Raw genomic sequence first — 57,671 nt, 5'->3', positions numbered from 1 at the left:
GCCTTCGACTTCCGCCGACAGCTGAACCACTGCACCCTTCGCATCTACCGTCTTGACCACGCCGTCGACGATCGAACCCTTGTCGTTCATTGCAACGAAGTTGCTGAACGGGTCGCCTTCGAGCTGCTTGATGCCCAGCGAAATGCGTTCCTTCTCGACGTCGATGCCGAGAACGATCGCTTCCACTTCGTCGCCCTTCTTGTACTTGCGAACTGCTTCTTCGCCCGTTTCCGACCACGACAGGTCCGACAGGTGAACCAGACCGTCGATGCCGCCCGGCAGACCGATGAAGACGCCGAAGTCGGTGATCGACTTGATTGCGCCTTGCAGCTTGTCGCCCTTCTTGAAGTTGCGGCTGAAGTCGTCCCACGGGTTCGGCTTGCATTGCTTCATGCCGAGGCTGATACGGCGGCGGTCTTCGTCGATTTCGAGAACCATGACTTCGACTTCGTCGCCCAGCTGAACAACCTTCGACGGTGCAACGTTCTTGTTCGTCCAGTCCATTTCCGACACGTGAACCAGGCCTTCGATGCCCGATTCGACTTCGACGAATGCGCCGTAGTCGGTGATGTTGGTGACCTTACCGAACAGGCGCGTGCCCGACGGGTAACGGCGGGAAATGCCTTCCCACGGATCGTCGCCCAGTTGCTTGATACCCAGCGAAACGCGGTTCTTTTCTTGATCGAACTTAAGGATCTTCGCGGTGACTTCCTGGCCAACCGACAGAACTTCGCTCGGGTGACGCACACGACGCCATGCGATGTCGGTGATGTGCAGCAGGCCGTCGATACCACCGAGGTCCACGAACGCGCCGTAATCGGTGATGTTCTTCACCACGCCTTCCACGATCGCGCCTTCCTTCAGCGTTTCGAGCAGCTTTGCGCGCTCTTCGCCTTGGGTCGCTTCGATCACAGCACGGCGCGACAGCACGACGTTGTTACGCTTGCGGTCGAGCTTGATGACGCGGAATTCCAGCGTCTTGCCTTCGTACGGGGTCGTGTCCTTGACCGGACGCGTGTCAACCAGCGAACCCGGCAGGAACGCGCGGATGCCGTTGACCATGACGGTCATGCCGCCCTTGACCTTGCCCGTGATCGTGCCGGTCACGAGTTCGTTGTTGTCGAGAGCCTTTTCCAGCGACAGCCACGAAGCCAGGCGCTTCGCCTTGTCGCGCGACAGGATCGTGTCGCCATAGCCGTTTTCCAGCGCGTCGATCGCGACGGAAACGAAGTCGCCCGCCTGCACTTCTACCTCGCCCGCGTCGTTCAAGAACTCTTCGAGCGGGATGTAGGCTTCGGACTTGAGACCAGCGTTGACGACCACGAAGTTGTGGTCAACACGCACGACTTCGGCGGAGATCACCTCGCCAGCGCGCATGTCTTGCTTGGTCAGCGACTCTTCGAACAGAGCCGCAAAAGATTCGGTATTCGGGTTGGAAGTTTGCAGGTCGGACATAAAAATCAAAATTTGCATGGTGCTCGCGGTGCCCGGCTGGCCGGACGGTCAGCAACAACGGCCAAGAATGCGAATGCCACGCGGGGTTAAGGGGTTAATACACGCTCCACGACACTCGCGGAGCACCTACTGACAACGTTACTTCTCACTACTTTCTACTGCGCCCGCTGTTCAGATGCCACTCGGACATCAGGCATGCGGGACCAATGCTTCATACCACTGCACCACCTGTTCGACCGCCTGGTCGACCGACAATGCGGAGGTATCAAGCAGCTTTGCATCCGCTGCGGGCTTGAGCGGCGCGGCCGTGCGCTGACTGTCACGCTCGTCGCGCTCACGCAAATCCCGGAGCAAGTCATCTATATTAGCAGAAAATCCTTTTTGGATCAATTGCTTATGCCGGCGGGCCGCACGGGCCTCGACGCTGGCGGTCATGAAGACCTTCAGCACGGCGTCCTGGAAGATCACCGTGCCCATGTCGCGGCCGTCGGCGACCAACCCCGGTTCCTTACGGAAAGCCCGCTGACGGGCCACCAGCGCGGTTCGCACGGGCGCGTGCACGGCAATCGCCGAGGCCCGGCTGCCGACTTCTTCGGCGCGAATGTCGGCGGATACGTCGGCGCCGTCGAGCTGCGCCAGTCCCTCGCGAAACGTGATGTGCAGGTCGTCGATCAGCTTTACAAGCGCCTCGACGTCATCCGCCACAATGTTGTAGCGCATGCTGGCCAGCGCGGCGAGCCGGTACAGCGCGCCGCTATCCAGCAAATGGAAGCCGAGATTCGCGGCAACCAGCGCGGCCACGGTGCCTTTGCCCGAGGCGCTGGGGCCGTCGATCGTAATGACGGGCGTTTGGTGAAAGGGACGGATCGGTTTCATCGAAAAAGTCGCACGTCAGTCGATTCAGGAGCGAATCAGGGTTGAGCGAGCGCGGTGAAGCGCTCGAAATAGTCAGGGAACGTCTTGCCGACGCACTTCGGGTCGTTGATCCGGACCGGCACGCCGCCCAGGCTCACGAGCGAGAAGCACATCGCCATGCGGTGATCGTCGTAGGTGTCGATCGAAGCGTTCGGAATCAGCTTTTCCGGCGGCGTGACGACGAGGAAATCCTCGCCCTCCTGCACCTTCGCGCCGACCTTGCGCAGCTCGGTGGCCATCGCGGCGATCCGGTCGGTTTCCTTCACGCGCCAGCTCGCGATGTTGCGCAGCGTGGTCGTGCCGTCCGCGAACAGCGCGGCGACGGCGATCGTCATCGCGGCGTCCGGAATCAGGTTGAAGTCCATGTCGATCGGATCGAGCTTGCCGTTGTCGTTGCCGACACCGCGCACTTCGATCCAGTCGTCGCCCATCTGCAAGTTCGCGCCCATCTTGATGAGCGCATCGGCGAAACCGACGTCGCCCTGGATGCTGGAACGGCCCACGCCTTCCACCCGCAGCGGGCCGCCACCAAGCGCGCCGGCCGCGAGGAAATATGACGCCGACGACGCATCGCCTTCCACCATGATCGTGCCCGGCGACTGATAGCGCTGCCCCGCCGGCACGATGAACCGGTGCCATTCATGGCGCTCGACCTTGATGCCGAAGCGCTCCATCAGCTTGATCGTGATCTCGATATACGGCTTCGAGATCAGCTCACCGTCCACCTGCACGGTCGTCACGCCGCTTTCCGTGCGCAACAGCGGCAACGTCATCAAGAGCGAAGTCAGGAACTGGCTCGACACGTCGCCGCGCACGCGGATCGGTGCGTCAGCCGTGATTTGCGCCGGACGGATCCGCAGCGGCGGATAGCCTTCGTTCTCTTCGTAGTCGATCTTCGCGCCGATCTGCCGCAAACCGTCGACCAGGTCGCCGATCGGCCGCTCGTGCATACGCGGCACGCCGTGGATACGATAGTCGCCGCCATTCACGGCGAGTGCCGCAGTCAGCGGGCGCACCGCCGTGCCGGCATTGCCAAGAAACAGATCGGCCGTGCGCGCCGTGAACGCGCCACGTGTACCGGTCACGACGCAGGTGTCGCCTTCGCGCTTCAGACGCACGCCGAGCTTTTCGAGCGCGTCGAGCATCACGCGGGTGTCGTCGGAGTCGAGCAGGTTCGTGATCGTCGTTTCGCCTTCGGCGAGCGCCGCGAGCAGCAGCACGCGATTCGAAATGCTTTTCGAGCCGGGCAAACGAACCGTGCCGGACGCACGAGAAAATGGTCCGAGATCGAGGAATTCCATGATTGAGTCCAGTTCCGGTTATTTCGAGGCGTCGCCGAGGGCGGCCCCTGCACTGCGCTGTTCCTGCCATTCGCTGCGCGCGACGCGCGAGCGCGCGAACACCGCTTCGAGCGCTGCGCCGTCGCCGGATTCGATCGCCGCGCGCAAGCGCGCGAGCACCGCCGTGTAGGCATCCAGTTCGTCGAGCAGCGCGGCGCGATTCGCCACGCACACATCGCGCCACATTTCCGGGCTCGACGCGGCGATACGCGTGAAGTCACGGAAGCCACCGGCGGCGAATGAAAATTTCAGCGCGGCGTCGGGCGAATTGAGAATCTGCTCGACCAGCGCGAACGACAAAACGTGCGGCAAATGGCTGACCGATGCGAGCACGCGATCATGCTGCTCGGGCGTCATCTCCCGCACACAGGCGCCGGTTGCACGCCACATCGCGGCAACGCGTTCGACCGCTTCCGGCGCGTTCTCCGGCAGCGGACACAACACGACATTGCGATTCACATACAAATCGGGCAACGCCGCATCCGGGCCGCTCGCCTCACGGCCGGCAATCGGATGCCCCGGCACGAACTGGCCGATGCGTGCGCCGAGTGCCGCGCGCGCGGAAGCCACCACGTCCGACTTGGTGCTGCCGGCATCGGTGACGATCGTGCCTGCGTCGAGAAACGGCGCAATGCGTTCGAGCAACGGCTGAGTCTGCGCGACAGGTGCGGCAAGCAGCACGAAATCGGCGCCGGACAACGCCGCCCGCAACGCCGCGTCGTCACCCAACGCCGCGGTTTCATCGACCACACCCAACTCGAGCGCGCGCGCCGTCGACGCGGACGAACGCCCGACACCCACCACGGTTCGCGCGCCTGCCGCCTCACCCCGCTCACGCAGCGCGCGCGCGAGCGATCCGCCGATCAGGCCGACACCGAAAATCACCAGCTTATTAAAAGAAAACGCGGCCACGTCGGTCACTGAAAAAGCGCGCCTTCAGAAAGTGAGGCGCGCGGGTCAAGGTCAATCGCTTACGCGGTGGCGAGGGTCTTTTCGAGCGCCGCGAGGAACGCTTCGTTTTCTTCCGGCAGGCCGATCGTGATGCGCAGCCACTGCGGCAAACCGTAGTTGCCGACCGGACGAACGATCACGCCCTGCTTGAGCAACGCGAGGTTGACGCGGTTGCCCGCTGCGTCGTCATTGCCGACGCGCACCAGCACGAAGTTGCCGTCCGACGGCACATACTCGAGGCCGAGTTTGTCGAACGCTTCGGTCAAAAGGCGATAGCCCTGCGCATTCAGGGCCGCGCTCTTTTCCAGAAACGCCTTGTCGTTCAGCGCTGCGATCGCCGCGGCTTGCGCCAGCGTGTTCACGTTGAACGGCTGACGCAGACGGTTCAGCAGATCGGTCAACTCCGGCTGCGCGATGGCGAAGCCGACACGCAGGCCGGCCAGGCCAAACGCCTTCGAGAACGTGCGCGAGACCAGCAGATTCGGATAGCGGCGCACCCACGCGATCGAGTCGTAGCGCTTTTCTTCCGGCAGATATTCCGTGTACGCCTCGTCGAGCACGACGACCACGTTGCGCGGCACCTTGTCGAGAAACGCTTCGAGCTTGGCGCCTTCGATGAACGTGCCAGTCGGGTTGTTCGGGTTCGCGACGAAAATCAGGCGGGTGTCGTCGGTAATCGCGGCGAGCATCGCGTCGAGGTCGTGGCCATACTTGACGGCCGGTACGACGATCGCATTTGCGCCCACGCCTTGCGTGGCGAGCGCGTAGACCGCGAACGAGTACTGCGCGTAGACGATCGACTGACCCTTCTCGACGAACGCATGCGCGGCAATTTCGAGAATGTCGTTGCTGCCGTTGCCGAGCGTGACCCACTCGACCGGCACCCCGTAGCGCTCGCTCAGCGCTGCCTTCAGTTCGAATGCATTCGCGTCCGGATAGCGGCCGAGTTCGCTGGCCGCTTGCGCCATGGCGCGTTGCGCCGATTCCGGCATGCCTAGCGGATTTTCGTTCGACGCGAGCTTCACGATGGTCGCTTCGTCGAGGCCAAACTCGCGGGCCACTTCCGAAATCGGCTTGCCGGCGATGTAAGGCGCGATCGCGCGCACATAGGAAGGACCGAAGGACGTTGTCATGAAAATCTCCGAACGACTAATTAGTAGTAAGTGGACCTGCGACAGGCGCGCCCAGACCGCGTGCGCGCGCCTGGGCCGACATCAACGGGCGCGCGGATACGAGCCGAGTATCTTCAGGAACGCGGCCTTCTGACCGAGTTCGGTGAGTGCGGCGGCAACCGCCGGCTCGTCGCGATGGCCTTCGACGTCGATATAGAAGTAGTACTCCCACGTGCCGACGCGCGCCGGACGCGACTCGAAACGGGTCATGGACACGCTGTGGCGCGCCAAGGGCTCCAGCAACTTGAACACGGCGCCCGGCTCGTTCGCCACGGAGACGATCAACGACGTCTGATCGTGCCCGCTGACGCCGGTGCGCTCCTTGCCGATCATCACGAAACGCGTGCGGTTGTGCGGATCGTCCTGGATCAAGGCGTACGCGACTTGCAGACCGTAGTGGGTCGCCGCGCGGTCGCCTGCGATGGCTGCAACCGTCGGATCTTCCGCCGCCATGCGCGCGGCTTCGGCATTGCTCGACACCGCCTGGCGCTCGAGATGCGGCGCGTTGGTCGCAAGCCAGCGCTGGCACTGGGCAAGCGCCTGCGCGTGCGCGCACACTCGCGTCACGCCAGTGAGGCCGCCGTTCAGCGTCAGGAGATTGTGGTGAATCGGCAAGGCAAGTTCGCCGCCGATCGTGAGCTGGGTTTGCAACAGCAGATCCAGCGTGCGCGACACCGCGCCTTCGGTCGAATTCTCGACCGGCACGACGCCGAATTCGGCGGCGCCTGCTTCGACCGAGCGAAATACTTCGTCGATCGACGGGCACGGCAGACCTTCGATCGACTGACCGAAGTACTCGTGCATCGCCTGTTCGCTGTACGTGCCAACCGGGCCAAGATACGCGGCCTTGATACTCTTTTCGAGCGCCCGGCTCGCGGCCATGATTTCGCGCCAGATCGCGCTGATATGCTCGCTGGCCAGCGGGCCCGCGCTCATATCCTGCAAGCGCGCGATCACCTGCTGCTCGCGCTCGGGGCGGAACACCGGTGCGTTGAAATGCTTCTTCACCTCGCCCACTTCGAGCGCCACCGCGGCACGCTGATTGAGAAGCGCGATCAACTGCGCGTCGAGCGCGTCGATGCGTTCGCGAAGGGGTTTGAGTCGGGTATTGAGTTCGTCGTCCATGCGTGAAAACGGCCCTGCCGGTAGCTGCTGCACAAATGCGTGCTGGAAAGGATGCGCGTGCCTGAATATCGAAGACGATCAGGCGCTGCGCTGTTCGAATTCCTTCATGTATTCGACAAGCGCTTTGACGCCTTCGAGCGGGACGGCGTTATAAATCGACGCCCGCATGCCGCCGACGGACTTGTGGCCCTTTAGCTGCACCATTCCCCGCGCTTTCGCGCCGGCCAGGAAATCTTCGTTGCGCGACTCGTCGGCGAGGAAAAACGGTACGTTCATCCGCGAGCGCGAGCCACGCTCGACCTTGTTCAGATAGAAGCTGCTCGAATCGATCGTGTCGTACAACAGCTTCGATTTCTCGAGGTTACGCGCTTCCATCGCGGTAAGGCCGCCCTGCTTCTTCAACCACTTGAACACCAGCCCCGCGATGTAGATCGCATACGTGGGCGGCGTGTTGTACATCGAGTTGTTCTCGGCGACGGTTTTCCATTCGAACGCCGACGGGCAGATCGCCTGCGCGCGGTCTAGCATATCTTCGCGGACGATCACGACGGTCACACCCGCCATGCCGATGTTCTTCTGCGCACCGCCAAACAGCACGCCGTATTTGGCAATGTCCATCGGGCGCGACAGGATGTGCGACGAGGCGTCCGCCACCAGCGGAATATCGCCGAGGTCGGGAATCTCGAACGTCTCGACGCCGTGAATCGTTTCGTTGGTGCACAGATGTACGTATGCCGGATCGTCCGACAACTGCCATTCCGAGCGCGCCGGTGCGCGCGTGAAGCCCTCGGCCGTTTGACCGCTCGCCGCCAGATGCACGGTGCCGTACTTTTGTGCTTCTTTCAGCGACTTTTGCGACCAGGAACCCGTCACGACGAAATCCGCGCGCGGTTTCGCGCCCATCAGATTCATCGGCACGATTGCGTTTTCGCCCAGACCGCCGCCTTGCAGGAACAGGATGCGGTGGCTGGCTGGCACCGCGAGCAAGTCGCGCAGATCGACGAGCGCCTCCTCGTGGATCGACATGAATTCTTTGCCGCGATGGCTCATTTCCATCACGCTCATGCCACTGCCGTGCCAATCGAGCATCTCGTCGGCTGCCTGACGCAGCACTTCTTCGGGCATGGCCGCGGGGCCGGCGGAGAAATTAAAGACGCGCATCGTGAGATCCTGGAAGCTGGCGCGAAAAACGAACAGATCGCGCAAAAATCGGCGAAGTTGGCAGCCGCGAAGGCAGCCATTGCAAAGCTTGCAACGCGAACTCGACAACGCGAGTTTGACGACGCGCGTTTGGCAATATTTCCGCACCCAAAAAGAAAATGGCCGTCTGCGCGTGTGCGCAAACGGCCATTATCGCATTGTCACCGCCAACCCGCCAAACCCGACACGCCATATGGCTTGCGGAGCGGCGGCTAGCGCGATGTCAGCGCAGCCTTTCGACCCTTTGGTTCAACTCGCCGGCTTTTTTAGCCAACTCATTTAACCAACTTACTTAGCCGGCTTGACCGAAGCGACTTCCTTGTCAGCCTGGTCGCGCGTTGCCTTGATCGATTGCGGCATGTACTTTTGCATCAAGCCATTCACGACGTCGCGGCCAACCTGGTCTTGCACCTGGATGAACTTGCGGCCAGTCGGGCTCTTGTAGAACGCGGTCAGATCCTTGATTTCCGACGTGCTGTAGTACTTCGCGTAAGCGTCGTACTGAGCTTGCATGGCGTCCTGGCGGAAGCTGTCCGTTGCGAACACTTGACCTGCGCCGTCAACCAGCTTCGGCACTGCGTTCTTTTGCAGCGTCGGGACGGAAGCCTGCTTCTGCTTGTCCGTCATCGTCTTGTTTTCGCTCAGGGCGTCCGACAGGATAGCCGGAACCAGCTGCTTGGCTTGCATCTGGGCGCTGTTGCCGATCGCGCCGACGAGCTTCTGTGCGTCGATTGCGTCCAGCAAGTCCTTGATTGCAGCCTGCTTGGCCGGATCAACCGGTGCAGCGGCAGCAGCCGGAGCCGCCGGGGCCGGGCTCTGAAGCGCTTGAGCCATAGCGAAGGTCGGCACGAGAGCAGCCAGCAACATCAGTTGTTTGAATCGTTTTTGCATCATTACTCCCTAAGAGAAATTAACTTGAACTGCAAGCTGCGCGGGATGCGTATCGGCCCGACACGCCATTGTTCCCTGCGCAGCTTTCAACCAATAACTGAGACTGAAAGCTGCCGACGCGAATCAGGCCGCACCACCGTCTTCACCGCCGTTGTCGCCTTCGGCAGGACCTTCGGTGTCGCCTTCCACATCGATATCTGCTTCCGCCTCAGCAACCTGTTGCAGACCTGAAAGCTTGGTCCCTTCGTCAAGGCTGATGAGTGTAACACCTTGGGTTGCGCGCCCCATTTCGCGGATTTCCGATACGCGCGTACGAATCAGCACGCCCGTATTGGTGATCAGCATGATCTGCGCTTCCTGATCCACCAGCGTCGCGGCGACGACCTTGCCGTTACGCTCCGACGTCTGGATCGCGATCATTCCCTTCGTGCCGCGCCCGTGACGCGTGTACTCGATGATCGGCGTGCGCTTGCCGTAGCCGTTTTCGGTTGCGGTCAACACCGACTGCTGCTCGTCGCCGGCCACCAGCAACGCAATCACGCTCTGGCCGTCTTCGAGTTGCATGCCGCGTACGCCACGCGCCTCGCGGCCCATCGGGCGCACGTCGTTTTCGTCGAAGCGAACTGCCTTGCCGGAATCCGAGAACAACATCACGTCATGCTGACCGTCTGTGATCGCGGCGCCGATCAGGTAGTCGCCGTCATCCAGACCGACCGCAATAATACCCTTGCGCAACACGCGGCCAAAGGCGTCTAGCGGCGTCTTTTTTACGGTTCCTAACGCGGTGCCCATAAAGACGAATTTGTCAGCCGAAAATTCCTTGACCGGCAAGACAACTGTAATCTTCTCGCCGTCCTGCAGCGGGAAGATATTGACGATCGGACGGCCGCGCGAGTTCCGCGAACCTTGCGGCACTTCGTAGACCTTCACACTGTAGACGCGACCACGATTCGAGAAGCACAGAATGTGATCGTGCGTGTTCGCGATGAACAGCGTGTCGATCCAGTCGTCTTCCTTCATCGCCGTGGCCTGTTTGCCGCGGCCGCCCCGCTTCTGCGCACTGTATTCGGACAGCGGCTGCGATTTCACATAGCCCGCGTGCGACATGGTCACGACCATCTCTTGCGGCGTGATCAGGTCTTCGGTGTTCAGTTCGGTTGCGTTCAGCTCGATCTTCGAGCGGCGCGCGTCGCCGAATTCGGCTTTGATCGACGTCAGTTCCTCGACGATGATTGCCGTAATGCGTTCCGGGCGAGCCAGAATGTCCAGCAGGTCGGCGATTTGCGCCATCACTTCGCGGTACTCGCCGATGATCTTGTCCTGCTCCAGACCCGTCAGGCGTTGCAGACGCATCTGCAAGATTTCCTGAGCCTGGGTGTCGGACAAGCGGTAGAGGCCGTCGGACTGCATACCGAACGACGGATTCAAACCGTCAGGGCGATAAGCCTCGCGACCACCGGCCGACGCGTTTTCCGTCTCGGCGCGCGACAACATTTCGCGCACCAGCGACGAATCCCACGGACGCGCCATCAATTCCTGCTTGGCGATCGGCGGTGTCGGTGCGGCCTTGATGATCGCGATGAATTCGTCGATGTTGGCGAGCGCGACTGCCAGACCTTCGAGCACGTGACCGCGTTCGCGGGCCTTGCGCAGTTCGTATACAGTGCGCCGCGTCAGCACTTCCCGGCGATGCGACAGGAAGCACGCCAGCATTTCCTTCAGGTTCAGCAGCTTCGGCTGGCCGTCGACCAGCGCGACCATGTTCATGCCGAAGGTGTCCTGAAGCTGGGTCGCCTTGTACAGATTGTTGAGAACCACTTCCGGCACTTCGCCGCGCTTCAGTTCGATCACGACGCGCATGCCGCTCTTGTCGGATTCGTCGCGGATGTCGGAGATGCCTTCGAGCTTCTTCTCGTTGACCAGTTCGGCGATGCGCTCCAGAAGTGAGCGCTTGTTCACCTGGTACGGCAACTCGTCGACGATGATCGACATGCGTTGACCGCGGTCGATTTCCTCGAAGTGAGTGAGCGCGCGCATGACCACACGGCCGCGGCCGGTGCGGTAACCATCGCGCACGCCGGCCACGCCGTAGATGATGCCGGCGGTCGGGAAGTCAGGCGCCGGAATGATCTCGATCAGTTCGTCGATCGTGGCTTCCGGGTTTTTCAGCAGATGCTGACATGCGTCGACAACCTCGTTGAGGTTGTGCGGCGGGATGTTGGTCGCCATGCCGACCGCAATACCGGACGAGCCATTGATCAGCAGATTGGGAATACGCGCCGGCAGGATGGCCGGTTCGTTTTCGCTGCCGTCGTAGTTCGGCGTGAAGTCGACGGTTTCCTTGTCGATATCGGCCAGCAGCTCGTGGCCGATCTTTGCCATGCGGATTTCGGTGTACCGCATTGCCGCGGCGTTGTCGCCGTCGACCGAACCGAAGTTGCCCTGACCGTCCACCAGCATGTAGCGCAGCGAGAAGTTCTGCGCCATCCGGACGATGGTGTCGTAAACAGCCGTGTCGCCGTGCGGGTGATATTTACCGATGACGTCGCCGACGATACGCGCCGACTTCTTGTACGCCCGGTTCCAGTCGTTGTTCAGTTCGTGCATCGCGTACAGCACGCGCCGGTGCACCGGCTTCAGGCCATCGCGAACATCGGGAAGCGCACGCCCCACGATCACGCTCATCGCGTAATCGAGATACGAACGGCGCATTTCCTCCTCTAGGGAGATTGGCAGAGTCTCTTTGGCGAATTGATCCATTATCCGTATCTTTTACGTGCCAAGGCGACGGCGTGAAGCTGACCTCACCTCGCCGCGCCTTCGCGTAAGCATTGCAGGCGCAACGCATCACGCGATTCTAACATGCCGCGCATCCGCCCCCGGCTGGGGTACGTATACCTATTAGCAGACGAGGGGGAACGGCGCCTGAACGCCCCAAGATGAAGTCGGGGCAGGCTCGATTTGTGCGTGGGGCAATTCGCCGCTCAGCCATGACTGGCGGTGCCTACAGCGGATTGCTTCTGTTGCGCATGCACCACAATTGGAGGGTGATTTGATCGGGGGCAGATTTTTTTATCGTTGGAAGGGAACGATATGGCAAAATGCCAACGCACAAAGAGTTAGACACTGCTCGAAGTCTACACAGCACGTTTTTTGTTCTACACCGATGTTATACTTCGAGCAATGTATGACTTGTCTTCGTCAACAGGCTCGCAGTAAACCTGCGGTAATCTCAATTTCGAGAGGAGAAATATGAATAAACTTTCAAAGCTCGCGTTCATTGCAGCTACCGCAGTTATGGCTGCATCCGCCATGGCGCAATCGGTGCCGGCGTCGCGACAAGCTACGAACGACAACTGGGTGAATGGTACCGGCGAATACGTGTGGATGAACGGCACGAACGAGCTTTGCTGGCGCGATGCATTCTGGACGCCGGCAACGGCCAACGCTAAGTGCGATGGCGCCCTGGTTGCCCAGGCTCCGACCCCGCCGGCTCCGGTCGCACCTGCACCGGCTATTACGAGCCAAAAGATTACGTATCAAGCTGACGCTCTGTTCGACTTCGACAAGGCCATCCTGAAGCCGGCTGGCAAGGAAAAGCTGGACGATCTGGCATCGAAGGTCGGCTCGCTGAACCTGGAAGTCATCGTTGCAACGGGTTACACGGACCGTATCGGTTCGGACAAGTACAACGACCGCCTGTCGCTGCGCCGTGCTCAAGCCGTGAAGTCGTACCTCGTGAGCAAGGGCATCGAATCCAACCGTATCTATACGGAAGGCAAGGGCAAGCGCAACCCGGTCACGACCGGTTGCAACCAGAAGAACCACAAGCAACTCGTCGCTTGCCTCGCACCGGATCGTCGCGTGGAAGTCGAAGTTGTCGGTACTTCGAAGCAGTAAGCTACAAATTACCGCAGTATCAAAGCCCCGCTTCGGCGGGGCTTTTTTTATGCCGCAGCTGCGGGCGCTACTCGCCTTCTCCTCCGAGTACGCGCCCGATCTGCCGGAACAGGACGCGCCAGCCACCGCGCGGCATTTTGCCGCCCCGTCGCCCGGCCTATATACTCAGGGTTTATCCTCGAGCGCCCGCTCAACGCTCTCATCGAGGCAGCTTCCGCTATGACCAACGCTGATCCCCACGAACTGCAGAAATTTAGCGACCTCGCGCATCGTTGGTGGGACCCGAATGCCGAATTCAAACCGCTGCATGAACTCAACCCGATTCGTCTAAGCTGGATCGACGCGCACGCACATCTCGCCGGCAAAACCGTGTTGGATATCGGCTGCGGCGGCGGCATTCTGTCGGAGTCGATGGCGGGATTGGGGGCGCATGTGAAGGGAATCGATCTGTCGGCCCAAGCGCTCGGCGTGGCGGATCTTCACAGCCTTGAAAGTGGTGTAACCGTCAGTTACGAAGAAATCGCCGCCGAAGCACTCGCCGCCCGCGAACCGGGCACTTACGACGTCGTCACCTGCATGGAAATGCTCGAACACGTGCCCCAACCGGCCGCCATTGTCGAAGCATGCAAAACGCTCGTGAAACCCGGCGGCTGGGTGTTTTTCTCCACGCTGAACCGCAATGTGAAGTCGTATCTGTTTGCGGTGATCGGCGCCGAATATATCGCGCGGATGCTGCCCAAGGGTACGCACGACTACGCGCGCTTCATCCGCCCCTCGGAATTGGCCGGCTTTGTGCGCGCTGCCGACCTGCGTACAGTCGACATCAAAGGTATCGTTTATAACCCGCTCAGCAAGCACTTCACGCTGTCCGCCGACACGAGCGTGAACTACATGCTCGCCTGCCGCCGCGACGTCTGATCCGCCTCGACCTGCCCGGACTCAATCCAATCAATGAGCGATCCCACGCCCCTGCCCCAACGCGAAGACAACGACGACGCGCTCGGTCTTTGCCAGGCTGTCCTGTTCGACCTCGACGGCACGCTGGCCGACACCGCGCCCGATCTCGCGGCCGCAGTCAACAAGATGCGCCACGATCGCAGCCTCGAGATGGTGCCGCTCGAAGACCTGCGGCCGCTCGCGTCGGCGGGCGCGCGCGGTCTGATCGGGGGGGCGTTCGGCATCGGCCCTGACGATCACGAGTTCGCGTCGATGCGTGAGGAGTTTCTCGCCAACTATGAAGCGGACTTATGCATCGAGACCACGCTGTTTCCCGGCATTCCCGAATTGCTCGACGATCTCGATGCGCGGGGCGTGCGCTGGGGCATCGTGACGAACAAGGTGGCAAGGCTCACTGAGCCGCTGATCGCGCAACTCGGCCTCGAAGAGCGCGCCGGCTGCGTGGTGAGCGGCGACACGACCCCGCATTCGAAGCCGCACCCCGCGCCGCTGTTGCACGCCGCGCGTGAGCTGGATGTCGTGCCCGAGCGCATCGTCTACGTCGGCGACGACCTGCGCGACGTGCAGGCGGGTTTCGCGGCCGGCATGAAGACCATCGCGGCCGCCTATGGTTACTGCGGCAACGACATTCCGCCGACGCAATGGCACGCGCAGCATGTCGTGCACTCGCCCGCGGAGTTGCAGAAGCTGCTGCGCGACATCGGCTGAACCGCTGAACGCAAATAGCGAACACCGCAGACAGGCCACACGCAACGCATGGCGGCGGCTTGCGGCTTCGCATTGACAGCGCACCAGCACACGGCCAGCCATCAAGCCAATCACCCAGGACGTGGCCGTCAAACTATTGTAAAATCTCCGTCTGGCCCAGATATTTTGGGCAACGAACCGCGGGGGCGACCTGGTTTCGACAGGGGTTGCGAAGCGGCTAGGGCATACCGAGGACCCGTCACCTCGTTAATCAATGGGAAAAACGTAACTGCAAACGACGAAACGTTCGCACTGGCAGCCTAAGGGCCGCCGTCCTCTGCCTAGTTCACTGACGGGCTAGAGTCGCAAGACCGGTAGCAATACCGACAGAGGTCATATACGTCAGTTAAGTCTTGGTGGCGTCACGACGCCAAGGTCGAAAATCTAGTGAATCGCCGTCACGCAGCGTGTTCGTCCGCGTCGTGGTGGTTAAATCAAATGACAGAACTAAGTATGTAGAACTAGTCGTAGAGTGCTTCTGGACGCGGGTTCGATTCCCGCCGCCTCCACCAGAACATCGTTTCAAGCTGCATCATCAAGACTCAAAACCCGTAAGCGGCCTGCTGCTTGCGGGTTTTTTGTTGCCTACGCATAAAACGGAAGGCTCGCTCGTCAAGCACCGAGCGGGCCTTTTTGCTGGCAGGTATCAAAGAGATCGGCGTGAGGCCAAGGGAATAAACGCATTCGTCCAATCGTTTATTCCGCACGCACGACCGCACACTGCGTTCCGCGCGAGACCAACATCAAAACCAGGAGCCGACATCATGCGCAAGACTCTCTTATGCCTCACCACGCTGACTCTCCTCGCACTGCAACAGACTGCTTTTGCCGAGGCCCCGAAGATCGTCGACGGCCGCTTCGTCACCGCGGACGGCATGACGCTCTATACCTTCGACAAAGACACCAAGCCCGGCATGAGCGCCTGCACCGGCGGCTGCATGACTAACTGGCCGGCAGCCATGGCGAGCACGTCGGACAAGCCCTCAGGCGACTGGACCGTGATTCCTTCGGCCGACGGCAAACAGCAATGGGCTTATAAAGGACATCCGCTGTATCGCTACGCGGCCGACAAGCAAGCGGGCGACATGAAGGGGGACGGCTTCAAGGACATGTGGCACACGGCGAAGCCATAACCGACAGCCGCTGAACGATGGGCCAGAACCGAGAGACTTTATAAAAAAACTTAAACGAAAAACGCCGGCTGCAAGCCGGCGTCTCGAACGAATACAAAACGGAACACGAAAGCGCTGATTCGCTTATTCGTCTTTAGGACACTGCAAATTACACCCGTTCGGATCGCCATTGTCGCCGCGCTTGCGCATGGCTGATTTTTTGTTGGACTGGTATTTGTCCGAGGGCGCGGACGCCGCAAACGGCATCTGCGGATGTTCGGCAAGACGGAACTGATCTTGCAGGATACCGCCCGGCACACCCGGCGAATTCTGTGCGAAAGCAACCGAAGCGGTGGCGAGAAGCACCCCGGCCGTCGCTGCCGCAGCACATGCGTGAAGAAGAACTTTCATATCGGTTCAGCGCGGCGTAGCGCGCGGTTAAGGCGTAAGCGGAAGGATAGAGATTATCCCAAACAAACGCCCCTCGCAGCGGCGACGGCACCAATTTGTTTACAGTCGCTTACGCCGCACCAGGGCCTAGCCCCGCATCGAGATCGAGCAGCTTGCCGCAGTCGCGTGGATCGTAACCTTCGAGCTGTTCAACGCTATGCCGAAATGCCGCGCCGCGCAGCAAGTTGATCACCGTTGCGAGCGGCGCGCGCTCCAGCCGGGCGCGGTCGCAGGCGAAGTAATAGTCTTCGTCGACGATCGGAATGAAGTCGAGCCCGAAGTGATGCGCTGCCGGCTCGACGCCGAAACCCACATCCGCCATGCCGCTTGCCACGAACGCCGCGATCGCCGAGTGCGTGAGTTCCGCCGATGCATAGCCGTTGACCCGATCCGGATCGACTCCGACTTTTCGTAGCGCGAGATCGAGCAGCATGCGCGTGCCGGAACCAGGCTGACGATTGACGAAGCGAATGTCGTCGCGCGCGAGATCGCTCAGGCCGCCGATGCCCTTTGGGTTCCCCTTGCCGAGAAAGAGGCCCTGCTTGCGCTTCGTCAGATGCACAAGCACGTGACGCTGCGGATCGAGCCAACGCCGATAGGTATCCGCGCAGGCCGCGCGAAACTCGCCTAGCGGCAAGTGAAAACCGGCCAGATCACATTCGCCCCGGGCGAGCGCGCTCACCGCGTCCGCGCTGTCGCGGTATTTGATATCGACCGGGAGGTCGTTCGCGACCAATGCCGTCACCAGCGCCGCCACGGCGTAACCGTGCGACGCGTAGATCCGCACGTCGTCGGCGGCCGGCGCGAGCCAGCGGTTCAATTCGCTGGCGACTTCGCTCGCGAGCGCCTGCATGTTGCCGTCGAGCCGCTCGCCGCACAGGCGCTGCGCGCGCAACACGGCCTGCCCGAGCTCGGACAGCACCGAGCCGCGTCCACGCTCCTTCGCGATCAGCGGACCACCCAAACGCTCCTCGATGCTGCGCAACAAACCCCACGCGTGACGGTAGGACAAACCCTTAAGCGTCGCCGCCTGCGCGATGCTGCCAGACTCGTCCACCAGCGCGAGCAACGGCACGACGTCCGACAGGCTTGCCTCACGGCCATCCGGGCCCTTCACAACCAGCTGCGCCTGGCACTCGATCCTGATCATATATGTTCAACTCTTTCCTATTGCATGAGGCGAATCACCCGCCTATTGTTCGGCTATCCCATATCGAATATACGAAGCATAAGTGCACGCATTATGAATAACAAGTGCATATATGACTTTGGAGGAGCCCCCACTTGGACGATTCCATCGCCGTCGCGCCGGAGCAGTTGGTGCAGCGTCACGCGCAACCGGGCAGGTCGCTGCTAGCGGTACTGCACGCCATTCAGGATGAACTCGGCTACGTGCCGCCCGACACGGTTGCGCCTCTCGCGCGTGCCATGAATCTGTCGCGCGCGGAAGTGCATGGCGTCATCACCTACTACCACCATTTCCGCACGCAGCCCGCGGCGCCCGTCACGGTGCAACTGTGCCGCGCCGAAGCATGCCGCAGCATGGGCACCGAGGCGCTCGCGCAGCATATCGAAGCGCATACCGGCTGCCGTTTTGACGCGGAGCATCGGCATGGTGAGACGGTCGAACTGGAATCGGTCTACTGCCTCGGACAGTGCGCGCTGTCGCCGGCGATGATGGTCAACGGCACCCTGCACGCGAAAGTGACGCCGCAGAAATTCGACGCGCTCTTCGCCGCCGCCAGCAAATGCGTGGAGGTCACGGCATGACGCGCATATACGTACCCTGCGATTCGTCGGCGCTTGCGCTCGGCGCCGATGCACTGGCTCAAGCGATCGAATCCGAAGCCGCACGCCGCGGCATTGCAATCGAACTGGTTCGCAACGGTTCGCGCGGGTTGCTGTGGCTCGAACCGCTCGTCGAAGTTGTGACGGCTGAAGGCCGCGTCGGCTATGCGAACGTCGAAGAGAGCGACGTTGCCGCGCTGTTCGACGCCGGTTTTATCGAAGGTGGCGAGCATGCCCGCCGTGTCGGTGTGGTCGATGACATCCCGTATCTGAAGAAGCAGCAGCGTCTGACCTTCGCGCGGATCGGCATCACGGATCCGCTGTCCGTCGACGATTACGTCGCTCACGGCGGCCTCGAAGGTCTCAAGCAAGCCCTGCAAACCGACGGCGACGCCGCCTGCGAAGCGCTGATCGAATCCGGCCTGCGCGGCCGCGGCGGTGCAGCCTTCCCTGCCGGCATCAAATGGCGCACGGTGCGCGGCGCCAAAGCGGCGCAGAAATACATCGTCTGCAATGCGGACGAAGGCGACTCCGGCACCTTCTCCGACCGCCTCGTGATGGAAAGCGACCCGTACGTGCTGATCGAAGGGATGATCATCGCGGGCGTCGTGACCGGTGCGACAGTCGGCTATATCTACGTACGCAGCGAATATCCGCACTCGATCGCAACGCTCGAAGCCGCGATCGCCAAAGCACGCGCCGCCGGTTGGCTCGGCGATAGCGTGCTCGGCTCGGCGGCGCATCGCTTCGAACTGTTCGTCGCGAAGGGCGCAGGCGCCTATGTCTGCGGCGAGGAAACGGCGCTGCTCGAATCGCTCGAAGGCAAACGCGGCATTGTGCGCGCGAAGCCGCCGGTGCCGGCGCTAGTCGGACTTTACGGCCAGCCGACGGTGATCAACAACGTCATCACACTCGCGACGGTGCCGATCATCTTCGCGCGTGGCGCTGCTTTCTATAAAGATTTCGGCATGGGCCGTTCGCGTGGCACGCTGCCGTTCCAGCTCGCCGGCAATGTGAAGCAAGGCGGTCTGGTCGAGCTGGCGTTCGGCGTCACGCTGCGCGAATTGCTCTACGACTACGGCGGTGGCACGGCAAGCGGACGCCCGGCACGCGCCGTGCAGGTTGGCGGCCCGCTGGGTACGTATTTGCCGGAAAGCCAGTGGGACATCCCCATGGACTACGAAGCGTACGCGGCCGTCGGCGCGGTGGTCGGCCACGGCGGCATCGTCGTGCATGACGACACGTCGAATCTCGCCGAACTCGCGCAATACGCGATGCACTTCTGCGCGCTGGAATCGTGCGGCAAATGTACACCGTGCCGGATCGGCTCGACGCGTGGTGTCGAAGTGATCGGACGGATCCGCAATGGCGATACGTCCACGCGGCAAGTGCAGTTGTTGCGCGATCTGTGCGACACGATGGTATCCGGTTCGCTCTGCGCGATGGGCGGCATGACGCCGTTCCCGGTGTTGTCCGCGCTCGACCATTTCCCCGAAGACTTCGGTCTCGACAACGTACACGACCTCGCGCCCAAAGCGGCTGCGGCCTGACCCAGGAGCCTCACATGTCCGATGTGCTCAACTCCCCTGCCGGTGCCCCGAAGGAAGTCCCTTTGAGTGGCGGCTGCGGCTCCGGTAACTGCGCGTGCAAATCGCAAGCACAAGCGCAACGTGCGCCCCGTTCGTTCTTTGACGACACCGACTACGGCACACCCGCGCGTCATGCCGACCTCGACGTCACACTGGAAATCGACGGCCAGGCGGTGACGGTTCCGGCCGGCACTTCCGTGATGCGCGCCGCCGTCGAAGCCGGTGTCAACGTGCCCAAGCTCTGCGCAACCGATTCGCTCGAACCGTTCGGCTCGTGCCGTTTGTGCCTGGTCGAGATCGAAGGCAAGCGCGGCTACCCTGCTTCGTGCACGACGCCTGTCGAAGCCGGCATGAAGGTCCGCACGCAAACCGATCGTCTGCAATCGCTCCGCCGTAACGTGATGGAGTTGTACATCTCCGATCACCCGCTCGACTGCCTGACCTGTCCCGCCAACGGCGACTGCGAATTGCAGGACATGGCGGGTGTCACCGGCTTGCGCGAAGTACGCTACGGCTTTGACGGCGCGAACCATCTGAAGGACAAGAAGGACGAATCGAATCCGTACTTCACGTACGATCCATCGAAGTGCATCGTCTGCAATCGCTGCGTGCGCGCGTGTGAAGAAACGCAAGGCACGTTCGCGCTGACTATCGCAGGACGTGGTTTCGAATCGCGTGTGGCGGCAAGCGAAAACAAGCCGTTCATGGAATCGGAATGCGTGTCGTGCGGCGCATGCGTCGCCGCATGCCCGACCGCGACCTTGCAGGAAAAGACCGTCATCATGCTTGGCCAGTCCGAACATTCGGTGGTCACCACGTGCGCCTATTGCGGCGTGGGCTGCTCGTTCAAGGCCGAGATGAAGGGCAACCAGGTCGTGCGGATGGTGCCACACAAGAACGGCCAGGCCAACGAAGGCCACGCGTGCGTGAAGGGCCGCTTCGCCTGGGGCTACGCGACGCACAAGGACCGCATCACCAAGCCGATGATCCGCGCGAAGATCACGGATCCGTGGCGTGAAGTCAGCTGGGAAGAAGCGCTCACGTACGCGGCGTCGGAATTCCGCCGCATTCAGGCGAAGCACGGCCGCGATTCGATCGGCGGTATTACGTCGTCGCGCTGCACGAACGAAGAAACGTATCTCGTACAGAAGCTCGTGCGCGCCGCGTTCGGCAACAACAACGTCGACACCTGCGCACGTGTGTGCCATTCGCCGACCGGCTACGGCCTGAAGACCACGCTCGGCGAATCGGCCGGCACGCAAACCTTCGCCTCGGTCGACAAGGCCGACGTCATCATGGTCATCGGCGCCAATCCGACCGACGGCCACCCGGTGTTCGGCTCACGTATGAAGCGCCGTATCCGTGAAGGCGCGAAGCTGATCGTCGTCGATCCGCGGCGCATCGACATCGTCGATACGCCGCACGTCAAGGCCTCGCATCATCTGCAATTGCGTCCTGGCACCAACGTGGCAGTGGTCAATGCGCTCGCGCATGTGATCGTGACCGAAGGCTTGCTGAACGAAGCGTTCATCGCCGAGCGCTGCGAAACGCGCGCGTTCGAGCAATGGCGTGCGTTCGTCGCCCTGCCCGAGAATGCCCCGGAAGCGACCGAGGAAATCACCGGCGTGCCCGCTGCATCCATTCGCGAAGCCGCGCGCATCTATGCCACCGGCGGCAACGCCGCGATCTATTACGGCCTCGGCGTCACCGAACACGCGCAAGGCTCGACGATGGTGATGGGCATCGCGAATCTGGCGATGGCGACCGGCAACATCGGCCGCGAAGGTGTCGGCGTGAACCCCTTGCGCGGTCAGAACAACGTGCAGGGTTCGTGCGACATGGGCTCGTTCCCGCACGAACTGCCGGGCTATCGCCACATCAGCGATTCGATCACGCGCGCCTTGTTCGAGGAAGCATGGAACGTCACGCTGCAGCCCGAACCGGGCCTGCGCATTCCGAATATGTTCGACGCCGCCGTGCACGGCACCTTTAAGGGCCTGTACTGCCAGGGCGAAGACATCGTGCAATCCGATCCGAACACGCATCACGTGTCGGCCGCGCTGTCTTCGATGGAATGCATCGTCGTGCAGGACATTTTCCTCAACGAGACCGCGAAGTACGCGCACGTGCTGCTGCCGGGCTCCTCGTTCCTCGAAAAGGACGGTACCTTCACCAACGCGGAACGCCGCATTTCGCGCGTGCGCAAGGTGATGCCGCCGGTGCCGGGTTACGCCGACTGGGAAGTCACGGTGATGCTCGCGCGCGCACTCGGTTATGAAATGGACTACGCGCATCCGTCGCAGATCATGGACGAGATCGCACGTCTCACGCCGACCTTCCATGGTGTGTCGTACAAGAAGCTCGACGAACTCGGCAGCATCCAGTGGCCATGCAACGAGAACGCGCCCGACGGTACGCCGACCATGCACATCGACACCTTCGTGCGCGGCAAGGGCAAGTTCGTGATCACGAAGTTCATTGCCACGCCGGAAAAGGTCACGCGCAAGTTCCCGCTGCTGCTCACCACGGGCCGCATCCTGTCGCAGTACAACGTCGGCGCACAGACGCGCCGCACCGAGAATTCGCGCTGGCATGACGAAGACCGTCTCGAGATCCATCCACACGACGCGGAAGAACGCGGTATCAGGAATGACGATTGGGTCGGCATCGAATCGCGCGCGGGACAAACCGTGTTGCGCGCGAAGGTGACCGAGCGGATGCAGCCGGGTGTCGTCTACACGACGTTCCACTTCCCCGAATCGGGCGCGAACGTGATCACCACCGATAGCTCGGACTGGGCCACCAACTGTCCCGAGTACAAGGTGACGGCGGTGCAGGTGATGCCGGTCGAACAGCCGTCGCAATGGCAGCAGGACTATTCGCGCTTCAACACGGAGCAGCTCGATCTGCTGAAGCAGCGCGAGTTGGCCAACGCAACGTCGGGTAAGTGAGGCAAGCCATGGACAATCAGAATCTGATCGACATGGCGAACCGGATCGGCGACTTTTTCGATTCGATGCCGGACCGTGAGGAAGCGCTCGCCGGCATCGCCGATCATATCCGCCGCTTCTGGGAGCCGCGCATGCGGCGTGCTTTGCTGGCGGCGCTCGATGAGCCGGATGCGAGCGGTATCGAGATGTCGGGCATCGTCAGGGAAGCGCTCGTCAAGCATCGTGACAGCTTGACGCCGGCTGCGGCGGCTGCGGTTTAAGCGAAGGCTGGTCAGCAGGCGGATACGACGCGCGCGAGGCGTGTTCGTGCCAGCGCCTCTTCACAGCGCCGCCTGCTCCGGTATCACGCCGCCCACTGCGAACCACGCTTCGCAGTGGCGCAGCAAGCCGTGCAGGTCGGACCCCGTGCGGCCGCGCGCACTGATGTAGCCGTCCGGCCGCACCAGATAGAACGACGGCCGTGTGCGCCCATACGATTCGGACAGCGCCGGGCCGCCCTCGCCGCTCGTATCGGTCACGCGCCAGATGCGCACCGCGCCCGGCAACAATCGCTCGACTTCCACAGCCAGCCGCTCCAGTTCCGGGTCCGGCGGCGGTGCGTGCTTCGCGGCCGGATCAAGCGGTGTGTCGTCCACTGCGAGCGGCGGCACCAGCAGGAACAACGAGAAGAACGCCGGATCGTGCAGATCGAAAATGCAACCGACGCCCGGCGCACGGCCAAGCGGCCCATCCACTACGTGCACCAACGCATCCGGCGCGCGCTCGCCGGCACGCGGGCCGCCGTCGAGCAGACGTTCAAGCGTTAGCGGGCTGCGCCGATACTGGACCGACAACTCGCTGATCGTCATACGCGCCGCATCGCGCAGCGGGCCGAGCGCGGCCAGCACCGGCATCACGCGCTCGCGCAGCAGCTTCAGCGGTCCATGATCGGCCTCGGCCATATGCGTGATGAAGCCCGTTTGCCGCAGCACGTCGCGTTCGATCGGATGCCGTTCATTGTGGTACGTGTCGAGCAGACGGTCAGGCGCCGCGCCTTTCAGAACGCGCGCGATCTTCCAGCCGAGATTGAACGCTTCCTGAATGCCCGTGTTCATTCCTTGCGCGCCGGCCGGGCTGTGTACGTGAGCCGCGTCCCCGGCGAGGAAGATGCGGCCTACACGCAGCCGATCCACCATTCTGCTGTTCAAATGAAAATACGACGACCATGCCAGGTCCGACACGTCGACGCGTTCCCGCACGCGCCGGGTGATCAGCGCCTTGCATTCTTCGAGCGACGGCGGCGAGACGTGGTTGAGCGGCGGCTCGCCGAGCACCGCGGGCGTGGCCGGCGGCGGGACCGGGGTCGGTTCGACCGGATGGTCCGCAATCAGACGATGACGGCCATGACCCATCGGAAACAGCGCGACGAGACCCTCGCCCGACGCGAAGATATGGAATTCGTCCTCGGGCCAATCGGTTTCGGCATGCACATCGGCCAGCAGGAACGTCTGCTCGAAGGTGCTGCCCGCAAAGCTCAAACCGAGCCGATGGCGGATCGTGCTATGCGCGCCGTCAGCCGCGATCACGTACGACGGGCGCAGAGTCTCGGTATGGCCGTCCGCGCGGCGCAGTGTCACCTGAATGCTGGCGGAACCCTGCACGAACATCATCAGCTCAACGCCGCGTTCGACTGTCACGCCGAGCGTCGCGAGATGCTCCGTCAGCAAACGTTCGGTCACGGATTGATCGAGAAACAGCAGATAGGGATAGCGCGTGCGCAGCGGATCGAAATCGAGGCGCGCGAGACGCATGCCATTGGAAAAAAGATTGGCGATGCGCGCGCGATGACCGAGGTCGAGAAACGGCTCGATCAGGCGGTGCTGCTCAAACAGTTCGAGCGTGCGCGCCTGAATGCCGATGGCCCGTGAATACGGGTTCGGTTGCAGCGCTTTGTCGATCAGACGCACGGGGATGTGGGCACGCGCCAGACTCATTGCCGCGGCGAGTCCGGTCGGACCCGCCCCAACGATCAGCACCGGCGACGCATCGTGTGCGGCAGCGTCCATGCGGGACTCCGGAGACAACAGACCGTTCTAGTGTACGCCGCCGATAAGCCGCTCAACGGTGCGCTGCATCAATCGTGGGAATGATCCATCGCGCATCGATGCTCGGTGGTGCCGAGATCGACTTGCAGCGTGGCATGCTGCATCGAAAAACGTTCGCGCAGAGTGACGACGATGGCGTCGATCGACTCGTCGCCGGGGTGGCCTGCCGGCATCACCAGATGCGCGCTGAGCGCGTTGCCGGTAGTCGACAAGGCCCAGACGTGCAGGTCGTGCACGTCGGTGACGCCAGGCTGTCCGGCGAGATAGTCGCGGATATCCTGCAGACTGACGCCTGGCGGCACGGCATCGAGCGCCATGCGCACCGAATCGCGCAGCAGTCCCCACGTGCCGACTACCACCACCGCGACCACGAAGAGGCTCATCACCGGGTCGAGCCACGTCCAGTTGGTGTAGAGAATCACGAGGCCGCTGATCGCGACCGCGGCCGAGATAGCAGCGTCCGCGGCCATATGCAGGAACGCGCCGCGAATGTTCAGATCTTCCTTCTGGCCGCGCATGAAGAGCCACGCCGAGAAGCCGTTCACGACCACGCCGACCGTCGCGACGACGAACACCACCAGCCCTGCTACGGGTGCCGGATTCATCAGGCGCCCGATTGCCTCGGCGACGATCACGCCGCACGCGAACAACAGCAGCCCCGCGTTGGCGAGTGACGCCAGGATCGACGAACTGCCATAGCCGAAGGTGTAGCGTGCTGACGGACGACGCGCGACCAGCCAGGTTGCGCCCCAGGCGAGCAGCAGGCCGAGCACGTCGGAGAGATTGTGGCCGGCGTCGGCGAGCAGCGCGGTGGAATGCGCGATCACGCCGTAGACGGCTTGAACCACCACGATTGCTACGTTCAGCCCGACGGCGAGTGCGAACGCGCGGCCGTGGCCTGGGGCGGGTGCGTGGGCGTGGCTGTGGCCGCTGTGGCTGTGGCCGGCGTGGCTGCCGTGGTCGTGGTCGTGGTCGCTGTGACTATGGTCGGCGTGGCTGCCGTGGTTGTGGGCGGCGTGGCTGCTATGACCGTCGACGCTGTGGCTGTGGTCGGCGCCGTGATCATGCGCGCCCTGCTCACGAATACCGTGCGTGCTTGCCTCGCGCTCATGCGCTTCGTGTCCCTGCGTGCCGTGCCCCTGCAAGCCGCTCGCACGTGCATCGTCAGCATCCGGGCGCCCTGCGCCGTGCCGAAGCTCGCCCTGATCGCGAGCATCGCCGCCCTTCCCCTCGCCTTGCGCATCTTCCCCATCGATGCCATCGAATTCCCCCTCGAGCCACACCGGCGCGTGATCGTCCTCGCGCTCTTCGGCGGCCCGGTTCGAGGTGGTAACTTTCTTCATGACGGGTCCAAAGAAAATTCGCCGGCCGGCTCAGCGACATGCTCGAGCATGCCGGCCAGCATCGCGCTGATGTGGCGATCGGCGGCAAGATAGAACACCTGCTTGCCCTGCCGCTCTGCGCGCACGATCCGCGCCGCGCGCAGCAGCCGCAAATGGTGGCTCACCAGCGACGGCGACAGCCCCAGCCCCTCCGCGATCGCGCCGACCGCGCGCCGCTCGTCGACGCACGCGAGCACGATGCGCAAACGCGTCGGATCGCCAAGCAGGCGGAACAGGTCGGCCAGCGGCACGATCGTCTCCACCGGGCGGTCTTCGACGCTGACGGGTGAGATAGCGGAAGCCATGGTAAGCGGCATCATTGACATACATATGAACAGGTATTCATATGTTATAGATATCGAGACAACAGGTCAATTTGGAGAGCGGCCCGGCGAGTGTGGGAAAATGCGGCCTCTGCCTCACCCGAATGCCACCCCTCCGTCATGCAACAAGTATTTGACCGCGCCTTCGCGGCGCATCGTGACGGCCGCCTCGACGACGCCGAACGCGGCTACCGCGCGACGCTCGACGGCAACCCCGTGCACGTCGATGCGTTGCACCTGCTGGGCGTCCTGCGCCACCAGCAGGGTCAGCACGCCGAAGCCGCCGAGCTCGTGCGGCGCGCGGTGAACCTGCGCCCGGAAGACGCCGCGCTGCAGCTGAACCTCGGCAATGCGCTGAAGGCGCTCGGCCAGATCGACGACGCCATCGAACAGTTTCGCAATGCGCTCACGCTGGCGCCGTCATTCCCGATGGCGCACTACAACCTGGGCAATGCGTACGCGTCGGTGGGCCGCCACGAAGACGCCGCCGACGCCTTCGAGAAGTCGCTGCGCCTGCAACCGAACGACCCGTCTTCGCACAACAATCTCGGCAATGCATTGCACGCGCTCGGCCGGCATACGGAGGCGATCGCGTCGTTCCAGCGCGCGCTTGAATTGCGCCCTGGGCATGCGGGTGCGCTCAACAACATGGGCATGTCGCTGAACGCGCTCGACCGTGCGGACGAGGCGATCCCGCGATTTCAGGCCGCACTGGCGGCCGAACCGCGCTTCGTCGCCGCGCACTTCAATCTCGCCAATACGCTCGACGCCACCGGCCGCCACGCAGAAGCGGTTGCCTCTTTCCAGACAGCGCTCGCCCTGCAGCCGAACCTGCCGCCCACCATCTTCGGGCTCGGCAACGCGCTCGCCGCGCTGGGACGCCATGCGCAAGCGCTGCCGTATCTCGAGCGCGCAGTGGGTCTCGATCCGCAGTTCGCGCTCGCATGGCTGAGTCTCGGCACTGCGCACCAGGCACTGGGCGCGCACGCCGCGGCAGTGCGTGCCTTCGATCAGGCGCTGCGTTTGCGCCCCGATCTCGCCTCCGCGCACATGAACCGTGCGCTGGCCTGGCTCGCGTTGCGCGATTTCGCGCGCGGGCTGCCGGAATACGAATGGCGGATGCAAACCACCGCGCATCCGGTCATTCAGACGTTGCCGCGCTGGCACGGCGAGCCGATCGAACAACGCACGCTCCTCGTTCATGCCGAACAGGGTTTCGGCGATACCTTGCAATTCGTGCGCTTCGTGCCACTGGCCGCACAGCGTGCCGCGCGCGTTGTGCTCGAAGTGCAACCGCAACTGCTGCCGCTGCTTGCACCGGCAGCACAAGCGTGGCGCGTGACACTGATCGCCCAGGGCACACCGCGTCCAGCGGCGGATCTGCAATGCCCGCTGCTGAGCTTGCCGCTCGCGCTCGGCACAACCTACGACACGATTCCCGATCGCACGCCCTACCTCAGCGCGCCGCCGGCTTATGGCCGCAAATGGCGCGGCTCGCTCGGCGGTCACGCAAAGCGCAAGATCGGCATCGCGTGGTCAGGACGCATCCAGCAGAACGAAACCCGTTCGATGCCGCTCGCCGCGCTCGCTCCGCTGTTCGCGCTCGAAGGGATCGACTGGATCGTGCTGCAACCTGAACTGAGCGCCGAGGAACACGCGGCGCTCGACGCGCATCCGCATGCGGCGTCGATTCATCGCTTCGATAAGCGGATCGGCGATTTTGCGGATACCGCGGCGATCATCGAGCGGCTCGACGCGGTCGTGTCGATCGATACGTCGATCGCTCACCTGGCCGGCGCACTGAAAAAACCGCTATGGTTGATGCTGCCGTTCGCTGCGGATTGGCGCTGGTTCGTCGGCGAGTCGCGCAGTCCGTGGTATCCGGGCGTAACGCTGTTGCGCCAGCCGCAACCCGGCGAATGGGGCGACGTGGTGGAGGCAGTGGCTAACGAATTGCGCCGCGGCTAACTGGGCCGGATTCAGCGAATTCGGTGCCGACGCAACGCTCAAGAAAAAACCCCGCGCTCTCACGAGCGCGGGGTTTTTGTTTGTCCGGGTGAACGGTGACGCTTAAGCCGCGCGATACTGATTGCGCGACTCCGGCGTGCGATACAGCACCAGCGTCGCGATCAGTCCGCAAATGGCCGCCACGCCCAGGAACAGGCCAGGCGCGGCCTTGTTACCAGTAGTGTGAATGAGCAACGTGGAGATGGCCGGCGTGAAGCCACCGATCGTCGTAGCCAGGCTGTAGGCCAGCGAGAAGCCGGCGGTCCGCACTTCGACCGGCATCACTTCGGTCAGCGCCACCACCATCGCCCCGTTGTAGCTGCCGTACAGGAACGACAGCCACAGCTCGACTGCCAGAAGGCGAGCGAACGACGGGTCGGCGACCAGCCATTGCAGTGCCGGGTATGCGGTGATGATCGTCAGGATCGTGAAGGCGATCAGCACCGGACGGCGGCCGACGCGATCCGACAACGCGCCCGCGAGCGGCAGCCAGATCAGGTTTGACAAACCGATACAGACGGTGACGACGAGCGTATCGATCGACGACAGCTTCAGCACTTCCTTGCCGAAGGTCGGCGTGTAGGCCGTGATCATGTAGAACGACACGGTGGTCATGATGACCATGCCCATACCGCCCAGCACGATGCCCCAGTTCGCGGCCATCGTCTTCATGATCTCGCCCATGCTCGGACGATGCTTGCGCGCCTTGAACTCCTCGGTTTCCTGCAACGAACGACGGATCAGGAACAGGAACGGCACGATCAGGCAGCCGATCAGGAACGGCACGCGCCAGCCCCAGGCGGTCATCTGGTCAGCCGGCAGCACCTTGTTGAGCACCACGCCGATCAACGCGGCGAACACCACGGCAACCTGCTGGCTGCCCGACTGCCATGCGCAATAGAAGCCCTTGTTGCCCTTAGTGGCGATCTCCGACAGATAGACCGACACGCCGCCCAGTTCGACCCCGGCGGAGAAGCCTTGCAGCAGCCGGCCGCCCAGCACTAACACGGGCGCTAGCACGCCGATGGTCGCGTAGCCTGGTATCGACGCGACCGTGAGGGTACCGAGCGCCATCAGGCCGAGAGTGAGGATCAGGCCTTTGCGCCGGCCGTGATGGTCGATGTAAGCACCCAGCACGATTGCGCCAAGCGGCCGCATCAGGAAGCCCGCGCCGAATACCGACAGCGACAGCATCAGCGAGGCAAATTCGTTACCGCTCGGGAAATAGGTCTTGGCAATCGCGGACGCGTAATAGCCGTAGACCATGAAGTCGTACATCTCAAGAAAGTTGCCGCTGACCACGCGGAAAACTGTCTTGAACTTGGATTCTTCGGATGAGGAAGTGGCGTGTGACGCAGTAGACATGACATTCTCTGATAAGCCTGTCGCCACGCAGACGGGCGGCGCTCAGGCAGTTGAAACGATCCACTGCGTTCGGCAAGCGGATGCCGCGGGCAACTCAATTATTAGAACGCGCCGGGGGCGCTGCATTTTCATGCTGAACACATTTGCATGGTATCAGGGTAAACGTTGTGAAATACCGGGAACCCGCAACACGTAATGTTACCGTTCCTGGCGCTGTCGCGTATTCCATACATTTTCATTACAGTCAACATCTGCTCACCCTTGCGGTAGACTTTTCGCAGACAGGCCATTCCCGTTGACCACCATCCCGATGCAAACCTCCCACGCACTTTCACTGCGCCCTGCGACCCTCGCGGATGCGGCGCTGATCGCCTCGATTCATAGCGCCAGCTGGCAGGCGACCTATCGCGGCCTGCTGCCGGACGCGTTCCTCGACGGCGAGGTGACGCGGGAGCGCGCCGCCTATTGGGAAGCGCGCCTGCGCGCACCGGGCGGCGAACGCCGCATCGTGCTGATCGCCGAGCTCGCGGACGAGCCGATCGGTTTTGTCTGCGTCGAACGACAGCCGGAGTCCGCGTGGGGTGTCCTGCTCGACAACCTGCATGCGCTGCCTGGGCACCAGGGCATCGGCGCTGGCAAGCTGTTGATGCGTGCTGCCGAAGACTGGGCGCGCGCGCAAGGCGAAACGCAGTTGTATCTCTACGTGCTCGAAGGCAACACACCGGCGATCGGCTTTTATGAACGGCAAGGCTGGCAGTTCGTCGGCGCCGAACCGGATCATATGGGCGGCGTGGATATTACTGCGTTGCGCTATGTGTACCGGCTGGATCGATGAGGTACGTGCGCCTGGTTTGATCGTCATCCAACGCGGGGCGCAAAAAAACAAAACCCCACGCTCCGAAAAACGTGGGGTTGATCAGCGGTCTGAGCCCGGCCCTTCATGGCCGGGCTTTTTTACGCTCTTACGCCTACTTCTGTGTCGGCAATCCGAACTCGGTTTGCCGCTGCAACTGCATCACTTCGCCCTGTACCTGACGCAACTGCGCCTGTGCCTTTTCCTTTTCCGCGCGCAGCGCCGCCGCCTCGCCTTGCGCCTGCCGCTGGTAGTCGTTGACCTTGGCCTGCTGCGTGCGCGCGACATCGAGATCGGCCTGCAAGCGCTTCGCGCGTTCTTCCGATAACGCGATGATGTCTTCGATATACGCCTTCTGCGCCCGCAACTGCGTACGGCGAATCTCGACGTCCGCGAGTTGCGCCGTCTGCTGGACGAAACCTGCATAGACCGCTTCGGCACGGCCTACGTCTTCCGACTTGATTACGCGCCAGAAATGTTTGTCCTGAAAAAGCGCGACGTAGTACGTCATTTCCTGCGGATAGAAAAACAGACTCGCGCCGTAGCTGCCGTTATATGTGGTGCGCAATTCGCTCAGCTTCGCTTCGTGAATCATCTGCATCAGTTCGGCGACGTTGCCTTGCGCATCGCTGACGTTAGCCGGTGTGGCGGATGCTGCGCTACGCAGCGCAGCAGCGACCGGTTGCGGCGTGAGCGTGTTGATGGCCGGCCGCGTGCCGACGAGAGGCGCGGTTTCGTCGCTTTGCGCTGCCAGTACGAAACCACCATGCTGCAACAGCGCACACGAGGCCGCGAGCAACATGGCGCGCCGTACAATTAAGGGGTACTTCATACGTGCATGCTCCATGCAAATCCAAAACAGCCTTGGATTATCGCGCGGATTAGCTACTAAGCGAAGCATTCAAGTGCCTCGCTGACGGACTTTAAATCGAGATAAATCGATAACGAATGATTTGGCTGGATGGACGTATCCGTCGCGAAATAAAAGATTTCAGATAAGACAAAAACGCAACGATTTGACTCGCGCATGACGTCGTGCAGACGTTTCCCAATCTGCATGGCGTTCGCGCGAATCCAACATGAAGAAGTGCAGAAATATGGAGATAGGTAGCGTGATAACGAGCCGCCGCCAAACATGGCAGCGGCCCGTGACAATCGTGCTTGAAAGACCAGACTCGAAACTCGAAAGCGCAGCTTAAAGGCAAGCCCTTAAAACCGCGTTTCGCGCGCCACCCGCAGGAAGGTATCGAGCAACGGCGTGCAATCGAGCAGCTCCGGACCACCCGCGCGATGAAACTCCGGGTGCCACTGCACGCCCATCACAAACGGCGCACGCCGATAGCGCACAGCCTCGATGATGCCGTCCGACGCCGACACCGCCTCGATATTCAGATCGCGGCCAATGGTCTTGACCGCCTGATGGTGAATCGAGTTGACGATCGCCTCGCGCCGGCCCGGGAACATATTGGCCAGCGTCGAGCCATCCGGGAAATGAATGCTGTGCCGATGCTGATCGTAGTTCTCGTTGACGTGCGCGCCGGCAGTCGGCACATCAGTGGCGATGTCCTGATACAAGGTGCCGCCGAACGCCACGTTGATCAACTGGCAACCACGGCACACGCCGAGCACCGGCTTGCCCGACTCGATGAACTCATGCAGCAGCTCAAGTTCGTACATGTCGCGCACGCGGTCGCCCGGCCACTCGGGACTCGTCGCCTGTTCTGCGTACGATTGCGGCGAGACGTCCGCGCCGCCTTGCAGCAGCAGACCGTCGAGATGCTTCGCGTAGTCGCGCAAACGGATATTGCTCGGATGCAGCATGCCCTGATGGCCGACCGTCGGAATCATGAACACCAGCACATCGCGCGACATCACCCAGTGCGCAATCGATTCCTCGAGGTATTGCAGCGTCTTCCCCCGCAGTCCCTTCGCGCCCGGTTCCGGGTGAAAGATACGCGCCGACACGCCGATGCGCAGCGTGCGCTGCGTGATCCGTTGGCCCGCGCGATCGAACAGCTGACGCGCGCGCGCCGCGATGATGCGGCCGAACACGGTCCACGCCGAATCGCTTTGCTTCAGATAGCGCGGCGGCGAAGGCGGCAACGCATTCGGCGGCGGCGGGTTCGTTGCGGTGAAGTCAGGCGCGGCGCCGAAACCCGGCGGCGGCGAGCCGGCTCGACGGGCGCCAGCGGCCGCGTCTTCCGCTTTCTCCTCGTTTGCGGTGAGGGCAGCTTCGTCGGCCGGAGCGCTCAATTCACCGGCGAGCGGTTCGCTGCTCCCGAGCGTGCTGGGGCGTGTAACGGGACTCTTGTAGACCTGTCCCGCCTTGCGTGCCGCGCGCTCGTGAACCTCGGCCTCCTGCTGAGCAGTCGATGCAGCCGCTGAACTGCGTGCTTCAGCCGCGTCGCGTTGCCGCGCCGTTTGCGCATCGGTGGGGGTGACGGTGGATGCGCTGTCAGGGTCGTCGGTCGACGACCTCGCCGCGGCCTCCTCGGCAGCCGGCGATGCAGCCGACGGCGTGACCACGTCCTTGATCGGCGACTGGATGGAATCTTCGTGGGAAAGCGGTAACGTGGCCGCCGGTTCAGGCGGCAAGACGTCGGACTTCGACGCGCCGGGAGTTGCGCCGGACGGTGTTGACGACGTCGAGGGCGTTGGCGTCGCCGAAGGCGACGAAGGGCTGCCGGGCTTACCGGCGTTTTCAGGTTTGTTTTCGCTCATGACAGTCAGACAGGCGCCTTCCACGCGAACGAATGAATATGCCCTGATTATCCTCTAGCACGGCAAGCCCGGCAAACCCGCACACAATTGCTCACATTGTTGCGATTCAGGACGCAGGTCGTCTAACTCAAGGATCCGGCTGTTCTTCGAACGTTTCGCGCAGGGCGATCTGCATCGCGGCGTGGATTTTCACACACCAGCGCCACACCAGCGCCAACAGTAGCGCAGCGCACACCAGCACGACGGTCAGGAGGCCCGTCGGCGGCAAGATGCTGCTGGAGAGCGCCGCGACCAGCAAAAACACGCCGACCATCGAGACCACCGGCACCAGATCGGAGATCGCGTAACGAATCGCGCTGGTGAAGCGCCCCGCTGTCGCCGGCTGCACGCTCACCTCGGCGAGCAGCAACGCGAGCGACTTGGTCTTGCGATAGACCGCGACCAGGAACGGCATCGACAGCACCAGCGCGATGCTCCATAACACGACGCGCTGCATCGGCTCGGAGCTCATCCAGTGCGCGAGCAAGGTGCTGGTGTGAGGCGCGCTATACGACACGATCAGGAAAATCGCCGCGACCAGCGCGAGATTGACGGCGATCTGCAAAACGATCCGCCGCGTCATACCGAACAACGTCGGCTCGCCGGTTCCGGTACTCAAACTACGCAGCCATTGCCCGTACATGCCGAACACGTTGACTAGCGTGCGTGGCATCGCCTGCCCGAGACGCTGCGTCAGCGGATCGGCGGCACGAATCAGGTAAGGCGTGAAAAGCGTGGTCAACGCGGAGACGGCCACCGCGATCGGATACAGAAACGCGCTCGTCACCTTCAAGGTCAAACCGAGCGACGCGATGATGAACGAGAACTCGCCGATCTGCGAAACGGTCATGCCGACCCGCATCGCCGTGCGCCCATCTTTGCCTGCGAGAAAAGTGCCGAGCCCGCACGACACGATCTTGCCGATGATCACCGCCACCGTAATCACCGCAATCGGCCAGGCATAGTCGACCAACACGGCCGGGTTCAGCATCAGGCCGATCGTCACGAAGAAGATCGCGGAAAAGGCGTCGCGCAGCGGCGCGATCAGGTGCTCGATCCGATGCAGATGGCGCGACTCGGCCATGATCGCGCCGATCAGGAACGCGCCGAGCGCAATGCTGTAATCGAGCTTCACCACCAGCAGACAGAAGCCGAAGCAGAAGCCGAGCACCGAGACCAGTAGCATCTCGTCGCTCTTGGCGCGCGCCACGTAGTTCAACGCGCGCGGCACGAGCAGAATGCCCACCACCAACGACACCGTCATGAAGAGCAACAACTTGCCAAGTGTCACGACGGCGACGCCCGCGCTCAACTGCCCTGTCTGCGCGATGCCGGAGAGCAGCACCAGCATCGCGATGGCGAGAATATCCTCGACGATCAGAATCCCGAACACCAGTTGCGCGAAGCTCTCGCGCTTCAGGCCCAGTTCGGAGAGCGCCTTGACGATGATGGTCGTCGACGAGATCGCGAGAATCGCGCCGAGGAACAGCGAGTCCATCGAACTCCAGCCGAACGCGCTGCCAATCTCGTAGCCGATCCATAGCATCAGCACGATTTCGGAGAGCGCCGCGACGATCGCCGTCGCGCCGACCTTGAACAGCTTGCGCAGGCTGAATTCGAGTCCGAGCGAAAACATCAGGAACACCACGCCGAGTTCACCGAGCGTCTGGATGGTCTGCTCGTCGTGGATCAGTTGGAACGGCGGCGTGTACGGCCCGATGATCACGCCCGCCGCGATGTAGCCCAGCACCACCGGCTGCTTCAGGCGATGGAACAGCACGGTGACGACGCCGGCGAGCGCCATCACGACCGCCAGATCCTGAATGAAGCCGATGCCGTGATGCATGGATATGTCCCTTACAAAAAGTAATGTCTCAAAAACGCAGTGTAACGTACTCGTGCGGCGCACCAAATCGCGCAAAAGCCGAAAGGACGTGGGGTTGGCCGGATCGCTAACCTTACGGCGGGGCCGTTGACCCGAGACTTTTTTGACACGCTGGACACCTGTGAAATATCACAATAATATTTGCCGCATATTTTCTTGGGAGTCGAGTGATGCAGGTGTCCTTCAATGTTGTAGATCGTTCCGGCGACAGTCGCGCCGATATCGTCGAAGTGAATCGTCTGACGATCGCCGGCTGGGCCGGGCGCGATCAGGCGGCGATCGAGCATCACATCGCCGAGCTGGCGGAACTCGGCGTGAAGCGGCCGTCGACCACGCCCTGCTTCTATCGCCTCGGCGCCGAACTGCTGACGCAGGCCGAACTGATCGACGTGGTCGGCGTGAAGTCCAGCGGTGAAGCCGAGTGCGTGCTGGTGCGCTCGAAGGCGGGGCTACTCGTCACCGTCGGCTCCGACCATACCGACCGCGAAGTCGAGGCCTACGGCGTCACCGTCTCCAAACAGGTCTGCCCGAAACCGGTCGCACGCGACGCATGGCGTTTCGACGATGTCGCCGGTCACTGGGATCAACTCGAACTGCGCGCCTTCGCGGTGATAAAGAACGGCGAGCGGCGCGTCTATCAGCAAGGCAGCGTCGCGTCGCTGCTGCCGGCCGCCGATCTGCTGGAACGCGCACCCGTGGCAGAAGGCGCCGCGATGTTCTGCGGCACGCTGGCGGTACAAGGTGGCATCGTCGGGATGGCCGACGGCGACGCGCTCGAACTCGAACTGCACGACCCCGTCCTGAACCGCACACTGCGCCACGCCTATCGCGTGCACGCGTTACCTATCGTCGAATGAGGCACCCATGAATCCCCCTTCGCTATCCGCCGACGCCGATGCGTCTTCCGACGCGTGGCTCGAAGCCGCCGCTCTGCGCAAGATCACCTGGCGCATCATGCCGTTCCTGTTTCTCGTCTACGTGTTGTCGTACCTGGACCGCGTCAACATCGGTTACGCGAAGCTGCAGTTCACCGGCGACCTCGGCCTTTCGAACGCGGCGTACGGACTCGGCGCGGGGATCTTTTTCTTCGGCTATTTCGTGTTCGAAGTGCCGAGCAATCTGCTGTTGAAGAAGTTCGGCGCGCGCGCCACCATCGCCCGCATCACGATGCTGTGGGGGCTGCTGTCGTGTCTGATGATGTTCGTACGCTCGGAAACGATGTTCTACGTGCTGCGCTTTTTCCTCGGCGTCGCCGAGGCCGGGCTGGTGCCGGGCGTGGTGCTGTATCTGACCTTCTGGTTTCCGTCCGACCGGCGCGCGCGGATGGTCGCCGTGTTCATGGCGGCAATTCCGGTGGCAGGGATCATCGGCGCGCCGTTGTCGGGCTTTCTGATGTCGGCGCTGCATGAAGCGCACGGCTTGCGCGGCTGGCAGTGGATGTTCCTGATCGAAGGAATTCCGTCGATCCTCGCCGGCTTCTGGGCGCTCGCCGTGTTGCGCAACACGCCCGGCGAAGCCGCCTGGCTCACCGACGACGAAAAGCGCGTGATCCTCGGCCGCCTCTCGCGCGAAAACACGGCGGCGGCAGCGGCCGGCGCCGAACAGAGCCTGGCGGTTGCGTTGCGCTCGGGCCGCTTCTGGCTGCTGACGCTGATCTACTTCTGCCTCGTCACCGGCAATGCGGGTTTTTCGTTCTGGCTGCCGCAGATCGTCAAGGACCTCGGCGTCACGAATCTCGTCACGAACGGCTTCGTCACCGCGATTCCCTATCTCGCGGCGGGCATCGGCATGATCCTGATCGGCCGCTCGTCGGATATCACGGGCGAACGACGCTGGCATTACGCCGTATGCTGCTTCATCGGCGCGGCGGGCCTGCTCGGCAGCGCCTCGGTGACCAACTCGATTCCGCTCGCCGTCACCGGTTTGTCGATCGCCTATATCGGCATTCTGGCGGGCTTCGGCATCTTCTGGTCGATGTCCACTACGTTCCTGCAAGGCACCGCGGCCGTGGCCGGCATCGCCGTGATCAACTCGATTGCGAATCTGGCCGGCTATGTGAGCCCGTATGTGCTCGGCATCGTGAAGGATGCGACGCATAGCGTGACCTTCGGGCTGGTGCTGATCGCGGGAGCATTGATCGTCGGCGGGCTGGTCACGTTGATGATGCCGCGCGTCAAGGTGCAGCATGCCGCGGCGGTGACGCCGAGGAGCGCCTGACACGCCAGGATTTCCGTGATTGCTGTGACGTGTGAGAACCAAGCACGCGTCATGCGCAAACGGCGCCGGGTGAGCAACCGTCCACCCGGCGCCGTCCGCGCAAAACCTTGCTCTACAATGCGGACGACACCGCCCGCACCTTCTTCACATGACGCTTTTGCAGACTGCCCGCCGTTCCAGTGCCCCCCGCGAAACCGCCTCGGCGAGTCTCGCCGAGCAGGCCTATGCCTTCGTCAAGCGCGAGATCATCACGATGCGTTTGCGGCCGAGCGAGGTGCTCAACGAAGCGGAATTGATGGTGCTGACGGGCATCGGCAGAACACCGGTACATCAGGCGCTGCACCGGCTGGTGCACGAAGGCATGCTCACCATCATGCCGAGAAAGGGCATCATGGTCCGGCCGGTTTCGCTCGACGACGTGCTGGCGATCATCGACGTGCGGCTCGTCAACGAAAGCTACTGCGTCGAGCTGGCCGCGCGCCATGCGCAGCAACACGATTTCGACGCGATGCAGGCCTTGCTGGACCGCTCGTCGGTGTGCGTCGCCGCGCATGATATCGAGGGCATGATGGATATCGACCGCGAGTTTCATCTGGCGATTTCGGCGGCGTCGCGCAACCCGGTGCTGGCCGACATTCTGCGTGGGCTGCATGAACGCTCGCTACGCTTCTGGTTCATTTCTCTGTCCGAGCCGCATCATCTCGAAGACGTCCACGAAGAACATCTGGAGCTGTTTCGCCTGCTGCGCGAACGCGATGCCGAAGGCGCCCGCCAATCGGTGCAAAAGCATATCGAAGCGTTCCGCGCGACATTATTCAACCGGATTTGACTGACCCCGAACGCGGGCCCGGCTGCGCAGTCAGCGGGAACCCGCTACAAAGTGAACTCAAGCTAACCGCGCATTTAACCGCGCATCTAACCTGGTCCTTCCCGACATCATGGCCACCGAATTCACGCCCTTCCCGCCGCTAGCCCAGCTTGCCGCCGACCTCGCCGCGGGCCGCACCACCAGCCGCGCGCTCGTTGAAACCGCGCTCGAACGGATCGCCGATCCGGCGGGCCAGGGTGCGGTCGCTTTCATGCACGTCGACGCCGACAGCGCCCGCGCCGCCGCCGATGCGCACGACCGCCTGCGCGCCGCCGGCACCGTGCTCTCGCCGCTCGCCGGGATTCCGGTGTCGGTCAAAGATCTGTTCGATATCGAAGGCCAGCCGACCCGAGCGGGTTCCGTGGTGCTGGCCGACGCGCCCGCCGCCAAGGCGGACGCGGTCGCGGTTGCGCGCCTGAAACGGGCGGGCGCGGTGATCGTCGGGCGTACCAACATGAGCGAGTTCGCGTTTTCCGGGCTCGGCCTGAACCCGCACTACGGACATCCGCTGTCGCCGTATCAGCGCGGCGTGAAAGGCGACGAGCGGATTTCGGGCGGTTCGTCGTCGGGGGCGGCGGCGTCGGTCGCAGACGGCATGGCCGCCGTCGCGCTCGGCACCGATACCGGCGGTTCGATTCGCATCCCGGCTGCGCTGTGCGGCCTGACGGGCTTCAAGCCGACCGCTGATCGTATTCCGAAGCAAGGTGGCATACCGCTTTCGTCCACGCTGGATTCGTTCGGGCCGATCGGCGTCTCGGTGGCGTGCTGCGCGCTGGTCGACCGCATGCTGGCCGGGCTCGAGCCGCGCATTCCGGCGGCCCGGCCACTCGAAGGCGTGCGCCTTGGCGTATTGACCAATTTCGTGACCGACGGCGTCGAGCCGGCAGTCGCCGCCGCGATCGATACTGCCCTCAAGCATCTGGAAGCGGCCGGTGCGATCGTCACGGAAGTGCGCTTCGCGCCGCTCGACCGTCTGCCCGAGATCAACCGCTTCGGCTTTTCGCCGATCGAAGCCTATGCATGGCACCGTCCGCTGCTGGAAAAGCACCGCGATCAATACGATCCGCGCGTGCTGGTGCGCATCCTGAAAGGCCAGCCTGCCAGCGCCGTCGACTATCTGGACCTGCTCGCCGAGCGCCAGGCCATGCTCGACGAAGCCGCGCGCACGCTGTGGCAGCGTTTCGACGCGGTCGTCGCACCGACCGTGCCGGTGGTCCCGCCGCGCGTAGCCGACCTGATCGACGACGATGAAGCATTTGGCCGCACCAACGCGCTGATCCTGCGCAACCCGAGCGTGTTCAACTTCCTCGACACCTGCGCGCTGTCGCTGCCTTGCCATCTGCGCGGCGACGCGCCCGTCGGCCTGATGCTGGCAGGCGCACCGCACACCGACGACGCCTTGCTGGCCATCGGCCGCGGCGCTGAGGCGGTGCTCACCGCGATTCGCTGAGTGGGGCGCTAAACGGGACACGGAGCAGACGCCGAGCGAGGATTGCGCCTTAAAAGCGTGATAAGCGCCAGGGCGGGGGTTCGCGCTAGAATCGCGGGCACCTGCCCTTTCCGTTTCCAGACAGCCACACGACCCATGAATAACGACAATGCGATGCTGCGCCGCGAGCGCTCCCTGCTGGTTCTGCTTGGCCTGATCTGCGTCGGCCTCGTCGCCGGCGCGTTGTATCTGCAATACGGCTTGCACGAAGACCCGTGCCCGCTGTGCATCATCCAGCGCTATTTCTTCCTGCTGATCGCGATTTTTGCATTCCTCGGCGCACGCTTTAACAGCTGGCGCGGCGTGCGGCTGCTGGAAGTGCTGGCGGCCCTGTCAGCTCTGGGCGGCATCGTGACTGCCGCGCGGCACGTGTATGTGCAGGCCAATCCGGGCTTCAGCTGCGGCTTTGACGCGCTGCAGCCGGTGGTCGACAGCTTGCCGCCCGCGCAGTGGCTGCCCGGCGTCTTCAAGGTGGCAGGCCTCTGCGAAACGGCCTATCCGCCTATTCTCGGCCTGTCGCTGCCGACTTGGTCGCTGGTGGCTTTCGTCGTCGCTTTCGTGCCGCTGGCGCTGAGCCTGGTCAAGAATCGCCGCCGGATCGCCTGAGCCGGCTGTTCCGGCCGCTCCGATCCGGAATAGCCGGCCTCACGCCGGCCTTTGCCCCGCCTGCCAGGGCGGTTCGAAGGCCGGCGTTTTCACATCCGCTCCGGCCCCGTAAATTCGGCCAGCCCCTCTCTCCTGCCGCTCGCGAGTCAGCACCCGGCCTCCATCATTCTCCGCGCTGCCCCACCCTGCCTGGTTTTCCCCCGATCCGCCACGCTTTAAGCAACTTCCCGCCGCGGCGCGAATCGTATTAATTACATGACTGCTTCCGAATAAGCTTCATGCGGGTTGGGAAATCTTTTCGGGACAAGGTAATGCTATCTTCGGAACTGGATGGCGATCTACGTGCGCGAGGCCGGCTTTGGCGCGACCCCATGCGTAACGCGCGCCCGGTCCGCACTGTCTTTCGGATTCGCCATGACAACGCAAACCATCCGCTTTTATCACCAGGGGTCCGTCCGTGAGGTCGCGGGCGTCCCGGCGACGCGCACCGTGCTTCAGCACCTGCGCGAGGATTTGCATTGCACGGGCACCAAGGAAGGCTGCGCGGAAGGCGACTGCGGCGCCTGCACGGTCGTCATCGGCGAACTGGATGCACAAGGCGGACTCGCGCTGAAAGCGGTCAACGCCTGTATTCAGTTCCTGCCGACGCTGGACGGCAAAGCCCTCTTCACCGTCGAAGACCTGCGCGCCGCCGACGGCGCCCTGCACCCCGTCCAACAGGCCATGGTCGATTGCCACGGCTCGCAGTGCGGTTTCTGCACCCCCGGCTTCGTGATGTCGATGTGGGCGCTGTATGAAAACCAGCCAGCCGCCGCCGGCCTGCCCACCCGCGATGAGATCAACGCCGCGCTGTCCGGCAATCTGTGCCGCTGCACCGGCTACCGGCCGATCGTCGATGCGTCGCAGAAGATGTTCGACTATCCGCAATATCCACGCGTGACGCTGGACCGCAAGGCGGTTGCAGACAAGCTGCGTGATATCCAACGCCGTGACACCTTCGAGTACAGCGCACCCGATACGCGTGGCGCCGCGTTCGGGTCACCCACATTCCATGCACCGGTCTCGCTCGGTGCGTTTGCCAAATTGCGCGCCGAGCATCCGCAAGCGCGCCTCCTGGCCGGCAGCACCGACGTCGGCCTGTGGGTCACCAAGCAGTTCCGCGATCTCGGCGACATCCTCTACATCGGCAACGTCGCCGAATTGAAGACAATCGAACGAGATGCGCAGACGCTGACGATCGGCGCCGCCGTCACGCTCGAAGACGCCTACGCGGCGCTCGCCGCCGATTACCCCGAACTGGCCGAACTGTGGACGCGCTTTGCGTCGCTGCCGATCCGCAATGCCGGCACACTCGGCGGCAACGTCGCGAACGGCTCGCCAATCGGTGATTCGATGCCTGCGCTGCTCGCGCTCGACGCCGAAGTCGTGCTGCGCCACGGCGCCAAAACTCGCGCGCTGAAGCTCGACGCGTTCTACCTCGGCTATCAGAAAACCGCCCTCGCGGCAGGCGAATTCGTCGCCGCGCTGCGCGTGCCGCGCCCGGCGCGCGATTTACGCTTCCGCACGTACAAAGTGTCAAAGCGTTACGATCAGGACATCTCCGCGGTGTGCGCCGCATTTGCGCTGCACATCGGCGAAAACGGCGCGATCAGGGACGCCCGCATCGCGTTCGGCGGCATGGCCGCGACGCCCAAACGCGCCGCGCAAACCGAGGCCGCGCTGATTGGCGCAACATGGAACGAAAGCACCGCGCGGCAAGCGATGAACGCACTCGTCGCCGATTACCAGCCGCTCACTGACATGCGCGCCTCGAGCGCCTATCGACTGAAGGTGGCGCGCAATGTGTTGTGGCGCTTCCACCTCGAAACGCGCGATGACGCGCCGCTCGCCCTCTTCGACGTGAATGCGTTCGCGTACGAAACCGGCGCGCCCGACGCGGCCGTTGCGAAGGAGTCGTCGTGATGAACCGGACCGATGCTTTCGTCGAACATGCTGCGCACCAGGCTGACAAGCACGCCGCCATTCAGGAGAGCGATACGGCGATCGGCATCTCCTTGCCGCATGAATCGGCTGCGCTGCATGTGAGCGGCGAAGCCACCTACACCGACGACGTCCCCGAATTGCAAGGCACGCTGCACGCAGCGCTTGGGCTGTCGCGGCATGCGCACGCGCGGATCGTGTCGCTCGATCTGGACGCTGTCAGAAAAGCGCCTGGCGTGATCGCCGTGCTGACCGCCGAAGACATCCCTGGCGAGAACAATTGCGGACCTGTGCTGCACGACGATCCGATTCTCGCTGTAGACGAAGTGCTGTATCTCGGCCAACCGGTGTTCGCGGTGATCGCCGAGAGTCATGAGCTCGCGCGGCGCGCCGCAGCGCTGGCCAAAAGCGACGACGTCGTGCGATATGAACCGCTCGAGGTCGTCCTCACTCCCGCCGAAGCGAAAGCCAATAAGCAATTCGTCCTGCCGCCGCTGCATCTGAGGCGCGGCGAACCCGATGCGAAAATCGCCGCCGCGCCGCATAAAATCCGCGGCACATTCGAAGTCGGCGGCCAGGAACAGTTTTATCTCGAAGGCCAGATCGCCTACGCCGTGCCGAAGGAAATGGACGGCATGCTCCTCTACAGTTCGACGCAGCATCCGAGCGAAATGCAGCAGGTCGTTGCGCATATGCTCGGCTGGCCGGCGCACAACGTCGTGTGCGAATGCCGGCGGATGGGCGGCGGCTTCGGCGGCAAGGAATCGCAATCGGCGGTGTTCGCGTGCGTGGCATCGCTGGCGGCAAAACTGCTGCGCCGGCCGGTCAAACTGCGCGCCGACCGCGACGACGATTTCATGATCACCGGCAAGCGCCACGACGCGGTCTACGAGTACGAAGCAGGCTTTGACGATAGCGGCCGCATCCTCGGCGCGCGCGTCGAAATTGCCTTGCGAGCCGGCTATTCCGCTGACTTGTCCGGTGCGGTCGCAACGCGTGCCGTCTGTCACTTCGACAACGCGTACTACCTGTCCGACGTCGACATCGTCGCGCTGTGCTGCAAGACGAACACGCAATCGAACACCGCATTCCGCGGCTTCGGCGGCCCGCAAGGCGCGCTGGTGATGGAAGTGATGCTCGACAGCATCGCACGTCAATTGCACTGCGATCCGCTCGACGTGCGGCTCGCCAACTACTACGGCATCGGCGAACGCGACACGACGCCGTACGGACAGCGCGTCGACGACAACATCATCGCGCCGCTAACGAATGAGTTGCTTGCAACCAGCGACTACCGCGCGCGCCGCGAAGCGATCGCCGCGTTCAATGCAAAAAGTCCGGTGCTAAAACGCGGCCTCGCGTTCTCGCCGGTGAAGTTCGGCATCTCGTTCAACGTGCCGTTTCTGAATCAGGCCGGCGCGCTGGTGCACGTGTACAAAGACGGTTCGGTACTCGTCAATCACGGCGGCACCGAAATGGGCCAGGGGCTGAATACGAAGGTGGCGCAAGTCGTCGCGAACCAGCTTGGCCTGCCGCTTTCCCGCGTGCGCGTGACGGCGACCGATACGTCGAAGATCGCCAACACCTCGGCGACCGCCGCCTCAACGGGCAGCGACCTGAACGGCAAAGCCGCCGAAGCCGCTGCGCGGACCATTCGTGACAGGCTCGCCACACTCGCGGCGAAGCAACTCGGCGGCAGCGCTGATGCAGTGGAATTCGCCAGCGGTGAAGTGTCGGTGAACGGCGGTGCGATGCCATTCGAGCAACTTGTCGCCGCCGCGTATCTGGCGCGCGTGCAGTTGTGGTCGGACGGGTTCTACACGACGCCGAAAGTGCACTGGGACGCAAAAACGCTGACCGGTCACCCGTTTTATTACTTTGCGTACGGTGCGGCCGTGTCGGAAGTGGTGATCGACACGCTGACCGGCGAATGGAAACTGGTGCGCGCGGACGTGTTGCACGACGCCGGCCAATCGATCAATCCGGCGATCGATCTCGGCCAGGTGGAAGGTGGCTTCATTCAGGGCATGGGCTGGCTCACCACCGAGGAATTGTGGTGGAACCGCGATGGCCGCCTGATGACGCACGCGCCGTCGACCTACAAGATTCCGGCCGTCAGCGATACGCCCACGGCGTTCAATGTGCGGCTTTATCAGAATCAGAACGTCGAGCCGACCGTGTTCCATTCGAAGGCAGTAGGCGAGCCGCCACTGCTGCTGCCGTTCTCGGTGTTTCTCGCGATTCGCGACGCGGTTGCGGCCGCGGTGCCGGGTGCGGAAAACGCGCCGCAGCTTCGCGCACCGGCGACACCCGAAGCGATTCTCGACGCGCTGGACGTGTTGCAATCGCCAGGAGCGACAGCAGAACCCGCGACAGGACAATCGGCGGAACAAGCAACACAAGCGGCAGCGGCAGTCACAATCGCTTCCACGCCCGTTTAGCAATTTGATGAAGCGTTGAACGACGTTAAGCAACTTAAAACCTGGGCCCGACGCGACACGAACGCGTTGCGCCACACTCAACCGACCGCACGGACACCCCGCGCGGCCACGTATGGAGAACCGCCGGATGCAAGCCTGGCTACCTGACCTGCAACAACTGCTCGCACACGGCGACGCCGCCGTGCTGGTGACGGTCGCACGCGTCGAAGGTTCGGCGCCCCGCGAAGCCGGCACCAAGATGATCGTCACGCGCGATTCGGCCAAGCACACGATCGGCGGCGGACACCTCGAATGGAAAGCCATCGAGACCGCGCGCCAGGTGCTGCGCGACGGCATGCGCTCGCCGCATATGCGCCGCCTCGAACGTTTCGCGCTTGGCCCCAGTCTCGGTCAGTGCTGCGGCGGCGCCGTGATTCTCGCCTTCGAGCGCCTCGACATCGGCGACCTCGGCTGGATCACCTCCCTCGCGAAACGCGTGGCGGCAGGCCTTTCGACGGTGCGTAGCGTATCATTCGGCCCCGCACCGGATGCGGTGATGCTGTCCGACCCCGAGCCGGGTGTCGATGCCTCCGACTGCCTGCTGTGGGACGGCGCCGGCTTCGACGACAGCGGCGCGCTGCTCACCGAGACCATCGCGCCAGGCGACTTCCAGGTCGTGCTGTTCGGCGCCGGTCACGTGGGCGCGGCGCTGGTTCGCGTGCTGGCCACGCTGCCTTGCACCGTGCGCTGGGTCGACGAGCGCGACGCGCAGTTTCCGCCTGTGGAAACGCTGCATGCGCCGAACGTGAAGATCGATCCGAACGATGCACCCGACGAAGCCATCGATCAGGCTGCGCCGCACACGTACTTCATCGTGATGACGCACAACCATGCGCTCGATCTCGAGTTGGCCGAGCGCATTCTGCGGCGTGGCGATTTCGCGTTCTTCGGCATGATCGGCTCGCACAGCAAGCGCAAGCAGTTCGAACATCGGCTGGCCGCGCGTGGCATCGATCCTTCGCAGATTGCACGGATGAAGTGCCCGCTCGGCGTCGACGGTATCGTCGACAAGTCGCCGGAGATCATTGCGATCTCCGCGGCGGCTCAAGTGTTGCAGGCAGTGGAGGCGAATGCGGGCGCGCACGCGGCGCAGACGGTCTGATTTGTCGCACAATCGACCTGCCGCCCCAACGAGATTGCATCCTGTCCTGCATCCCGCATCCGGCGCGAACCGACTCTAAACTAAATGCTGACCGACCATGAATACAACAACCGCTACCCCCACGGCACTCATTGAGAAAGCCGCTCGCGCCCCGAAGGCCGAGTTGCACATCCATATTGAAGGCTCGCTCGAACCCGAGCTGATCTTCGCGCTCGCCGAACGCAACGGCGTGAAGCTCGCGTACGAGTCGATCGATGCCTTGCGCGCTGCGTATGCGTTCACCGATCTCCAATCGTTCCTCGACATCTACTACGCCGGCGCGAGCGTGCTGCTGCACGAGCAGGACTTCTACGACATGACGACGGCGTATGTCGAACGCTGCCTCGCCGATAACGTGATTCACAGCGAAATCTTCTTCGATCCGCAGACGCATACGGAACGTGGCGTGCCGATCGCAACCGTCGTCGCGGGCATTGATCGCGCGTTGGCCGATGCGGAAAAGCGCGGCATGACGAGCAAGCTGATTCTGTGTTTCCTGCGCCACCTATCGGAAGAAGACGCACTCGCCACGTTCGAAGAAGCGCTGCCGCTGTTCGAGCAGTACAAGCATCGCCTGATCGGCGTGGGTCTCGATTCGTCCGAACGCGGCCATCCGCCTTCGAAGTTCGAACGGGTCTTCGCGAAGGCACGCGCGCTCGGTCTGAAACTGGTCGCGCATGCGGGCGAAGAAGGTCCGCCGTCGTATATCTACGAAGCGCTCGATCTGCTCAAAGTGGACCGCGTCGACCACGGCGTGCGCAGTATCGAAGATCCGGCGCTGGTCACGCGCCTCGCCGATTCGCGCGTCGCGCTGACCGTGTGTCCGTTGTCGAACCTCAAGCTCTGCGTGTTCGACGACATGACCAAGCACACGCTGAAGGACCTGCTCGATCGCGGCGTAGCCGTCACGGTGAATTCCGACGATCCCGCTTATTTCGGCGGTTACGTGAACGCCAACTATTTCGCCACGATCGACGCGTTGAAGCTCAACGATGCCGAGGTCTACACGATCATCCGCAACAGCTTCGAAGCGTCGTTCGTCACGCCCGAGCAACGCAGCGAACTGATCGCGAAGCTCGACGCGCACTGGCACCCAGGCGGCCCGCACTGACGGGCCAATGAATGGCAGCCGGCGGCGGCACGGGTTCGTTTCACACCCAGAATCAAGCCGCCGTCTGCGCTGTTTAGCTCCTCACAAATACGGAGACGGTTTTTCCATGACTCAACCGACACAATCAGCGTTCCGCGCACAACTGCTGACCTTCAACGGCGACCCTGCGCAATCGCCCAACGCGGCGGTCTTCAACGAGGACGGTTTGCTGATCGTCGAAGACGGCCATGTTGTCGCGGCGGGCGCGTATGCAGCGCTCGCGTCGCAACTCGCGCCGGGCACCCATGTGCAGGAAATGCGCGACAAGCTGATCGTGCCGGGTTTCATCGATACGCACATCCATTACCCGCAGACCGACATGATCGCGTCGCCGGCGCCGGGTCTCCTGCCGTGGCTCGACACGTACACGTTCCCGACGGAGCGCCGTTTCACCGATCCGGCGTATGCGCGCGATACGGCGAGCTTCTTCGTCGAAGAACTGCTGGCTTGCGGCACGACCACCGCGCTCGTGTATTGCACGGTCCACAAGGAATCGGCCGACGCCCTCTTCACCGAAAGCGAAGCGCGCAATCTGCGCATGGTGGCCGGCAAGGTGCTGATGGACCGCAACTGCCCCGAGTTTCTGCGCGACACCGCGCAATCGGGTTACGACGACAGCGCCGAGCTGATCGGCCGCTGGCACAACCGTGGCCGCCAGATGTACGCGCTCACGCCGCGTTTCGCGCCGACCTCGACCGAAGCACAACTCGAAGCGTGCGGCGTGCTGGCGGGCAAGCATCCGGACATCTTCATCCAGAGCCACGTCGCCGAGAATACCGATGAAGTGAAATGGGTCGCCGATCTGTTCCCGGGCCACCGCAGCTATCTGGACATCTACGATCACTACGGCCTGCTGCGCCGCCGCGCGGTGTACGGCCATTGCATCTACCTCGACGAGGAAGACCGCAAGCGCATGGCGCAAACCGGCACAGTGGCCTCGCACTGCCCGACCTCGAACCTGTTCCTCGGCAGCGGCCTGTTCGACTTCGACAAGGCCGACGAAGCCGGCATGCCGATCGCGCTGGCAACCGACGTTGGCGGCGGCACCTCATTCTCGATGCTGCAAACGATGAACGAAGCGCATAAGGTCGCGCGTCTGACGGGTCATCATCTGACGGCCACGCGGATGTTCTATCTCGCCACCGCAGGTGCCGCTGAAGCGCTCGATCTGGCCGACAAGGTCGGCACCCTGAAGCCGAAGTCGGAAGCCGATTTCGTCGTGCTCGATCCGCAAGCCACGCCGCTGCTCGCGCGCCGTACCGCACGCACCGAGTCGCTCGAAGAACTGCTGTTCGCGTTCGCGCTGCTCGGCGACGACCGCGCGATCTATGAAACGTATGCCGCGGGCAAGCGCGTGCATCGTCGCGACGACGTGCGTCAGCATGCGCCGCGCGCGGCGAAGATCGCGGCCTGATTGGATTCGTAAGCCGACGTGTGAATTGAATCAGGCCTTTGAATAAAAAACGGCGCTTCCTTGAGGAAGCGCCGTTTTCTTTTGCCCATGCGGTGCAGCCCGACCAACGGTCAACGATCAATGGTCACGCGTGAGTGCACACGTCGTGCAACGCATTCAAGCGCCGCACCGGATCGGCGACATATGGATTCGACTCATCCCACGCATAACCCGCCAATACCGCGCTGATCATGCGGCGGATCGACGGCGTCTGGTCCGGATAGAAAATGATGTCCTGCAGTTCGCCCGTGTACCAGCGTTCGACAAACGCGCGGAAGGTATCGATCCCCTTACGCAACGGCACGTCGTAAGCAGCCGACCAGTCGACCTGCTCGCCATTCAGTTGCCGGTTCAACGTCTGCACCGCGAGATGCGCGGAACGCAACGCGATCGTTACGCCGGACGAGAACACCGGATCGAGAAATTCGCCCGCATTGCCGAGCAACGCATAGCCGGGTCCATGTAGACGCTCGACGTTCGCCGCGTAACCGCCGATATGACGCACCGGCATCAGGAACGGCGCATTGCCGATCAACGGCCCCAGTGTCGGCTCCTGCTGGATCAACGCCCGCAGTTTCGCGTCGCGCTCGGCTTCCGGCACATCGAGGAAACTGGCCTCGGCAACGCATCCCACCGACGAACGGCCACCCGCCAACGGAATCATCCAGAACCACACGTCGCGGCGCTCCGGGTGCGTCGCCACGCAGATCTTGTTGCGATCGGTCACGCCGACCGGAATGCCATCGCGTACGTGCGTAAAGATCGCGGCACGTGTCGGCATGCGCGTAGGCGCTTCGAGGTTCAGCAAACGTGGCAGCACGCGGCCGAAACCGCTCGCGTCGAACACGAAGTGCGCCTCCACTTCATACGCGTTTTCCGCTTCGTCGATCACGTCGAGTACCGGCTTGTTGCCATTTTCACCGGTTTGCATCGCGCGCACCGTGTGACCGAAGCGCACGTCGGCGCCCTGCTGGGCCGCGCAGCGAATCAGAATATCGTCGAACACCGCGCGCTCGACCTGGTACGTGGTGCCCCACCCCGGCGAATGCTTATCGCGGAAGTCGAACGCCGACGACTGGCCGCGGTGAATGAAATGCGCGCCGTTCTTGTACTGGAAACCGGCTTCGACCACCGCCTGCAGCATGCCCGCCTCTTCGAGGTAGGCCATGCTTTGCGGCAGCAGACTTTCGCCGATCGAGAAGCGCGGAAAATGCTGGCGCTCCAGCACCAGCACCGACCGGCCCGACCGGCGCAGGAGCGCCGCCGCGACTGCGCCTGCCGGACCCGCACCAATGATCGCTACGTCGACGGTTATGCGCTTTGACGAATGTGTACTCAAGGTTGCCTCAATCGTTTGCTTGCACTGAACAGCATTACGCTGCATCCTTACTTTTCGTTACAATTACGCTTCACAGCAAGAACAAATTTCGTCGGAGTCCAGCGTGTCGCCATCCGAAACATCCAGCGTGCCTTTCGTACCGGAAACGGCCTTCGGAATCTGGTTCCTGCGCACCTACACGTGGGAACATCACGTCCTGCGGGTCGCGATCAACGACCTCAAACGCCTGATCGACGCGCCCTTGCCTGCAGCGCCGGTGATCGTCGACGTCGGCTGCGGGCAAGGCATTTCATTTCACCTGCTTGCCGACGCGTTCAAGCCGCGCCGCCTCGTCGGCGTCGATTTTCACGAACCGTCGCTGGCGCTTGCCGCCAATGCAGCGCGCGCGTGCCGCGACAAGGTCGCCGATATCGACGTGCTGCACGGCGACTGCGCGCAATTGCCGCTGCCCGATGCCAGCGCCGACATCGTGTTCTGTCATCAAACCTTCCACCATCTCGTCGAGCAGGACCGCGCACTCGCCGAATTCCGCCGCGTGCTCAAACCGGGCGGCATCCTGCTGTTCGCTGAATCCACCGACGCGTACATCAAATCGTGGGTGATCCGGCTGCTGTTCCGCCACCCCATGCACGTGCAGAAAAGCGCCGACGGCTACCTCGACATGATCCGCCGCGGCGGTTTCCGCTTCGAGCAGCGCAACGTCTCGCTGCCGTATCTCTGGTGGAGCCGCGCGAAAGACTTCGGGCTCCTCGAGCGCCTCGGCCTGTACCACCCGCAACCTGGCAAGCGTCGTGAAACGCTGGTCAATGTCGCTGCAGTCAAGGCAGACTGAATTTCGCCAGTGCGGTGGTATACCCCCGCACTGGTAAGCATCACGACGTACTTATTTGCACGCTTGTTTGCACGCTCAACACCACTTCGGTGATCATTTGCCGCGCAGCGTCACCACATCGCCCTTCAGCGCCACACCAGCAATTACCGCGCCCGCGCCACACGTGAACTCCGTCGCGCTCTCACGCACTTCATTCTTGTAGTTGCTCTTGATGTTGATCACGGCGTTCCCGCCTTCCTTGCGCGCGCGTTCCTGCAACTCGATCACCGCTGAAAGGAACACGTGCTGGCACGCTGCCAGGTCGCTTTTGCCGAAGGCATTTGTCTTCTTGTTGGTCGCGAATTCACCGATCGTTTTGAGCACGACCGGATGCTGCTGGCCCGCGAAATACAACGCGATGTCGTCGCTGACCTTGCCCGGTTCGCTTTGCAGCGCCGGCGCAACCGGATAGTTATCAACCGTGTCGCGGGCAAAGGCCTGAGTAGCGCTCAGCGTGGCGAGCGAAGCGAACAGCGCGGCAAACAGCAGATTGCGTTTCATCGAGACTCCTGAGTGGTTTTTGTTGCTTTAGTGAGTTCTAAATTCGATTCGACCTAGTTCGCTTCCAGTACGACGAGCTGGCCGCTCACGGCGATGGCCGCCGCGCTCGGGCTCACGCCGCAGGTGAAGTCGGTCGACGAGTTGCTCTGGGTGCTATGAAAACGTGTCGATACGTCGATCACGGCGTTGGCGTTGCGTTCGCGAGCTGCCGCGCGCAGCTTCTGCACGGCTTCGGCAAGCGCCTCATGACATGCATCGTCGGGACTTGCCACCTTGCGCGCGATCCGCACCGAGTAGGACACGTCGCCAAGCCTCTCCGTCACCGCCGGGTGGCTCTGCTGACCGAAATACACCGGCACGCCCCCGCGTGACTGACCGCCGGCCGCCGCGAGCGGTACCGATTTAACATCTGTGGCGCATCCCGCTTGCGTCAGCACCACCGCCGCCAACGCACCCAGCACAAAAACTCTTTTCATTTTTATTGCCCTCGTTTTTTAAAATCGCGGCCGGTTCAACCGCCCTGCCACCCTTCAAATATCAGGCTTGCGCAACTGCCGCCGAACCCGAATGAAATCGACATCGCCGAACCGATGCGAGCGTCGCGCGTTGTGCGCACGAGCGGCATGCCGTCGACGCCCGGCTCCGGCGTCTCGATGTCCGTCGTCCCCGCGATGAAACCGTCGCGCATCATCAGCAAGGTGTAGATCGCCTCGTGCGCGCCGCAAGCGCCGAGCGGATGTCCGGTCATGCCTTTGGTCGACGAGAACGCCGGGACTTCGTCGCCAAATACGGCAGTCAAGGCGCGCAATTCCTCGACGTCGCCAAGCGGCGTAGACGGTGCATGCGTGTTGACGTAATCCGGGCGCTTGCCCGCTTCGCCCAACGCGCCACGCATCGCCCGCGCGATGCCGGCCGCATGCGGCGTGACCATGCCCGCGCGGTCCGTGCAGTCGCCGAAACCGGTCAGCTCGGCGTAAATGCGGGCCCCGCGCGCCAACGCGTGATCGAGCGATTCGAGCACCAGCACGCCGCCGCCCGAGGCGATCACGAAGCCGTCGCGCGCCGTGTCGTAGGGACGCGAAGCACGCTGTGGCGTGTCGTTGAAGCTACGCGACAGTGCGCCCATCGCGTCGAACATCAACGTCATGTTGTCGTGCAAGGACTCGCTGCCACCGGCCAGCACGATCTGCTGGCGACCGGTCTGGATCAACTGCATCGCCTGGCCGATCGCGAGCGCCGACGTCGTGCACGCCGACGATGGCGAATAGCTCACGCCCTCGAGACCGAACACCTGCGCGACGTTGGCCGACGCGGTGCTGCTCATCGCATGCGGAACCGTATACGGCGGCACTTTATCGACGCCGCGGGTATTCGCAATCGACATGGACACGTCGTAACTCGACATCGTGCCGACGCCCGAGCCGATCACCGTGCCGGCGTGCGGCAAGCGCAAGGCGGCGAGGTCGAGCCCGGCATCGTCGATCGCTTTCTTCGCCGCGTGGCATGCAAAGCGCGCGGTGTCGCCCATGAAGCGTTCGAGCTTGCGATCGAACGGCGGCTCCTGCGCGACCGAGGCGACGCCCGCCACCTGCGAGCCGAAGCCGCGCTCACGCCACGCGTCGATTCGCTCGATGCGTGAGCGGCCCGCGCGCAGCGCGGCGGACACGTCGTCGAGCGTATTGCCGAGGCACGACACGATCCCCATGCCGGTGACGACCACGCGTTGCAGCGGCACGCTCATCGAACGCGCCTGAAAATCAGCGACGTGTTGATGCCGCCGAATGCAAAGTTGTTGCTCATCACATGTTCGGCGTCGATCTCACGACCCGTGCCGACGATGTAATCGAGCGGCGCGCAGGCCGGATCGACGTTCTCCAGATTCAAGGTTGGCGCATACCAGTTGCGCTTCATCATCTCGATGGTCCACCACGCTTCCAGCGCACCGCATGCACCAAGCGTATGGCCGACATAGCTCTTGAGCGAGCTCATCGGCATGCGCGCGCCGAAGGTCTGCGCGGTTGCATGGCTTTCGGCAATGTCACCGCGGTCCGTGGAGGTGCCGTGCGCATTCACGTAGGCAATCGCCTCGGGCGGCAGTTGCGCATCTTTCAGTGCAAGCTGCATGGCCAGCGCCATGGTTTCGGCGGTCGGCTGAGTCATATGTGCGCCATCCGAATTGCAACCGAAGCCAACGATCTCCGCATGAATCCGCGCGCCGCGCGCCACCGCGTGTTCGTATTCTTCGAGCACCAGCGTCGCCGCGCCTTCGCCGACCACGAGGCCGTCACGCGCGGCATCGAACGGACGCGGCGTGAGATGCGGCTCGTCGTTACGCGTGCTGGTGGCGTACAGCGTGTCGAATACCGCGACCGCCGGGCCCGACATTTCCTCCGCGCCGCCCGCCAGCATCAGCGTCTGCTTGCCGCTCTGAATCGCTTCATACGCGTAGCCGATCGCCTGGCTGCCCGATGCGCATGCGCACGAGGTCGGAATGATCCGCCCTTTCAGATCCCAGAACAGGCTGACGTTCACCGCCGTGGTGTGCGGCATCATCTGCACGTAGCTGTTTGACGTGACGTCGCTCATCGAGCCGGTTTCGAGCATCGTGCCGAATGCGCGAATCGGCTGCACCGAGCCCGACGACGAGCCATAGGCGACGCCCATGCGGCCATCCTTGATGCTGGTGTCGTCGGCGAGGCCCGCATCGGCGAGCGCCAGTTCGCTCGCGCGCACCGAGTACATCGACACCGGCCCCATCGAGCGGGTTTTCTTGCGCGGATAGTGCGCGGGCACCGTGAAGCCCGGCAACGGGCACGCGAGCCGCGTGTGCAGCGACTCGAAGTAATCCCACTCGGGCATGCGGCGCACCGCGTTCACGCCGCTCTTCAGGCGCGCTTCGATTGCGTTCCAGTCGTCACCGAACGCCGTGACGCCCCCCATGCCGGTAATGACGACGCGCTTCATCACACCATCCCACCATTGACGCCGATCACCTGACGCGTGACATACGAAGCCGCATCCGACATCAGGAAGCTAACCACGGACGCCACTTCGGCAGGCTGGCCGACGCGGTTCATCGGCACCGTCTTCAATGCCTGTTCGAGCGGCATGTCGTCGAGCATGCCAGTATCGATCAAACCCGGCGCGACGCAATTGACGGTGATGTTGCGCGTCGCCAGTTCGACGGCGAGCGCCTTGGATGCACCGATCAGGCCGGCCTTCGCCGCGCTGTAGTTGACCTGGCCGCGATTTCCCATCACGCCGGAGACGGACGCGATCGTGACGATGCGCCCGCCCTTCTTCGCCCGCACCATCGGCATGGTCAGCGGATGGACGACGTTGTAGAACGAGTCGAGACCGGTTTCGATCACGATGTCCCAGTCTTCTTCGGTGAGCGCGGGGAACGCGGCGTCGCGCGTCACGCCCGCACTGCAGACGATGCCGTAGTACGCGCCGTGCGCCACGACATCCACTTCGAGCACTTCACGGCACGCGGCGCGATCGCGCACATCGAATTGCAGCACGCGCGCCGTCCCGCCTTGTGCGGCGATGCCCGTTGCCACGGCTTCGGCTTCGGTGCGACCCGTGCGGCAATGCACCGACACCGCGAAACCGTCGGCGGCCAACTTGTACGCAATCGCGCGGCCGATGCCGCGGCTTGCGCCGGTAACGAGAACACGCCGGCTCATGAACTGAAACTCCCTTCGATGAATGACTGAAAATCGCGCGGCTGAAAGACCTTGATGACCGCCTCGGCGCAACACACGTCGCCATGGTGGATCGTGCATTCGTAGGCGCCGTGGCCTTCTTCGCTGCGCAGTAATTCTGTTGCGTGGATCAGTAACTGGGCGCCGCCGGCGAACGACGGCTGCAAAGCGCGATAGCTGCGCGAGCCGAGCAGCACACCGGGGCGCGCCTGACCGCCGCCGCGCATGGCCAGCAGCGCGACGTGCGCGGCGATGGTCTGCGCCATCAGCTCGATACCGATCCACGCGGGCATCGCACCGTCTGCGTCGGCATACCAGGCGTCGGCATGGACGGTCGCGCGCGCGCTCAGTGCCTCTTCGCTGAACGTACTCACGGCATCGATCAGCAGCATGGTGCCGCGATGCGGGATGATCGTTTCGATCGGTTGCAGGATGAGATCCTGAATGGAGGGCGTCTGGGTCATCGCGCGCGTCACCGTCCAAGAATCAGGCTGACATTGCTGCCGCCGAACGCAAACGAATTGCTCATCACGTACTGCGGTCCCGCGCCTTGCGGCAAAAAGCGTTCCGTTTCGACCAGGTCCAACGTCGGCAACGCCGGATCCGCCTCGCCGTCCCACAGATGGCGCGGCAGCGGCACGGGTTGCGAGCCATTCGCGGCCGCCAGCGTCAGCCATGCGAAGGCGAGTTCGGTCACGCCTGCCGCGCCGAGCTGGTGACCCGTCAGCGGCTTCGTGCCGCTTGTTGCCACGCCGTTGGGGAAGACACGCGCCATCAGCTTCGCTTCCATCTCGTCGTTCTTGCGTGTGGCGGTGGCATGCAGATTCACATAGCCGATGGCCGACGATGCGACGCCCGCATCGGCCAACGCCGCTTGCAGCGCGAGTTCGCCGCCCACACCTTGGGGGTCCGGCGAGGAAATATGATGTGCATCGCTCGATTCGCCGACACCCGCGAGCCGTACCGCCGCTTCGTCGCGGCTCATCAGAAACACGGCTGCGCCTTCGCCGACGTTGATCCCGCTGCGATTGCGGCTCATCGGATTGGTGCGTACGCCGCTGGTCGATTCGAGCGAGGCGAAACCCTGCACCGTCAACTCGCACAGCGAATCGACACCGCCCACCACCACCGCGTCGCACAGTCGTAATTGCAGCAGACGGCGCGCCGACGCAAAGGCCTTCGCGCTCGAGGTACAAGCGGTCGAGATCGTGAAGGCCGGGCCCTGCACGCCGAGCGCGGCGGCGGCAAACGGCGCGGCGGTGCCGATCTCCATCTGCCGGTAATTGAAGTTTGCGGGCAGCTTGCCCGCTTGTGCCTGATAGACGAATGCGGCTTCGGCCGCTTCGATACCCGACGTGCTGGTGCCGAGCACCACGCCGATCCGCTGCGCGCCGTAACGCTCGCGAGCCGCGTCGACCGCGGGCGCGATCTGCGTCAGCGCCGCCAGCAGCAAGCGGTTATTGCGGCAGTCGTAGCGCGCGAGCCCGGCGGCCGGCGCCAGATCGAGCGGCGCGAGCACGCTGCCGACGAACGCTTCGCCGATGCCCGTATGTACGTGCGCCATACCGGGTGCGTGACCGGCAACAAGCGCCGGGACGATTGCGTCGAGGTCGCCGCCGAGCGCATTGATCATGCCGAGCGCGTGCAAATAAACTGATGGCGCCTTCATGCGGCCCTCCTTGATTCCGATGGCATGCCGATCGGCGCGAGCAGCACCGATACGAGGATGCCGAGCGCGAGCGTGGCGCCGAAACTCTTCAGCGCGGGCATCGCGCTCATACCGAGCATGCCGAACGACAACAGCGTGGTGGCCGACGACAGCAGCACACCGGTCCACACCGCGCCGAGATCGGCGTCCGCGCGCAGGCAGCCTTCGCGCAGAAACACCGCATAGTTTGCGCCAACGCCGAGCACCAGCATCAGCGCGAGCCAGTTGAACAGATTGAGCGGCACGTGAGCGTAGCCGAACACCGCGAGCGTGACGACGACCGCGAGCAGCACCGGCAGCGTCACGGCAATGCCACCGCGCGCGCGGTAGCGCAGCATCAGCAGGACGAGTACGAGCGCGAGCGCACCGCCGAGCCACCAACCGCTGTCCACGCGATACGCGCCGAACAGCTTCGACACGCTCGCCGCCTTGTCGACGAATACGACGCCGGGCAGCGCCTGCGCGGTGGCGATCAGCGCAGGTTCGTTCTGCGGCGTCACGCCTTGTGGAATCACGACCGCTGCATACGCTTTGGTAGCCGAATCGACTTCACCCAGCCACAAATGCCTGTAGGGCTGCGACCACGGTGCGGCGAGCCACGTCTCGGCCGTAAGCAGCGGCTGCGGTTTCGCATACGCGGCGAGCCAGGCATCGGCGACTTCGTCTTTAAAGCCCGCCTGCAGCAGCGTGGCACGCAACGCCGCGGGATTGTTGAATACGTGCTGCGCAAGCAATGCACGGTCTGCGTTTTGCTGCTTCACGGACGGCACGAATTGCGCCACCGACTGATAGCTGCCCACCTTGTTCGCGGTGCCGTTCAACCCGTCGAGCTTCGTACCCAGCGCTTCGACGCGTTGCAAAACGATTTCCGGCGTCTCGCCGCGCACGACAAAAAACTGCGCGCTGTTATCGACACCCACCGCCGCGCGCACCTTGTCTTCCTGCGCGACCAGCGAAGG

49 protein-coding genes and 1 other RNA gene (2 of these 50 only partly in view) are annotated in these 57,671 nt (G+C 63.1%); 23 read left to right on the top strand and 27 right to left on the bottom strand.

What is annotated here, in order from left to right; genetic code table 11:
• From rpsA to serC, 7 genes are all read right to left on the bottom strand, one after another.
• Positions 1-1,473, bottom strand: the 5' portion of a protein-coding gene (gene rpsA / locus KHO30_RS21190) for a 30S ribosomal protein S1 (RefSeq protein ID WP_028200080.1). The gene continues 261 nt to the left of window position 1, outside the view; only the first 1,473 of its 1,734 coding nucleotides appear in the window; its start codon is at positions 1,471-1,473; its stop codon lies off the left edge, out of view.
• A gap of 171 nt (positions 1,474-1,644) precedes the next feature.
• Positions 1,645-2,331 (bottom strand): (d)CMP kinase, encoded by a 687-nt coding sequence (cmk, locus tag KHO30_RS21185; RefSeq protein WP_093639232.1) that lies wholly within the window; start codon positions 2,329-2,331, stop codon positions 1,645-1,647.
• Positions 2,332-2,366: 35 nt separating this feature from the next.
• Positions 2,367-3,671, bottom strand: a complete 1,305-nt coding sequence (gene aroA, locus KHO30_RS21180; protein WP_093639230.1) for a 3-phosphoshikimate 1-carboxyvinyltransferase — start codon at positions 3,669-3,671, stop codon at positions 2,367-2,369.
• An 18-nt stretch (positions 3,672-3,689) separates the two neighbouring features.
• On the bottom strand, positions 3,690-4,631 hold the full coding sequence (locus KHO30_RS21175) for a prephenate dehydrogenase (RefSeq protein WP_093639227.1): 942 nt from the start codon (positions 4,629-4,631) through the stop codon (positions 3,690-3,692).
• A 50-nt stretch (positions 4,632-4,681) separates the two neighbouring features.
• Positions 4,682-5,794 (bottom strand): histidinol-phosphate transaminase, encoded by a 1,113-nt coding sequence (hisC, locus tag KHO30_RS21170; RefSeq protein ID WP_211702174.1) that lies wholly within the window; start codon positions 5,792-5,794, stop codon positions 4,682-4,684.
• Positions 5,795-5,875: 81 nt separating this feature from the next.
• The gene (pheA, locus tag KHO30_RS21165; RefSeq protein WP_093639221.1) at positions 5,876-6,958 is read right to left on the bottom strand and encodes a prephenate dehydratase; all 1,083 of its coding nucleotides are present in this window, start codon (positions 6,956-6,958) and stop codon (positions 5,876-5,878) included.
• Between the two features lie 78 nt (positions 6,959-7,036).
• The gene (serC, locus tag KHO30_RS21160; RefSeq protein ID WP_093639299.1) at positions 7,037-8,119 is read right to left on the bottom strand and encodes a 3-phosphoserine/phosphohydroxythreonine transaminase; all 1,083 of its coding nucleotides are present in this window, start codon (positions 8,117-8,119) and stop codon (positions 7,037-7,039) included.
• Between the two features lie 79 nt (positions 8,120-8,198).
• On the opposite strand from serC, the gene KHO30_RS21155 reads away from it, so the two are divergent.
• On the top strand, positions 8,199-8,441 hold the full coding sequence (locus KHO30_RS21155) for a hypothetical protein (protein WP_093639218.1): 243 nt from the start codon (positions 8,199-8,201) through the stop codon (positions 8,439-8,441).
• Between the two features lie 5 nt (positions 8,442-8,446).
• On the opposite strand, the gene KHO30_RS21150 is transcribed toward KHO30_RS21155, so the two are convergent.
• Positions 8,447-9,049, bottom strand: coding sequence for a DUF2059 domain-containing protein (locus tag KHO30_RS21150; protein ID WP_054037403.1), 603 nt, complete (start codon positions 9,047-9,049; stop codon positions 8,447-8,449).
• Positions 9,050-9,172: 123 nt separating this feature from the next.
• On the bottom strand, positions 9,173-11,809 hold the full coding sequence (gene gyrA, locus KHO30_RS21145; RefSeq protein WP_211702172.1) for a DNA gyrase subunit A: 2,637 nt from the start codon (positions 11,807-11,809) through the stop codon (positions 9,173-9,175).
• A 492-nt stretch (positions 11,810-12,301) separates the two neighbouring features.
• Here gyrA and ompA point away from each other — a divergent pair, with 492 nt between their 5' ends.
• The 5 genes from ompA to KHO30_RS21120 all read left to right on the top strand — a co-directional run bounded on the left by ompA (position 12,302) and on the right by KHO30_RS21120 (position 15,786).
• Positions 12,302-12,949: an outer membrane protein OmpA gene (gene ompA / locus KHO30_RS21140; RefSeq protein WP_054037229.1), complete on the top strand. Its 648-nt coding sequence runs from the start codon at positions 12,302-12,304 to the stop codon at positions 12,947-12,949.
• A 219-nt stretch (positions 12,950-13,168) separates the two neighbouring features.
• Positions 13,169-13,867: a bifunctional 2-polyprenyl-6-hydroxyphenol methylase/3-demethylubiquinol 3-O-methyltransferase UbiG gene (gene ubiG / locus KHO30_RS21135; protein ID WP_211702169.1), complete on the top strand. Its 699-nt coding sequence runs from the start codon at positions 13,169-13,171 to the stop codon at positions 13,865-13,867.
• Positions 13,868-13,900: 33 nt separating this feature from the next.
• On the top strand, positions 13,901-14,614 hold the full coding sequence (locus tag KHO30_RS21130) for an HAD family hydrolase (protein ID WP_093639209.1): 714 nt from the start codon (positions 13,901-13,903) through the stop codon (positions 14,612-14,614).
• Between the two features lie 181 nt (positions 14,615-14,795).
• Positions 14,796-15,165: a transfer-messenger RNA gene (ssrA, locus tag KHO30_RS21125) on the top strand.
• Positions 15,166-15,417: 252 nt separating this feature from the next.
• Positions 15,418-15,786: a COG4315 family predicted lipoprotein gene (locus tag KHO30_RS21120; protein WP_093639206.1), complete on the top strand. Its 369-nt coding sequence runs from the start codon at positions 15,418-15,420 to the stop codon at positions 15,784-15,786.
• Between the two features lie 123 nt (positions 15,787-15,909).
• Here KHO30_RS21120 and KHO30_RS21115 read toward each other — a convergent pair whose 3' ends face one another.
• Together KHO30_RS21115 and KHO30_RS21110 are read right to left on the bottom strand one after the other, a co-directional pair.
• Entirely contained in the window at positions 15,910-16,176 is a 267-nt protein-coding gene (locus KHO30_RS21115) for a hypothetical protein (RefSeq protein ID WP_054037237.1), read from the bottom strand.
• A gap of 109 nt (positions 16,177-16,285) precedes the next feature.
• Positions 16,286-17,365, bottom strand: coding sequence for a substrate-binding domain-containing protein (locus KHO30_RS21110; protein ID WP_093639202.1), 1,080 nt, complete (start codon positions 17,363-17,365; stop codon positions 16,286-16,288).
• 134 nt (positions 17,366-17,499) lie between these two features.
• On the opposite strand from KHO30_RS21110, the gene KHO30_RS21105 reads away from it, so the two are divergent.
• The 4 genes from KHO30_RS21105 to KHO30_RS21090 are packed head-to-tail and all read left to right on the top strand — an operon-like array spanning position 17,500 to position 22,803.
• Positions 17,500-17,985: an NAD(P)H-dependent oxidoreductase subunit E gene (locus KHO30_RS21105; protein ID WP_093639199.1), complete on the top strand. Its 486-nt coding sequence runs from the start codon at positions 17,500-17,502 to the stop codon at positions 17,983-17,985.
• Positions 17,982-19,553 (top strand): formate dehydrogenase beta subunit, encoded by a 1,572-nt coding sequence (locus tag KHO30_RS21100; protein WP_211702166.1) that lies wholly within the window; start codon positions 17,982-17,984, stop codon positions 19,551-19,553. The genes KHO30_RS21105 and KHO30_RS21100 overlap by 4 nt, the downstream gene beginning before the upstream one ends.
• Before the next feature lie 14 nt (positions 19,554-19,567).
• Positions 19,568-22,543, top strand: coding sequence for a formate dehydrogenase subunit alpha (fdhF, locus tag KHO30_RS21095; RefSeq protein ID WP_211702163.1), 2,976 nt, complete (start codon positions 19,568-19,570; stop codon positions 22,541-22,543).
• A gap of 8 nt (positions 22,544-22,551) precedes the next feature.
• On the top strand, positions 22,552-22,803 hold the full coding sequence (locus tag KHO30_RS21090) for a formate dehydrogenase subunit delta (RefSeq protein ID WP_200618153.1): 252 nt from the start codon (positions 22,552-22,554) through the stop codon (positions 22,801-22,803).
• A 60-nt stretch (positions 22,804-22,863) separates the two neighbouring features.
• Here the strand turns inward: KHO30_RS21090 and KHO30_RS21085 are convergent, their stop codons facing one another.
• The 3 genes from KHO30_RS21085 to KHO30_RS21075 all read right to left on the bottom strand — a co-directional run bounded on the left by KHO30_RS21085 (position 22,864) and on the right by KHO30_RS21075 (position 26,314).
• A complete protein-coding gene (locus KHO30_RS21085; RefSeq protein WP_093639186.1) occupies positions 22,864-24,588 on the bottom strand; it encodes an FAD-dependent monooxygenase in 1,725 nt (574 codons plus the stop codon).
• A 68-nt stretch (positions 24,589-24,656) separates the two neighbouring features.
• The gene (locus KHO30_RS21080) at positions 24,657-25,970 is read right to left on the bottom strand and encodes a cation diffusion facilitator family transporter (protein ID WP_244864097.1); all 1,314 of its coding nucleotides are present in this window, start codon (positions 25,968-25,970) and stop codon (positions 24,657-24,659) included.
• Positions 25,967-26,314, bottom strand: a complete 348-nt coding sequence (locus KHO30_RS21075; protein WP_093639183.1) for an ArsR/SmtB family transcription factor — start codon at positions 26,312-26,314, stop codon at positions 25,967-25,969. Before KHO30_RS21075 ends, KHO30_RS21080 begins: the two co-directional genes overlap by 4 nt.
• A gap of 138 nt (positions 26,315-26,452) precedes the next feature.
• On the opposite strand from KHO30_RS21075, the gene KHO30_RS21070 reads away from it, so the two are divergent.
• Entirely contained in the window at positions 26,453-28,300 is a 1,848-nt protein-coding gene (locus KHO30_RS21070; protein ID WP_211702160.1) for a tetratricopeptide repeat protein, read from the top strand.
• A 102-nt stretch (positions 28,301-28,402) separates the two neighbouring features.
• Here KHO30_RS21070 and tcuC read toward each other — a convergent pair whose 3' ends face one another.
• Positions 28,403-29,704: an MFS transporter gene (gene tcuC / locus KHO30_RS21065; protein ID WP_093639177.1), complete on the bottom strand. Its 1,302-nt coding sequence runs from the start codon at positions 29,702-29,704 to the stop codon at positions 28,403-28,405.
• 310 nt (positions 29,705-30,014) lie between these two features.
• Between tcuC and KHO30_RS21060 the strand changes: the two genes are divergently transcribed.
• Positions 30,015-30,539, top strand: coding sequence for a GNAT family N-acetyltransferase (locus tag KHO30_RS21060; protein WP_093639174.1), 525 nt, complete (start codon positions 30,015-30,017; stop codon positions 30,537-30,539).
• Between the two features lie 133 nt (positions 30,540-30,672).
• Here KHO30_RS21060 and KHO30_RS21055 read toward each other — a convergent pair whose 3' ends face one another.
• The 3 genes from KHO30_RS21055 to KHO30_RS21045 all read right to left on the bottom strand — a co-directional run bounded on the left by KHO30_RS21055 (position 30,673) and on the right by KHO30_RS21045 (position 35,163).
• Positions 30,673-31,389 carry a DUF2968 domain-containing protein gene (locus tag KHO30_RS21055; RefSeq protein WP_211702158.1) on the bottom strand — a complete coding sequence of 239 codons (717 nt, stop codon included), beginning with the start codon at positions 31,387-31,389 and terminating at the stop codon, positions 30,673-30,675.
• Positions 31,390-31,766: 377 nt separating this feature from the next.
• Positions 31,767-33,278 (bottom strand): gamma-glutamyl-gamma-aminobutyrate hydrolase family protein, encoded by a 1,512-nt coding sequence (locus KHO30_RS21050; RefSeq protein ID WP_211702155.1) that lies wholly within the window; start codon positions 33,276-33,278, stop codon positions 31,767-31,769.
• 127 nt (positions 33,279-33,405) lie between these two features.
• Positions 33,406-35,163, bottom strand: coding sequence for a cation:proton antiporter (locus KHO30_RS21045; RefSeq protein ID WP_093639165.1), 1,758 nt, complete (start codon positions 35,161-35,163; stop codon positions 33,406-33,408).
• A 209-nt stretch (positions 35,164-35,372) separates the two neighbouring features.
• Here KHO30_RS21045 and KHO30_RS21040 point away from each other — a divergent pair, with 209 nt between their 5' ends.
• From KHO30_RS21040 to guaD, 10 genes are all read left to right on the top strand, one after another.
• Complete coding sequence (locus tag KHO30_RS21040) at positions 35,373-36,059, top strand: DUF2848 domain-containing protein (RefSeq protein ID WP_372450303.1); 687 nt, start codon at positions 35,373-35,375, stop codon at positions 36,057-36,059.
• A gap of 7 nt (positions 36,060-36,066) precedes the next feature.
• Complete coding sequence (locus KHO30_RS21035) at positions 36,067-37,419, top strand: MFS transporter (RefSeq protein ID WP_211702150.1); 1,353 nt, start codon at positions 36,067-36,069, stop codon at positions 37,417-37,419.
• 148 nt (positions 37,420-37,567) lie between these two features.
• The gene (locus KHO30_RS21030; RefSeq protein WP_054037259.1) at positions 37,568-38,248 is read left to right on the top strand and encodes a GntR family transcriptional regulator; all 681 of its coding nucleotides are present in this window, start codon (positions 37,568-37,570) and stop codon (positions 38,246-38,248) included.
• Positions 38,249-38,357: 109 nt separating this feature from the next.
• The gene (locus KHO30_RS21025) at positions 38,358-39,737 is read left to right on the top strand and encodes an amidase (protein WP_211702147.1); all 1,380 of its coding nucleotides are present in this window, start codon (positions 38,358-38,360) and stop codon (positions 39,735-39,737) included.
• 135 nt (positions 39,738-39,872) lie between these two features.
• A complete protein-coding gene (locus KHO30_RS21020; protein WP_097390115.1) occupies positions 39,873-40,382 on the top strand; it encodes a disulfide bond formation protein B in 510 nt (169 codons plus the stop codon).
• Positions 40,383-40,796: 414 nt separating this feature from the next.
• On the top strand, positions 40,797-42,344 hold the full coding sequence (gene xdhA, locus KHO30_RS21015) for a xanthine dehydrogenase small subunit (protein ID WP_211702144.1): 1,548 nt from the start codon (positions 40,797-40,799) through the stop codon (positions 42,342-42,344).
• Positions 42,344-44,803, top strand: a complete 2,460-nt coding sequence (gene xdhB, locus KHO30_RS21010) for a xanthine dehydrogenase molybdopterin binding subunit (protein ID WP_211702143.1) — start codon at positions 42,344-42,346, stop codon at positions 44,801-44,803. The genes xdhA and xdhB overlap by 1 nt, the downstream gene beginning before the upstream one ends.
• 127 nt (positions 44,804-44,930) lie before the next feature.
• Positions 44,931-45,944, top strand: a complete 1,014-nt coding sequence (gene xdhC / locus KHO30_RS21005) for a xanthine dehydrogenase accessory protein XdhC (RefSeq protein WP_175050982.1) — start codon at positions 44,931-44,933, stop codon at positions 45,942-45,944.
• A gap of 97 nt (positions 45,945-46,041) precedes the next feature.
• Positions 46,042-47,094 carry an adenosine deaminase gene (locus KHO30_RS21000; RefSeq protein WP_200618140.1) on the top strand — a complete coding sequence of 351 codons (1,053 nt, stop codon included), beginning with the start codon at positions 46,042-46,044 and terminating at the stop codon, positions 47,092-47,094.
• Positions 47,095-47,200: 106 nt separating this feature from the next.
• Positions 47,201-48,547, top strand: a complete 1,347-nt coding sequence (gene guaD, locus KHO30_RS20995; protein WP_200564676.1) for a guanine deaminase — start codon at positions 47,201-47,203, stop codon at positions 48,545-48,547.
• A gap of 124 nt (positions 48,548-48,671) precedes the next feature.
• On the opposite strand, the gene KHO30_RS20990 is transcribed toward guaD, so the two are convergent.
• The gene (locus tag KHO30_RS20990; RefSeq protein WP_211702140.1) at positions 48,672-49,925 is read right to left on the bottom strand and encodes an NAD(P)/FAD-dependent oxidoreductase; all 1,254 of its coding nucleotides are present in this window, start codon (positions 49,923-49,925) and stop codon (positions 48,672-48,674) included.
• 103 nt (positions 49,926-50,028) lie between these two features.
• On the opposite strand from KHO30_RS20990, the gene KHO30_RS20985 reads away from it, so the two are divergent.
• Positions 50,029-50,757, top strand: coding sequence for a class I SAM-dependent methyltransferase (locus tag KHO30_RS20985; RefSeq protein ID WP_211702137.1), 729 nt, complete (start codon positions 50,029-50,031; stop codon positions 50,755-50,757).
• 93 nt (positions 50,758-50,850) lie between these two features.
• Here KHO30_RS20985 and KHO30_RS20980 read toward each other — a convergent pair whose 3' ends face one another.
• The 8 genes in view from KHO30_RS20980 to KHO30_RS20945 are tightly spaced (at most 53 nt apart) and all read right to left on the bottom strand, a layout consistent with a single transcriptional unit that may run on beyond the window.
• Complete coding sequence (locus KHO30_RS20980; protein WP_211702135.1) at positions 50,851-51,297, bottom strand: excinuclease ABC subunit A; 447 nt, start codon at positions 51,295-51,297, stop codon at positions 50,851-50,853.
• A 53-nt stretch (positions 51,298-51,350) separates the two neighbouring features.
• On the bottom strand, positions 51,351-51,773 hold the full coding sequence (locus KHO30_RS20975; protein ID WP_211702132.1) for a signal peptidase: 423 nt from the start codon (positions 51,771-51,773) through the stop codon (positions 51,351-51,353).
• 35 nt (positions 51,774-51,808) lie between these two features.
• Positions 51,809-53,038, bottom strand: a complete 1,230-nt coding sequence (locus KHO30_RS20970; RefSeq protein WP_211702129.1) for a beta-ketoacyl-[acyl-carrier-protein] synthase family protein — start codon at positions 53,036-53,038, stop codon at positions 51,809-51,811.
• Positions 53,035-54,261 carry a beta-ketoacyl-ACP synthase gene (locus tag KHO30_RS20965; protein WP_200618134.1) on the bottom strand — a complete coding sequence of 409 codons (1,227 nt, stop codon included), beginning with the start codon at positions 54,259-54,261 and terminating at the stop codon, positions 53,035-53,037. Before KHO30_RS20965 ends, KHO30_RS20970 begins: the two co-directional genes overlap by 4 nt.
• Positions 54,261-54,986, bottom strand: a complete 726-nt coding sequence (locus KHO30_RS20960) for a 3-ketoacyl-ACP reductase FabG2 (protein WP_093639119.1) — start codon at positions 54,984-54,986, stop codon at positions 54,261-54,263. The genes KHO30_RS20965 and KHO30_RS20960 overlap by 1 nt, the downstream gene beginning before the upstream one ends.
• Positions 54,983-55,468, bottom strand: a complete 486-nt coding sequence (locus KHO30_RS20955) for a hotdog family protein (RefSeq protein WP_211702128.1) — start codon at positions 55,466-55,468, stop codon at positions 54,983-54,985. The genes KHO30_RS20960 and KHO30_RS20955 overlap by 4 nt, the downstream gene beginning before the upstream one ends.
• An 8-nt stretch (positions 55,469-55,476) precedes the next feature.
• Positions 55,477-56,673 carry a beta-ketoacyl-[acyl-carrier-protein] synthase family protein gene (locus KHO30_RS20950; protein ID WP_211702126.1) on the bottom strand — a complete coding sequence of 399 codons (1,197 nt, stop codon included), beginning with the start codon at positions 56,671-56,673 and terminating at the stop codon, positions 55,477-55,479.
• Positions 56,670-57,671: the 3' end of an MMPL family transporter gene (locus tag KHO30_RS20945; protein ID WP_211702123.1), read on the bottom strand. Its footprint extends 1,410 nt past the window's final position; the window shows 1,002 of its 2,412 coding nt (coding positions 1,411-2,412); its start codon lies beyond the right edge, outside the window; it ends in the stop codon at positions 56,670-56,672. Before KHO30_RS20945 ends, KHO30_RS20950 begins: the two co-directional genes overlap by 4 nt.

Source organism: Paraburkholderia aspalathi, assembly GCF_905220735.1.
GTDB classification, from domain to species: domain Bacteria; phylum Pseudomonadota; class Gammaproteobacteria; order Burkholderiales; family Burkholderiaceae; genus Paraburkholderia; species Paraburkholderia aspalathi.
The sequence above is the reverse complement of the archived record's forward strand: the minus strand, read 5'-3'. Positions and strand labels throughout refer to the sequence as shown.

Excerpts from the sequence above, each read along its gene's own strand:
- KHO30_RS21025 (WP_211702147.1), top strand. The coding sequence starts at position 38,358 with ATGGCCACCGAATTCACGCCCTTCCCGCCGCTAGCCCAGCTTGCCGCC.
- serC (WP_093639299.1), bottom strand. The coding sequence starts at position 8,119 with ATGCGCGTCTTTAATTTCTCCGCCGGCCCCGCGGCCATGCCCGAAGAA.
- hisC (WP_211702174.1), bottom strand. The coding sequence starts at position 5,794 with ATGACAACGTCCTTCGGTCCTTCCTATGTGCGCGCGATCGCGCCTTAC.
- KHO30_RS21040 (WP_372450303.1), top strand. The coding sequence starts at position 35,373 with ATGCAGGTGTCCTTCAATGTTGTAGATCGTTCCGGCGACAGTCGCGCC.
- KHO30_RS21100 (WP_211702166.1), top strand. The coding sequence starts at position 17,982 with ATGACGCGCATATACGTACCCTGCGATTCGTCGGCGCTTGCGCTCGGC.
- KHO30_RS21080 (WP_244864097.1), bottom strand. The coding sequence starts at position 25,970 with ATGAAGAAAGTTACCACCTCGAACCGGGCCGCCGAAGAGCGCGAGGAC.
- KHO30_RS21030 (WP_054037259.1), top strand. The coding sequence starts at position 37,568 with ATGACGCTTTTGCAGACTGCCCGCCGTTCCAGTGCCCCCCGCGAAACC.
- KHO30_RS21085 (WP_093639186.1), bottom strand. The coding sequence starts at position 24,588 with ATGGACGCTGCCGCACACGATGCGTCGCCGGTGCTGATCGTTGGGGCG.
- xdhA (WP_211702144.1), top strand. The coding sequence starts at position 40,797 with ATGACAACGCAAACCATCCGCTTTTATCACCAGGGGTCCGTCCGTGAG.
- ompA (WP_054037229.1), top strand. The coding sequence starts at position 12,302 with ATGAATAAACTTTCAAAGCTCGCGTTCATTGCAGCTACCGCAGTTATG.
- KHO30_RS20970 (WP_211702129.1), bottom strand. The coding sequence starts at position 53,038 with ATGAGCGTGCCGCTGCAACGCGTGGTCGTCACCGGCATGGGGATCGTG.
- KHO30_RS20965 (WP_200618134.1), bottom strand. The coding sequence starts at position 54,261 with ATGAAGCGCGTCGTCATTACCGGCATGGGGGGCGTCACGGCGTTCGGT.
- KHO30_RS21045 (WP_093639165.1), bottom strand. The coding sequence starts at position 35,163 with ATGCATCACGGCATCGGCTTCATTCAGGATCTGGCGGTCGTGATGGCG.
- cmk (WP_093639232.1), bottom strand. The coding sequence starts at position 2,331 with ATGAAACCGATCCGTCCCTTTCACCAAACGCCCGTCATTACGATCGAC.
- guaD (WP_200564676.1), top strand. The coding sequence starts at position 47,201 with ATGACTCAACCGACACAATCAGCGTTCCGCGCACAACTGCTGACCTTC.
- KHO30_RS21055 (WP_211702158.1), bottom strand. The coding sequence starts at position 31,389 with ATGAAGTACCCCTTAATTGTACGGCGCGCCATGTTGCTCGCGGCCTCG.
- KHO30_RS21110 (WP_093639202.1), bottom strand. The coding sequence starts at position 17,365 with ATGATCAGGATCGAGTGCCAGGCGCAGCTGGTTGTGAAGGGCCCGGAT.
- KHO30_RS21120 (WP_093639206.1), top strand. The coding sequence starts at position 15,418 with ATGCGCAAGACTCTCTTATGCCTCACCACGCTGACTCTCCTCGCACTG.
- KHO30_RS20950 (WP_211702126.1), bottom strand. The coding sequence starts at position 56,673 with ATGAAGGCGCCATCAGTTTATTTGCACGCGCTCGGCATGATCAATGCG.
- KHO30_RS20975 (WP_211702132.1), bottom strand. The coding sequence starts at position 51,773 with ATGAAAAGAGTTTTTGTGCTGGGTGCGTTGGCGGCGGTGGTGCTGACG.
- KHO30_RS21150 (WP_054037403.1), bottom strand. The coding sequence starts at position 9,049 with ATGCAAAAACGATTCAAACAACTGATGTTGCTGGCTGCTCTCGTGCCG.
- KHO30_RS21130 (WP_093639209.1), top strand. The coding sequence starts at position 13,901 with ATGAGCGATCCCACGCCCCTGCCCCAACGCGAAGACAACGACGACGCG.
- aroA (WP_093639230.1), bottom strand. The coding sequence starts at position 3,671 with ATGGAATTCCTCGATCTCGGACCATTTTCTCGTGCGTCCGGCACGGTT.
- KHO30_RS20960 (WP_093639119.1), bottom strand. The coding sequence starts at position 54,986 with ATGAGCCGGCGTGTTCTCGTTACCGGCGCAAGCCGCGGCATCGGCCGC.
- KHO30_RS21000 (WP_200618140.1), top strand. The coding sequence starts at position 46,042 with ATGAATACAACAACCGCTACCCCCACGGCACTCATTGAGAAAGCCGCT.
- KHO30_RS20955 (WP_211702128.1), bottom strand. The coding sequence starts at position 55,468 with ATGACCCAGACGCCCTCCATTCAGGATCTCATCCTGCAACCGATCGAA.
- ubiG (WP_211702169.1), top strand. The coding sequence starts at position 13,169 with ATGACCAACGCTGATCCCCACGAACTGCAGAAATTTAGCGACCTCGCG.
- xdhC (WP_175050982.1), top strand. The coding sequence starts at position 44,931 with ATGCAAGCCTGGCTACCTGACCTGCAACAACTGCTCGCACACGGCGAC.
- KHO30_RS21090 (WP_200618153.1), top strand. The coding sequence starts at position 22,552 with ATGGACAATCAGAATCTGATCGACATGGCGAACCGGATCGGCGACTTT.
- KHO30_RS21060 (WP_093639174.1), top strand. The coding sequence starts at position 30,015 with ATGCAAACCTCCCACGCACTTTCACTGCGCCCTGCGACCCTCGCGGAT.
- fdhF (WP_211702163.1), top strand. The coding sequence starts at position 19,568 with ATGTCCGATGTGCTCAACTCCCCTGCCGGTGCCCCGAAGGAAGTCCCT.
- tcuC (WP_093639177.1), bottom strand. The coding sequence starts at position 29,704 with ATGTCTACTGCGTCACACGCCACTTCCTCATCCGAAGAATCCAAGTTC.
- KHO30_RS21020 (WP_097390115.1), top strand. The coding sequence starts at position 39,873 with ATGAATAACGACAATGCGATGCTGCGCCGCGAGCGCTCCCTGCTGGTT.
- KHO30_RS21075 (WP_093639183.1), bottom strand. The coding sequence starts at position 26,314 with ATGGCTTCCGCTATCTCACCCGTCAGCGTCGAAGACCGCCCGGTGGAG.
- KHO30_RS21050 (WP_211702155.1), bottom strand. The coding sequence starts at position 33,278 with ATGAGCGAAAACAAACCTGAAAACGCCGGTAAGCCCGGCAGCCCTTCG.
- xdhB (WP_211702143.1), top strand. The coding sequence starts at position 42,344 with ATGAACCGGACCGATGCTTTCGTCGAACATGCTGCGCACCAGGCTGAC.
- KHO30_RS21035 (WP_211702150.1), top strand. The coding sequence starts at position 36,067 with ATGAATCCCCCTTCGCTATCCGCCGACGCCGATGCGTCTTCCGACGCG.
- pheA (WP_093639221.1), bottom strand. The coding sequence starts at position 6,958 with ATGGACGACGAACTCAATACCCGACTCAAACCCCTTCGCGAACGCATC.
- KHO30_RS20980 (WP_211702135.1), bottom strand. The coding sequence starts at position 51,297 with ATGAAACGCAATCTGCTGTTTGCCGCGCTGTTCGCTTCGCTCGCCACG.
- KHO30_RS21070 (WP_211702160.1), top strand. The coding sequence starts at position 26,453 with ATGCAACAAGTATTTGACCGCGCCTTCGCGGCGCATCGTGACGGCCGC.
- KHO30_RS21115 (WP_054037237.1), bottom strand. The coding sequence starts at position 16,176 with ATGAAAGTTCTTCTTCACGCATGTGCTGCGGCAGCGACGGCCGGGGTG.
- gyrA (WP_211702172.1), bottom strand. The coding sequence starts at position 11,809 with ATGGATCAATTCGCCAAAGAGACTCTGCCAATCTCCCTAGAGGAGGAA.